The sequence below is a fragment of the Streptomyces sp. NPDC045470 genome, from assembly GCF_040646595.1.
Taxonomy (GTDB): Bacteria; Actinomycetota; Actinomycetes; order Streptomycetales; family Streptomycetaceae; genus Streptomyces.
In genome coordinates, this window is the sequence record NZ_JBEZAN010000001.1 from 1,039,825 (window position 1) to 1,097,495 (window position 57,671).

Annotated in this window: 43 protein-coding genes (2 of these 43 only partly in view); 22 read left to right on the top strand and 21 right to left on the bottom strand. The window is 71.5% G+C overall.

All coding sequences use genetic code 11. From position 1 onward, the window contains the following. Positions 1-130: the beginning of a PP2C family protein-serine/threonine phosphatase gene (locus tag AB0A97_RS04550; RefSeq protein ID WP_361144272.1), read on the bottom strand. Its footprint begins 1,013 nt before the window's first position; 130 of the gene's 1,143 nt are visible here — the first part of the coding sequence; the start codon lies at positions 128-130; its stop codon lies off the left edge, out of view. A 127-nt stretch (positions 131-257) separates the two neighbouring features. On the opposite strand from AB0A97_RS04550, the gene AB0A97_RS04555 reads away from it, so the two are divergent. Beyond that, entirely contained in the window at positions 258-1,487 is a 1,230-nt protein-coding gene (locus tag AB0A97_RS04555; protein WP_361144275.1) for a GNAT family N-acetyltransferase, read from the top strand. Positions 1,488-1,892: 405 nt separating this feature from the next. On the opposite strand, the gene AB0A97_RS04560 is transcribed toward AB0A97_RS04555, so the two are convergent. Both AB0A97_RS04560 and AB0A97_RS04565 read right to left on the bottom strand, forming a co-directional pair. Then, positions 1,893-2,702, bottom strand: a complete 810-nt coding sequence (locus tag AB0A97_RS04560) for a DNA-formamidopyrimidine glycosylase family protein (protein ID WP_361144278.1) — start codon at positions 2,700-2,702, stop codon at positions 1,893-1,895. Positions 2,703-2,790: 88 nt separating this feature from the next. Continuing rightward, positions 2,791-3,279 (bottom strand): ribose-5-phosphate isomerase, encoded by a 489-nt coding sequence (locus tag AB0A97_RS04565; protein ID WP_361144281.1) that lies wholly within the window; start codon positions 3,277-3,279, stop codon positions 2,791-2,793. 204 nt (positions 3,280-3,483) lie between these two features. Between AB0A97_RS04565 and AB0A97_RS04570 the strand changes: the two genes are divergently transcribed. After that, on the top strand, positions 3,484-4,986 hold the full coding sequence (locus AB0A97_RS04570) for an amino acid permease (RefSeq protein WP_361144285.1): 1,503 nt from the start codon (positions 3,484-3,486) through the stop codon (positions 4,984-4,986). On the opposite strand, the gene AB0A97_RS04575 is transcribed toward AB0A97_RS04570, so the two are convergent. Continuing rightward, positions 4,947-6,617 carry a serine/threonine-protein kinase gene (locus tag AB0A97_RS04575; RefSeq protein WP_361144288.1) on the bottom strand — a complete coding sequence of 557 codons (1,671 nt, stop codon included), beginning with the start codon at positions 6,615-6,617 and terminating at the stop codon, positions 4,947-4,949. The two genes, AB0A97_RS04570 and AB0A97_RS04575, sit on opposite strands and share 40 nt — an antisense overlap. Positions 6,618-6,681: 64 nt before the next feature. Between AB0A97_RS04575 and AB0A97_RS04580 the strand changes: the two genes are divergently transcribed. Next, positions 6,682-7,431, top strand: a complete 750-nt coding sequence (locus tag AB0A97_RS04580) for a hypothetical protein (protein ID WP_361144291.1) — start codon at positions 6,682-6,684, stop codon at positions 7,429-7,431. Between the two features lie 159 nt (positions 7,432-7,590). Here the strand turns inward: AB0A97_RS04580 and AB0A97_RS04585 are convergent, their stop codons facing one another. Then, entirely contained in the window at positions 7,591-8,190 is a 600-nt protein-coding gene (locus AB0A97_RS04585) for a biotin transporter BioY (protein WP_361144294.1), read from the bottom strand. A gap of 310 nt (positions 8,191-8,500) precedes the next feature. Here AB0A97_RS04585 and AB0A97_RS04590 point away from each other — a divergent pair, with 310 nt between their 5' ends. The 4 genes from AB0A97_RS04590 (at position 8,501) to AB0A97_RS04605 (ending at position 12,861) form a co-directional block, all read left to right on the top strand. Continuing rightward, on the top strand, positions 8,501-9,913 hold the full coding sequence (locus AB0A97_RS04590; protein ID WP_361144297.1) for an amino acid permease: 1,413 nt from the start codon (positions 8,501-8,503) through the stop codon (positions 9,911-9,913). A 255-nt stretch (positions 9,914-10,168) separates the two neighbouring features. Next, positions 10,169-11,623, top strand: a complete 1,455-nt coding sequence (locus AB0A97_RS04595) for an amino acid permease (protein ID WP_361144300.1) — start codon at positions 10,169-10,171, stop codon at positions 11,621-11,623. 228 nt (positions 11,624-11,851) lie between these two features. Further along, the gene (locus AB0A97_RS04600; protein ID WP_031001846.1) at positions 11,852-12,493 is read left to right on the top strand and encodes a superoxide dismutase; all 642 of its coding nucleotides are present in this window, start codon (positions 11,852-11,854) and stop codon (positions 12,491-12,493) included. Between the two features lie 149 nt (positions 12,494-12,642). Continuing rightward, positions 12,643-12,861, top strand: a complete 219-nt coding sequence (locus AB0A97_RS04605; protein WP_361144303.1) for a hypothetical protein — start codon at positions 12,643-12,645, stop codon at positions 12,859-12,861. Positions 12,862-12,904: 43 nt separating this feature from the next. Here the strand turns inward: AB0A97_RS04605 and AB0A97_RS04610 are convergent, their stop codons facing one another. Next, on the bottom strand, positions 12,905-13,561 hold the full coding sequence (locus AB0A97_RS04610; protein ID WP_361144306.1) for a DsbA family protein: 657 nt from the start codon (positions 13,559-13,561) through the stop codon (positions 12,905-12,907). A 123-nt stretch (positions 13,562-13,684) separates the two neighbouring features. On the opposite strand from AB0A97_RS04610, the gene pepN (AB0A97_RS04615) reads away from it, so the two are divergent. Continuing rightward, entirely contained in the window at positions 13,685-16,267 is a 2,583-nt protein-coding gene (pepN, locus tag AB0A97_RS04615) for an aminopeptidase N (protein WP_361144309.1), read from the top strand. A 181-nt stretch (positions 16,268-16,448) separates the two neighbouring features. After that, positions 16,449-17,495, top strand: a complete 1,047-nt coding sequence (locus AB0A97_RS04620; RefSeq protein ID WP_361144312.1) for a hypothetical protein — start codon at positions 16,449-16,451, stop codon at positions 17,493-17,495. Between the two features lie 31 nt (positions 17,496-17,526). Here AB0A97_RS04620 and AB0A97_RS04625 read toward each other — a convergent pair whose 3' ends face one another. Further along, positions 17,527-19,296: a TIGR03767 family metallophosphoesterase gene (locus tag AB0A97_RS04625; protein ID WP_361144315.1), complete on the bottom strand. Its 1,770-nt coding sequence runs from the start codon at positions 19,294-19,296 to the stop codon at positions 17,527-17,529. 402 nt (positions 19,297-19,698) lie between these two features. On the opposite strand from AB0A97_RS04625, the gene AB0A97_RS04630 reads away from it, so the two are divergent. Then, positions 19,699-23,034: a S8 family serine peptidase gene (locus AB0A97_RS04630; protein WP_361144318.1), complete on the top strand. Its 3,336-nt coding sequence runs from the start codon at positions 19,699-19,701 to the stop codon at positions 23,032-23,034. Positions 23,035-23,117: 83 nt separating this feature from the next. After that, positions 23,118-24,149 carry an aspartate-semialdehyde dehydrogenase gene (locus AB0A97_RS04635; RefSeq protein ID WP_361144321.1) on the top strand — a complete coding sequence of 344 codons (1,032 nt, stop codon included), beginning with the start codon at positions 23,118-23,120 and terminating at the stop codon, positions 24,147-24,149. Positions 24,150-24,217: 68 nt separating this feature from the next. On the opposite strand, the gene AB0A97_RS04640 is transcribed toward AB0A97_RS04635, so the two are convergent. Continuing rightward, the gene (locus AB0A97_RS04640) at positions 24,218-24,739 is read right to left on the bottom strand and encodes a DUF1203 domain-containing protein (protein WP_361144324.1); all 522 of its coding nucleotides are present in this window, start codon (positions 24,737-24,739) and stop codon (positions 24,218-24,220) included. A 64-nt stretch (positions 24,740-24,803) separates the two neighbouring features. Continuing rightward, positions 24,804-25,394, bottom strand: a complete 591-nt coding sequence (locus AB0A97_RS04645; RefSeq protein ID WP_361144326.1) for a Uma2 family endonuclease — start codon at positions 25,392-25,394, stop codon at positions 24,804-24,806. A 136-nt stretch (positions 25,395-25,530) separates the two neighbouring features. Here AB0A97_RS04645 and pepN (AB0A97_RS04650) point away from each other — a divergent pair, with 136 nt between their 5' ends. Beyond that, positions 25,531-28,107 carry an aminopeptidase N gene (gene pepN, locus AB0A97_RS04650; RefSeq protein ID WP_361144328.1) on the top strand — a complete coding sequence of 859 codons (2,577 nt, stop codon included), beginning with the start codon at positions 25,531-25,533 and terminating at the stop codon, positions 28,105-28,107. Between the two features lie 242 nt (positions 28,108-28,349). Here the strand turns inward: pepN (AB0A97_RS04650) and alc are convergent, their stop codons facing one another. The 7 genes from alc to AB0A97_RS04685 all read right to left on the bottom strand — a co-directional run bounded on the left by alc (position 28,350) and on the right by AB0A97_RS04685 (position 36,512). Next, entirely contained in the window at positions 28,350-29,507 is a 1,158-nt protein-coding gene (gene alc / locus AB0A97_RS04655; protein WP_361144331.1) for an allantoicase, read from the bottom strand. Between the two features lie 118 nt (positions 29,508-29,625). Continuing rightward, positions 29,626-30,588, bottom strand: coding sequence for a LysR family transcriptional regulator (locus AB0A97_RS04660; RefSeq protein WP_361144334.1), 963 nt, complete (start codon positions 30,586-30,588; stop codon positions 29,626-29,628). A gap of 34 nt (positions 30,589-30,622) precedes the next feature. After that, positions 30,623-31,597, bottom strand: coding sequence for an acyl-ACP desaturase (locus AB0A97_RS04665; RefSeq protein ID WP_361144337.1), 975 nt, complete (start codon positions 31,595-31,597; stop codon positions 30,623-30,625). A gap of 210 nt (positions 31,598-31,807) precedes the next feature. Further along, positions 31,808-32,050 carry a hypothetical protein gene (locus tag AB0A97_RS04670; RefSeq protein WP_030020579.1) on the bottom strand — a complete coding sequence of 81 codons (243 nt, stop codon included), beginning with the start codon at positions 32,048-32,050 and terminating at the stop codon, positions 31,808-31,810. 112 nt (positions 32,051-32,162) lie between these two features. Next, the gene (locus AB0A97_RS04675; RefSeq protein WP_361144341.1) at positions 32,163-33,893 is read right to left on the bottom strand and encodes an alpha-L-fucosidase; all 1,731 of its coding nucleotides are present in this window, start codon (positions 33,891-33,893) and stop codon (positions 32,163-32,165) included. 139 nt (positions 33,894-34,032) lie between these two features. Then, a complete protein-coding gene (malQ, locus tag AB0A97_RS04680; protein ID WP_361144344.1) occupies positions 34,033-36,195 on the bottom strand; it encodes a 4-alpha-glucanotransferase in 2,163 nt (720 codons plus the stop codon). Continuing rightward, on the bottom strand, positions 36,195-36,512 hold the full coding sequence (locus AB0A97_RS04685) for a hypothetical protein (protein WP_361144346.1): 318 nt from the start codon (positions 36,510-36,512) through the stop codon (positions 36,195-36,197). The genes malQ and AB0A97_RS04685 overlap by 1 nt, the downstream gene beginning before the upstream one ends. A gap of 688 nt (positions 36,513-37,200) precedes the next feature. Here AB0A97_RS04685 and AB0A97_RS04690 point away from each other — a divergent pair. Next, a complete protein-coding gene (locus tag AB0A97_RS04690; RefSeq protein WP_361145276.1) occupies positions 37,201-40,410 on the top strand; it encodes a beta-N-acetylglucosaminidase domain-containing protein in 3,210 nt (1,069 codons plus the stop codon). Between the two features lie 67 nt (positions 40,411-40,477). Here AB0A97_RS04690 and AB0A97_RS04695 read toward each other — a convergent pair whose 3' ends face one another. After that, positions 40,478-41,014 (bottom strand): HNH endonuclease, encoded by a 537-nt coding sequence (locus AB0A97_RS04695; RefSeq protein WP_003982442.1) that lies wholly within the window; start codon positions 41,012-41,014, stop codon positions 40,478-40,480. A gap of 277 nt (positions 41,015-41,291) precedes the next feature. On the opposite strand from AB0A97_RS04695, the gene AB0A97_RS04700 reads away from it, so the two are divergent. Further along, the gene (locus AB0A97_RS04700; RefSeq protein ID WP_361144349.1) at positions 41,292-42,362 is read left to right on the top strand and encodes a mechanosensitive ion channel family protein; all 1,071 of its coding nucleotides are present in this window, start codon (positions 41,292-41,294) and stop codon (positions 42,360-42,362) included. Between the two features lie 135 nt (positions 42,363-42,497). On the opposite strand, the gene AB0A97_RS04705 is transcribed toward AB0A97_RS04700, so the two are convergent. Both AB0A97_RS04705 and AB0A97_RS04710 read right to left on the bottom strand, forming a co-directional pair. Then, complete coding sequence (locus tag AB0A97_RS04705; RefSeq protein ID WP_361144352.1) at positions 42,498-42,992, bottom strand: hypothetical protein; 495 nt, start codon at positions 42,990-42,992, stop codon at positions 42,498-42,500. A 5-nt stretch (positions 42,993-42,997) separates the two neighbouring features. Next, positions 42,998-47,770, bottom strand: coding sequence for a DUF6531 domain-containing protein (locus AB0A97_RS04710; RefSeq protein WP_361144355.1), 4,773 nt, complete (start codon positions 47,768-47,770; stop codon positions 42,998-43,000). Positions 47,771-47,980: 210 nt separating this feature from the next. Here AB0A97_RS04710 and AB0A97_RS04715 point away from each other — a divergent pair, with 210 nt between their 5' ends. From AB0A97_RS04715 to AB0A97_RS04725, 3 genes are read left to right on the top strand one after another with little or no spacing between them, the layout of a single operon-like run. Then, entirely contained in the window at positions 47,981-48,514 is a 534-nt protein-coding gene (locus AB0A97_RS04715; protein ID WP_361144358.1) for a 2Fe-2S iron-sulfur cluster-binding protein, read from the top strand. Further along, the gene (locus AB0A97_RS04720; protein WP_361144361.1) at positions 48,511-49,539 is read left to right on the top strand and encodes a xanthine dehydrogenase family protein subunit M; all 1,029 of its coding nucleotides are present in this window, start codon (positions 48,511-48,513) and stop codon (positions 49,537-49,539) included. The genes AB0A97_RS04715 and AB0A97_RS04720 overlap by 4 nt, the downstream gene beginning before the upstream one ends. Next, positions 49,536-51,695, top strand: coding sequence for a xanthine dehydrogenase family protein molybdopterin-binding subunit (locus AB0A97_RS04725; RefSeq protein ID WP_361144364.1), 2,160 nt, complete (start codon positions 49,536-49,538; stop codon positions 51,693-51,695). Before AB0A97_RS04720 ends, AB0A97_RS04725 begins: the two co-directional genes overlap by 4 nt. Here AB0A97_RS04725 and AB0A97_RS04730 read toward each other — a convergent pair. Together AB0A97_RS04730 and AB0A97_RS04735 are read right to left on the bottom strand one after the other, a co-directional pair. Beyond that, on the bottom strand, positions 51,667-51,864 hold the full coding sequence (locus tag AB0A97_RS04730; RefSeq protein ID WP_361144367.1) for a DUF397 domain-containing protein: 198 nt from the start codon (positions 51,862-51,864) through the stop codon (positions 51,667-51,669). The two genes, AB0A97_RS04725 and AB0A97_RS04730, sit on opposite strands and share 29 nt — an antisense overlap. Continuing rightward, a complete protein-coding gene (locus AB0A97_RS04735) occupies positions 51,861-52,751 on the bottom strand; it encodes a helix-turn-helix transcriptional regulator (protein WP_361144369.1) in 891 nt (296 codons plus the stop codon). Before AB0A97_RS04735 ends, AB0A97_RS04730 begins: the two co-directional genes overlap by 4 nt. Positions 52,752-52,914: 163 nt before the next feature. On the opposite strand from AB0A97_RS04735, the gene AB0A97_RS04740 reads away from it, so the two are divergent. The 5 genes from AB0A97_RS04740 to AB0A97_RS04760 all read left to right on the top strand — a co-directional run. After that, complete coding sequence (locus AB0A97_RS04740; protein ID WP_361145279.1) at positions 52,915-53,286, top strand: ATP-binding protein; 372 nt, start codon at positions 52,915-52,917, stop codon at positions 53,284-53,286. A gap of 187 nt (positions 53,287-53,473) precedes the next feature. Then, entirely contained in the window at positions 53,474-54,610 is a 1,137-nt protein-coding gene (locus tag AB0A97_RS04745) for an ROK family transcriptional regulator (RefSeq protein ID WP_361144371.1), read from the top strand. Between the two features lie 148 nt (positions 54,611-54,758). Further along, a complete protein-coding gene (locus tag AB0A97_RS04750; protein ID WP_361144374.1) occupies positions 54,759-56,096 on the top strand; it encodes an ABC transporter substrate-binding protein in 1,338 nt (445 codons plus the stop codon). 12 nt (positions 56,097-56,108) lie between these two features. After that, positions 56,109-57,101 (top strand): sugar ABC transporter permease, encoded by a 993-nt coding sequence (locus AB0A97_RS04755; RefSeq protein WP_361144376.1) that lies wholly within the window; start codon positions 56,109-56,111, stop codon positions 57,099-57,101. A 6-nt stretch (positions 57,102-57,107) separates the two neighbouring features. Next, positions 57,108-57,671 carry the 5' portion of a carbohydrate ABC transporter permease gene (locus tag AB0A97_RS04760; protein ID WP_361144379.1) on the top strand. 345 nt of this gene lie beyond the right edge of the window, so only the first 564 of its 909 coding nucleotides appear in the window; it begins with the start codon at positions 57,108-57,110; the stop codon falls past the right edge of the window.

A 57,671-nucleotide genomic window follows, 5' to 3' on the forward strand; every position in this document is an offset into this window, starting at 1 on the left:
CCAGGGCGATCCAGTCGGAGCCGTCGCCGCGGAAGTAGTCGACCCCGGCCTTGCGCACGCTGATGCGGGCCCGGTGCACCGCCTTGCGCCACCGGGCCGTCGGGGACTCCGCTCCCGTGCTGCTCGCCATTGTTCTGGGACCTTATCCACCCGTTCGGCGGCGCGTCGATTCACGGCACGCCGCCTGGCGCAATCACCGGGAAACGGCGTTCGAAAAACGGTCGCGCGGGCGGAAGACGTGCTGCTACCCATGGCCTATGACGACCGAGTTACGGCAGCTGCGTCCGGACGACTGGGCCGACTGGTACGGGAAGCTGGAGCGGGCGTTCGGCGGCACCCCCGAGGCGCCCGAGGAGCGCGCCCTGTGGCGGCGGCTCGGCGAGCCGGAGCGCTGCCTGGACCTGCGGGACGACGGCGAGACCGTCGGCACGGCGGGCGCGTACTCGTTCCGGCTGACGGTGCCCGGCGGCGCCGTGCTGCCGGTGGCCGGGGTCACGCTGGTCAGCGTGCAGCCCACGCACCGGCGGCGCGGCCTCCTGCGCACGATGATGCGCCGGCAGCTCGCGGACTTCCGGGACCGGCGCGAGGCGCTGGCCGTGCTGACCGCCTCCGAGCCGGCGATCTACGGGCGCTTCGGGTACGGCGCGGCGTCCGAGGCGGTGAGCATGACGCTCGACACGCTGCGCCAGTCGGTCCGTGTGCCGGACGGAGCCGACGACGTACGGCTGCGGCTGGTCGACCCGGAGGACGGGCTGGCGGACTGCGAGAAGGTGTACGAACAACTGGTCACCGGCCGGCCCGGGATGCTCGCCCGGCAGCCCCACTGGGAGCGGCTGCCGCTGCTCGACCCGGAGGCCGACCGGGACGGGGCCGGGCCGCTGCTGTGCGTGCTGGCCGAGGTGGCCGGCGAGGTGCGCGGGTACGCGCGCTACGCGGTCAAGGCGGGCTGGGACGGGGGCGGGCCCGACGGAACGGTGGTCCTGCGGGACGTCGAGGCGCTGGACCCGGTGGTCTACGCGGCGCTGTGGCGCTACCTGTTCGGCATCGACCTGACGTCACGGCTGACGGTGCGCAACCGCCCGGCCGACGATCCGCTGCTGCACCTCGTGGACGACATGCGGCGCTGCCGGATCGGGGTGCGCGAGTCGCTGTTCGTACGGCTGGTGGAGGCCGGCGAGGCGCTCGCGGCGCGGACGTACGCGGCGCCGCTGGACGTGGTCCTGGACGTGGCGGACCCGTTCTGCCCCTGGAACGAGGGCCGGTGGCGGCTCTCCGGCGACGAGAAGGGCGCCTCCTGCGAGCGGACCACCGACCCGGCCGACCTGACGCTGTCCGTACGGGAGCTGGGGGCCGCCTACCTGGGCGGGTTCACGCTGGAGGCGCTGGCCGGGGCGGGGCGGGTGCGCGAGCTGCGCCCGGGTGCCCTGCGGGAGGCGTCGATGGCGTTCGGCGCGTACCGCAAGCCGTGGCTGCCGCACGGGTTCTGAGGGCCGGTGTCCGCCCCCTGCCCGGCGCTGGTCCCGGGCCCGGCGGCCGTCCGGGGCGGGCCGCTGACCCGCCCCTCACCTGCGTGTCCATCGTTTCGGTGGGAACGGCACCGGCACACCCCACGAACGGCTCATCCGGCGACTGACCGGGTGGGACGCCGACGAACGCCCGGCTGACGTCACCGAGCTCAGCCGGGAAGAGATCCTGCGCGTCCGTGACCTCTTCGACCGCCGCCTGCCCCGGCGGGGACGGACGAGTGGCTTGCCTGCGCGGCCTACGAAGGGACCCATGACCTGCGACCCCACGTGCCGGCCGCCGTCCCCCCGGCTGAAGTTCGAGCCGTGGCTGGACTCCTTCGTCGACGGGACAGTCCTTTCGCGCCAGGCGGCCCGAGGACTCGGGGTTCACTTCGGCTGGCAGCCGGGGCACCAGAAGAGATTGCGGTTGGCCAGGGCCGCGGTGCGGATCTCGGAGCGGCAGATGTGGCACTCCTGGCGGGCCCGGCGGTAGACGTAGACCTCACCGCCGTGGTCGTCGACGCGCGGCGGGCGACCCATGGCCTCGGGGAGGTGTTCGGCGCGTACCGTGTCGATGCGGTTGTGCCGGACGCCTTCGCGCATGAGGGCGACCAGGTCCGCCCAGACGGCGTCCCATTCGGACCGGAGAAGATCGCGGCCGGCACGGTACGGGTCGATGCCGTGCCGGAAGAGGACCTCGGCGCGGTAGACGTTGCCGACGCCCGCGATCACCTTCTGGTCCATCAGCAGCGCCGCGACCGACGTACGGCTGCGGGAGATCCGCGCCCAGGCGCGCTCGCCGTCGTCCTCGGGACGCAGCGGGTCGGGGCCGAGCCGGTCGTGTATCGCCTGCTTCTCGGCGTCGGTGAGCAGCGCGCAGGCGGTGGGCCCGCGCAGGTCCGCGTAGGCGGTCTCGTTGGCCAGCCGCAGCCGTACGGTGTCGGTGGGCGGCGGCGCCGGGGCGTCGCCGAAGGCCAGCTTGCCGAAGAGGCCGAGGTGGATGTGGACCCATCCGGCGGGCCCGAAGCCGAGGAAGAGGTGCTTGCCGTGCGCCTCGGCAGTGGTCATGACCTGGCCGTCGATCAGCGCCGCGCTGTCGGAGAACTTGCCCTGGGGGCTGCTCGCCCGGACCGGCGCGCCCTCGAAGAGCGCACGGTGGTCCAGCGCGAGGCGGTGGATCGTGTGCCCCTCGGGCATGGGTCGACGCCTCCTCGGCGGAGTGGGGACGGGGGCCGTGCGGCGGCCGCCCGCGCCGTCGGCGGCGCGAGCGGGACGGCGGGTGGGCTCAGTCCTGCTGCGGGTGGTGTGCCGGGATCTCCGGCAGCTCGCCGGTGGTCTCGTAGCGGGAGAGCATCTCGATGCGGCGGGTGTGCCGCTCCTCGCCCGAGTACGGCGTGGCCAGGAACGCCGCGACGAAGCTGGTCGCCTCGTCCTGGGTGTGCATCCGGCCGCCGACCGAGATCACGTTGGCGTTGTTGTGCTCACGCCCGAGCTTCGCGGTCTCCTCGCTCCAGGCCAGCACCGCCCGTACGCCCTTGACCTTGTTGGCGGCGATCTGCTCGCCGTTGCCGGAGCCGCCGATGACGACGCCCAGGCTCTCCGGGTCGGCCGCGGTCCGCTCGGCGGCGCGCAGGCAGAACGGCGGATAGTCGTCCACGGCGTCGTAGATGTGCGGGCCGCAGTCGACGGGCTCGTGGCCGTGGGCCTTGAGCCACTCGACGAGGTGGTTCTTCAGTTCGAAACCGGCATGGTCGGAGCCGAGATACACGCGCATGTGCCGAGTGTTGCACGGACGTGTCGTCCGCCGGGCCCGGGGTAGGCGTCGCCGGTCCCCCCGGCCGCCATACGTGCGATGTACACGCGGTGACGTGCGGAAATGAGATCCACGCAACGATCCGGATGCAGATCTTCCAAAACGACCGTTAACGCGGTTCTAATGCGGGGACTCGACACCGAGAACCACAGAAGGACGGTGCACATGGGCGCGCATCCGCCGACCATGAACGCGGGCGAGGCGGCCGGCGGCCCCGGCTCCCCCGACGGAGGCCGGTCACCCGCCGGGCTCCAGGCAGGTCTCAAGAACCGCCATCTGTCGATGATCGCCATCGGCGGCGTGATCGGCGCGGGCCTGTTCGTGGGCTCCGGCGCCGGCATCGCGGCGGCCGGCCCCGGCATTCTGATCTCGTACGCGCTGACCGGCCTGCTGGTCGTCCTGGTGATGCGGATGCTGGGCGAGATGGCCGCCGCCTCCCCCACCTCCGGCTCGTTCTCCGCCTACGCGGACCGGGCGCTGGGCCGCTGGGCGGGCTTCACCATCGGCTGGCTGTACTGGTTCTTCTGGTCGGTCGTGCTGGCCGTCGAGGCGACCGCCGCCGCCTCGATCCTCACCGGCTGGGTCCCCGCCGTCCCGCAGTGGGCGTGGGCGCTGCTGGTGATGATCGTGCTGACCGGCACCAACCTGATCTCCGTCGGCTCGTTCGGCGAGTTCGAGTTCTGGTTCGCCGGCATCAAGGTCGTGGCGATCGTGGTGTTCATCGTGGTCGGCGCGCTGGCGATCTTCGGGCTGCCGCCCGGCGACCACGCGGTGGGCCTGTCGAACCTGACCGGCCACGGCGGGTTCCTGCCGAACGGGCCCGGCGCGATCCTCTCCGGCATGCTGCTGGTGGTCTTCTCCTTCATGGGCAGCGAGATCGTCACCCTGGCGGCCAGCGAGTCGCCGAACCCGGTGCAGGCCGTCCGCAAGGCCGTCAACAGCGTCATCTGGCGGATCGCGCTCTTCTACCTCGGCTCGATCGCGGTGATCGTGACGCTGCTGCCGTGGGACGACCCGGCGCTCGACAAGAGCCCGTACGTGGCCGTGCTGAGGTCGCTGGACATCCCGGCGGCCGGCACCGTGATGGACGTCGTGGTGCTCACCGCCGTGCTGTCCTGCCTGAACTCCGGCCTGTACACCGCCTCCCGGATGGCCTTCTCGCTCGGCGAGCGCGGCGACGCGCCGAAGTCCTTCGCCCGGGTGAACAAGGGCGGCGTCCCGGCGACCGCCATCTGGGCGTCGGTGGCCTTCGGCTTCGTCGCGACGATCTTCAGCTACACCTCCAAGGACACCGTCTTCGAGTTCCTGCTGAACTCCTCCGGCGCGGTGGCGCTCTTCGTCTGGCTGGTCATCTGCTTCTCGCAGCTACGGATGCGCAAGGTCATCGTGCGGGACATGCCGGAGCGGCTGACGGTACGGATGTGGCTGTACCCGTACCTGACGTACGCGACGATCGCGCTGATCCTCTTCGTCGTCGGCTACATGTTCTACAACCCCGACGGACGCAAGCAGATGGTGCTCTCGGTGGTCGCGGCCGTGGTCGTGCTGATCGTCGGCCTGGTGCTGGACCGCAGGCGGCGCGCCAAGGACGGCGCCGGTGCGGCGGCGGACGGCGGCGGCCCGGAAGGTCAGGGGGACGTCCGGAAGGACTCCTTGACCCGGTCGTAGGCGCGCAGGGCGGCGGCCTCCGCGGAATCCAGGTACCAGAGGCTGAGCTGAAAGGTCCGGTTCCCGGCCCGGAAGCCGAGCTGCCGCCCGTGCGCCGGTTTCCCGTCCCGGGTGTAGGCGAACTCCCACTCGACGGCGGGGTACCCCTGGAACGTGGTGCGCTCCAGCCGGACCCTGCGATAGCCCGGCACGTCGTGCTGCTGCGCCTCGTACTGCTGCCAGACCGCCAGCAGGTCGCCGCCGGAGGACGGGTCCTGCCGCGCCGAGACGAGCGTGGAGCCGTCCTTCGTGCTGTACGTGATGTCGCTGGCGGACTCCTCGGTGCGGTTCCAGCCGGCCGGCGGCACCCAGCTGAAGCCGTCCTCGGTACGGCGGGCACCGGACGTGGCCGCCGGGTCGCCGCTCCCGGTGCCCGTACCGGCGCTGGGGCCGGCGGCGGAAGGGCGGCCGGCTCCGGCGCCGGCCGTACCGCCGGGGTCCGCGCCCTGCGTCGCGACGAGGATCACCACGACCGCGGCGGCGGACGCGAGGACGCCGGTGGCGGCGAGCAGGGCCTGCCGCTTGCGGCGGGGGTGCGCCGGTGGAGCCGAGGGGGCGGGTGGGACTGCGGGGGCGGATGCCGCGGGGGTGGCGGGAGCCGTCGCGGGCCGAGAGCCGCTGTCCGTGCGGGGAGCGGCGGACGCCGCCTCGACGCGGTCCCGTGCCGGGTCGGCCACCGTGGGCGTACGGACGTCCACGACTTCCGCCGCGTTCAACGGCTTTGTCGGGTTCGCCGCCGCGGCCCGGCGTACCAGCGGGCCGAGCCGTGTCTCGACCTCGTCGAGGGTGGGGCGCGCCTCGGGTGCCTTGTTCAGCAGGGCGGTCAGCAGCTCGCGCAGCGGGCCCGCCGCGGGCGGGATGGCGGGCTCCTCGTGCAGCACCGCGTGCAGCGTGGCAAGGGTCGTGGCGCGGGCGAACGGTGACTGCCCCGCGACAGCGGCGCACAGCGTGGCGCCCAGGGACCACAGGTCGGAGGGCGGCCCCTGCTCCTGTCCCGCCACCCGTTCGGGCGCCATGTAGTCCGGCGAGCCGATGAGCATCCCGGCCATGGTCAGCGCGGTGGCGTCCTGTATGGCGGCGATGCCGAAGTCGGTCAGTACGACGGTGCCGCGGTCGTCGATCAGGACGTTGCCGGGCTTGATGTCCCGGTGGAGTACGCCCACCGCGTGCACCTCGCGCAGGGCACGGGCCAGTCCGGCGCCGACCCGGGCCGCCGCGTCCGGGGCCAGCGGGCCGTCCTGGGCGAGGACCTGTTCCAGGGAGCAGGCCTGGACGAGCTGCATGACGATCCACAGCCGGTCGCCCTCCTCGGCCACGTCATGGACGCGCACCACATTCGGATGGTCGATACGGGCGGTGGCGCGGGCCTCGCGCAGACTGCGTTCGCGCTGCACCACGCTTTCCTCGCCGGCGTGTTCGTCGATACGTATTTCCTTGACCGCGACGCACCGGTCGAGAATTTCGTCCTGGGCGCGCCACACCCGCCCCATTCCGCCGCGTCCGATCAATTCCAGCAGCCGGTAACGGCCGGCTGCCAGTCGCCCGGGCCCCACCTCGCTCGCATTCCCCACCATGCCCAGCCCCCACAGCACCCGCGGAATCTTGTGGTACCCATCAAATACCTCGGTAGAGGACGGGGAAAAGGGGGGTTCAAGAATGTACACAACCCGACAGGGGAAACGGGCGTTCATGGTGGCCGCGACGGCGGCCGTACTGGCACTGCCGGCCGGTTCCGCGGCCCTGGCGGCCGAACCCGTACCGGGCAGCAGCGCGGGCGGGAAGGCCGGTCCGAGCGCGCCGGCGGGCTATCGGATCACCACGGAACTGCCAAAGCGGATTTCCGTCGACAACCGCACCGGAAAGACCGAACTGACCGCCAAGGTCACCAACAAGGGCGCCGCCAGGACCGGTGCCGTACGGCTGACGGTCGCCGGTTTCCAGGGGCTGACGGTCGACAACGTGGCCGGGTGCACGAAGGTGCCCGAGGCGCGGCTGCCGAAGGGCTCGAACAGCGCGTACTCGTGTGCCATCGGCTCGTTGGCGAGCGGAAAGAGCCGTACGTTCGAGGTCACCGCGCATTTCGATCTGAACCGGCAGGGGCAGATCTGTCTGCCGGTGACCTCGGGAAACACCGAGACCTTGCTGTGGCAGCAGGGCCCGGTCCATTTCGGCACCCGGAATCCGGTGTCCGACGCGCCGGACACCCCGCTGATGCTCAACACCGTCAACGTGCCGGCCGGTTCGTCGACCGCCACGCCGGGCCCGTCGGAGTCGGCGGCTCCCGGGGAGCGGCTGCCCGAGACCGGTGCGCCGTCGGTCCTGCCGCTGGCGGGCACCGCCGCGGGCCTGCTGCTCCTCGGCGGTGCCGGAGTGTGGATCACCACCCGCAGGTCGTCCCACCGGTGACCAGGATGCGTACGGGCAAGGGCCGGACGGGCTCAGGACGGGCGGGGCGCACGCGGACGGTCCGTACGCGTGCGGAAAGCCGACGGGCCCCGTACCGCCACGCGAAGTGGTGGTGCGGGGCCCGGTCCGGTCCCGTACGGAGGGACGGCGCGCGCGGGGTCAGCCGCGGCGGCCGAGCAGCTTCCACGCGGTGGGCAGCGCACCCATCGCCAGCGCGGCCTTGAGGGCGTCGCCGATCAGGAAGGGGACGAGACCGGTCGCGGCCGCCTGGCCGAACGACATGCCGGTGCTCAGCGCGAGGAAGGGCACGCCGACCGCGTAGATCAGGGCCGTGCCGACCGCCATGGTGCCGACCGTGCGCAGCGGGCCGCGGTCGCCGCCGCGACGGGCCAGCGCGCCCACCGCGGTGGCGGCGAGGAGCATGCCGAGGACGTAGCCGAAGGTCGCGCCGCCCGCGCCGGCCGCGCCGCCCGCGAACCAGGGCAGGCCCGCCATGCCGAGCAGCGCGTACAGCGCGAGGGAGGCGAAGCCGCGGCCCGCGCCGAGCGAGGCGCCGACGAGCAGGGCGGCGAAGGTCTGGCCGGTGACGGGGACCGGGGAGCCGGGGACCGGGAGGGCGATCTGCGCGGCGATGCCGGTGAGCGCGGCGCCGCCGACGACCAGTACGGCGTCGCGGACGCGGGCGCGGGTGGCGCCCGCTGCGGGCAGCAGATCGGCGAGGACCGCACCGGGCCTGGTGGTTGCGTCGGCAGTGCTCATCGGAACTCCGCGGGGTGTGAGGTGGAGCGGGGACAGGGTGGGACGCGATGACGTTAGTCCAGCGCCCCGGAGCCGATCATCGTGTGGCGGCGACAAAGGCGCAATGGTGTCCTTGGAGACTTCCGTACAACGCCACGGCCCGTGGGCCGAACCGCCTCGTCAACGGTCTTCGCAGGTCACGTGATGCTCGTCACGGCCGTCGCCCCGGACGGGTGCGCATTTTGTGGTAGCGCGCGGCGGGCGGGGAAACTGGGGGACAACGTGGAGCCCTGTGGGGTTCCCCCAAAACCCTTTGTGAGAGTACGAGCCCATGCACGACGCACCCACCGCCACCGGAACGCCACCGCCGGGCGATGGCGCCGGCGGGCGAGAGCCGCTGTCCGCCGGGCTCAAGCAGCGCCATCTGACCATGCTCGGACTGGGCGGGGTGATCGGCGCGGGCCTGTTCGTGGGCTCCGGCGCGGGCATCGCGGTGGCCGGCCCCGGCATCGTCCTCTCCTACCTGATCGCGGGCGCGCTGGCCATGCTGATCATGCGGATGCTGGGCGAGATGTCCTCGGCGATGCCCGCGTCCGGCGCCTTCTCGGTGCACGCGGAGCGCGCGCTGGGCCGCTGGGCGGGCTTCAGCGTGGGCTGGCTGTACTGGTTCCTGCTGGTGGTGGTGCTGGCGGTGGAGGCCACCGGCGCGGCGCAGATCGCCAACGGGTGGGTGCCCGCGGTCCCGCAGTGGGGCTGGGTGCTGATCTTCATGCTGGTGTTCACGGCCGCCAACCTCACCGCGGTCAAGAGCTTCGGCGAGTTCGAGTTCTGGTTCGCGACGCTGAAGGTCGCCGCGATCGTGCTGTTCCTGGTGCTCAGCCTGCTCGCGATCTTCGGGGTGCTGCCGGACACCGAGGCGGTCGGGCTGGCCAACCTCACCGGGCAGGGCGGGTTCCTGCCCAACGGCTGGCAGGGCGTGGTCTCCGGTGTCCTCGCCGTCGCGTTCGCCTTCGGCGGTCTGGAGGTCGTGACCATCGCCGCGGCCGAGTCCGACGACCCGGCGCGCAACGTGGCGCGCGCGGTGCGCAGCGCGGTGTGGCGCATCCTCTTCTTCTACGTGGGCTCGATGCTGGTCGTCGTGACGCTGCTGCCCTGGTCGTCGATGCAGCCGGGCAAGAGCCCGTACGTCGCGGTGCTGGACAGCATCGGTGTGCCGGGCGCGGGCCAGATCATGAACGTGGTGGTCTTCGTGGCGCTGCTGTCGGCGCTCAACGCCAACCTCTACGGGTCCTCGCGGATGGTCTTCTCGCTGGCCGGGCGGGGCGAGGCACCGCGCTCGCTGCTGAAGGTGACGGCGGGCGGGGTGCCGCGCCGGGCGGTGCTGTCCTCGGTGGCGTTCGGCTTCGTCTCGGTGCTGCTCAATCTGCTGTGGCCGGACACGGTCTTCCTCTACATGCTGAACGCGGTCGGCGCGGTACTGCTGTTCGTCTGGGCGCTGATCGCGCTGTCGCAGCTACGGCTGCGGCGGCAGATCGAGCGGACGGCGCCGGAGAAGCTGACCCTGCGCATGTGGGCGTTCCCGTATCTGACCTGGACGGCGCTGGCGGCCATGCTGGCGGTGCTGGTGCTGATGCTCACCGACGACGGGGCCCGGCCGCAGTTGCTGTGGTCGGCCGCGGCGACCGGTGCGGTGCTGGCGGTCGCGGGGCTGCGGGAGCTGCGGATGCGGCGGTCCGGCCGCTGACGGGCGGCCGCGCGGAGGGCGGGTGACGGGCCTCGCGGGAGCCGGGCGACCGGCCGGAATCGGCCGCCCCACTTCCGCTCCGCGAACACCCGGGGTCACGTCTCACAACGGTGTGAATACGACCGGTCACGATCACGTCTGAATACCGAACAACTGCTGCACGACTGTTGCCCTCAGCGGACACGGACACTCAAACTGAGCGCGTTTTCCCGTCGATCGTCTCGCTCGCTCTCACTACATGGGACAGGTACGACCATGAATCGGACACCTTCGTCCACCACGCCCGAGCGCGAGCGGACCGGCCAGGTCCCGGGCGCGGACGGCACCGGCAGCGCGGCGGACCCGGGCACCGGCGCCCCGCTGTCCAACGGGCTCAAGCAGCGCCATCTGTCGATGATCGCTCTCGGCGGTGTGATCGGCGCCGGGCTGTTCGTCGGCTCCAAGGAGGGCATCGCGGCGGCCGGCCCGTCGATCGTGCTCGCCTACGCCGTCTCCGGCTGCCTGGTCATGCTGGTGATGCGGATGCTCGGCGAGATGGCGGCGGCCAGTCCCGCCTCCGGATCGTTCTCCGTGCACGCCGGGCGCTCGATCGGCCCGTGGGCGGGCCTGACCACCGGCTGGATGTTCACCGCGCAGTTGTGTGTGGCGGTGGCCGTCGAGGCGATCGGCGCCGCCGGGATCATGACCGGCTGGTTCCCCGGCACGCAGCCATGGATGTGGGTGCTGCTGTTCATGGTGGTCTTCTGCGGCGCCAACCTCGCGGCGGTCAGCAACTTCGGTGAGTTCGAGTTCTGGTTCGCGGCCCTGAAGATCACCGCGATCGGCATCTTCCTCGTCCTGGGCGTGCTCGCCGTCCTCGGTGTGCTGCCCGGCACCTCCGCCCCCGGTGCCAGCCACCTGACCGGCGACGGCGGCTTCCTGCCCAACGGGTCGGACGGCCTGGTCATCGGCCTGCTGGCGTCCGTCTTCGCCTACGGCGGCCTGGAGACGGTGACGATCGCCGCCGCCGAGTCCAAGGACCCGGTGCGCGGTGTGGCCCGCGCCGTGCGCACCGCGATGTGGCGGATCGCCCTGTTCTACGTCGGCTCGATGGCGGTCATCGTCACCGTCATCCCCTGGAACAACGCGGACATCGCCAAGAGCGGCCCGTACGTCGCCGTCCTGGACTACCTGGACATCCCGGCGGCCGGGCAGATCATGAACGTCGTCATCCTGATCGCGCTGCTGTCCGCGATGAACGCGAACATCTACGGCTCCTCCCGGATGGCGCACTCCCTCTCCGCCCGTGGCCAGGGCCCGCGCTTCCTGCGCACCGTCAGCGGCGGTGTGCCGCGCCGCGCGGTGATCCTCTGCTCCGCCTTCGGGTTCCTCGCGGTGCTGTTCAGCTACTGGTGGCCGGAGACCGTCTTCCAGTGGCTGCTCAACATGGTGGGTGCGGCCATCCTGGTCGTGTGGGGCTTCATCGCCGTCGCACAGCTACGGATGCGCCGGCGGCTGGAGCGCGAGGAGCCCGGGAAGCTGGTCGTGCGGATGTGGCTCTTCCCGGTGCTGACGTGGGTCGCGCTGGCCGGTGTGGTGGCGGTGCTGCTGCTGATGCTGCGGGACGAGAACCAGCGGGTGCAGCTCTACTTCACCGGCGGGTTCGCGGTGGTGCTCGTCGCCGTCGGTCTCGCCAAGCAGCGAATGGCGCGTCAAAAGGACGCCGGGTAAGCGAAAGTAAGGCTTACCTCACCAAAAGCAGAAGTGCGGTAAGGCTTACCTCACCAGAATGCGCCGTGCTTTTCCGGAGGCGGTGCCGGACCTCGGACCGAGGTCGGGCACCGCCTCCTTCTTTTGGCCCAGACTCCGCCCCTCGGCGGGTCGGTGATCACTCATGCTGGTAGCGTGCAGTTGCAAGTCGATTGCAATTAAAGGTCGTAAGCAGCTGGAGGGCTCGGCATGGCCACCTACAATCTTCCGGAACTTCCGTACGACTACGCGGCGCTCGAACCCGTCATCAGCCCTGAGATCATCGAGCTGCACCACGACAAGCACCACGCCGCGTACGTCAAGGGCGCCAACGACACCCTGGAGCAGCTCGCCGAGGCGCGCGACAAGGACCAGTGGGGCTCCATCAACGGCCTGGAGAAGAACCTCGCGTTCCACCTCTCCGGCCACATCCTGCACAGCATCTACTGGCACAACATGACCGGTGACGGCGGCGGCGAGCCGCTGGACAAGGACGGCGTGGGCGAGCTGGCGGACGCCATCGCGGAGAACTTCGGCTCGTTCGCCAAGTTCAAGGCCCAGCTGACCAAGGCCGCGGCCACCACCCAGGGCTCCGGCTGGGGCGTCCTGGCCTACGAGCCGATCACCGGCCGCCTGATCGTCGAGCAGATCTACGACCACCAGGGCAACGTCGGCCAGGGCTCGGTGCCGATCCTGGTCTTCGACGCCTGGGAGCACGCCTTCTACCTGCAGTACAAGAACCAGAAGGTGGACTTCATCGAGGCGATGTGGCGCGTCGTCAACTGGCAGGACGTCGCCAAGCGCTACGCGGCCGCCAAGGAGCGCTCCAACGTTCTGCTGATCGCTCCCTGATCCCGGCGCCCCGCGGCGCACCGGTGAGCGTCCTGCCTCGTGATCGTCTTCTCAACCTTCACCCGGCAGGCGGAGTAAGGAAGGACCCCCGTGAGGACATGACTCACGGGGGTCTTTCTGTACGCCGCGGCGCGGAGCATGGTGGCACCATGCCGGACCAACCGATGCTCTACTGCTCCACATGTGACGAGGACGAGCCGCACCGGTCACCCGAGGGCGAGCGGGAGCGGCAGTGGCTCCGCGAGCTCACCGGCAAGGACTACGTCGAGGACTACTGGATCTGCGCACGCGCCGGGTGCCGGAACATCCGCTACCGGTGGACGGGCACGACCTTCGACCCGCCCCAGCGGATGCCCGTCTTCGACTGACGGCGCCGGGGCCGGCCCGGCGGCGAGCGCCCGCCCCGGCCGCTCAGTCGAAGACCGGCCCCCGCGTCCGCGTCCGCTTGATCTCGTAGAAGCCCGGGATGGACGCGACCATCAGCGTGCCGTCCCAGAGCTGCGCGGCCTGCTCGCCCTTGGGGGCCGGGGTGATGACCGGGCCGAAGAAGGCGATCCGCTCGCCGTCGGCGCCGGGGACGGCGATGACCGGGGTGCCGACCTCCTGGCCCACCAGGTCGATGCCCTCCTTGTGCGAGGCGCGCAGTTCCTTGTCGTACGCGTCGGTGTCCGCCGCGTCGGCCAGCCCGGCAGGCAGCCCGGCCTCCTCCAGCGCGGCCACGATCGTCTCCCGCGTACGCGGCAGGCCCTGGTGGTGGAAGCGGGTCCCGAGCGCTGTGTAGAGGCGGGCCAGTGCCTCCTGGCCGTGCTCCCGCTCGGCGGCGACGCACACCCGCACCGGTGCCCACACCGCGCCGCCGGGACGGTTCTTCTCCCGGTACTCCTCCGGCAGCTCGTCGAGTTTGTCCTCGTTCAGCACGCCGAGGCTCATCACGTGCCAGCGCACGTCCACCGGGCGCACCTGCTCCACCTCCAGCATCCAGCGGGAGGTCAGCCAGGCCCACGGGCAGGACGGGTCGAACCAGAAATCGGCCGTGGTCCGGTCGGTTGCGGCAGCGGTCTGGGACACGATTGCTCCTCGAACGTTCGGGTCGGCGGCCGGACGGCGGACCGGCCACCGGCTTCAACCGGGGCGCGGCGTGCCATGATTCCCAGTGTTCGATATACGAGACGAGGACGAGGGAGTCGCGTCGTGCCCGGTGAGAATCTGACCCGAGACGAGGCCCGGGAGCGGGCCGCACTGCTGAGCGTCGACGGGTACGACGTGGCGCTGGACCTGCGGTCGGCGGTCCAGGAGGGCGAGGCCGCGCGCACCTTCCGCTCACGCACCACCGTCCGCTTCCGGTGCGCCGAGCCCGGCGCCGCCACCTTCGCGGACCTGGTGGCGCCGTCCGTCACCGCCGTCACCCTCAACGGGCGGGAGCTGGACCCGGCGGAGGTCTTCGACGGCACCCGGGTCGCCCTGGCCGGCCTGGCCGCGGAGAACACCCTGGTGGTCGACGCGCAGTGCGCGTACAGCCGGACCGGCGAGGGCCTGCACCGCTTCGTCGACCCGGAGGACGGCGAGGTCTACCTCTACACGCAGTACGAGCCGGCCGACGCCCGCCGGGTTTTCGCGAACTTCGAACAGCCCGACCTGAAGGCCCCGTTCCGCTTCGAGGTGACCGCGCCCGACGGCTGGGTGGTGCTCAGCAACGGCGCCCAGGAGGGCGAGCCCGAGGGGGGCACGTACCGGTTCGCCGAGACGCAGCCGATCTCGACGTACATCACCGCCGTCGTCGCCGGCCCGTACCACTACGTCTCCGACACCTACCGGCGCACCCTCGCCGACGGCACGGAGCTGGAGATCCCGCTCGGCGCGCTGTGCCGCAAGGGGCTGTCCCGGCACTTCGACCCCGCGGACATCTTCACCGTCACCAAGCAGGGCCTGGACTTCTTCCACGAGCACTTCGACTACCCGTACCCCTTCGGGAAGTACGACCAGGCGTTCGTGCCCGAGTACAACATCGGCGCGATGGAGAACCCGGGCTGTGTGACCTTCCGCGAGGAGTTCGTCTTCCGCGGCAAGGTGACCGAGGCGTCCTACGAGCGCCGCGCCAACGTCATCCTGCACGAGATGGCGCACATGTGGTTCGGCGACCTGGTCACCATGCAGTGGTGGGACGACCTGTGGCTCAAGGAGTCGTTCGCCGACTTCATGGGCGCGCTGTCCCTGGTGGAGGCGACCCGCTTCACCAACGGCTGGATCACCTTCGCCAACGGCCGCAAGGCGTGGGCGTACCGCGCCGACCAACTGCCCTCCACCCACCCGGTCACGGCCGACATCCGTGACCTGGAGGACGCCAAGCTCAACTTCGACGGCATCACGTACGCCAAGGGCGCGGCCGTCCTCAAGCAGCTCGTGGCGTACGTGGGACGGGACGCGTTCCTGGAGGGCGCGCGGCGTTACTTCAAGCGCCACGCGTACGGCAACACCCGCCTGACCGACCTGCTGTCCGTCCTGGAGGAGACCTCGGGACGCGACCTGGCCACCTGGTCGCGCGCCTGGCTGGAGACGGCGGGCGTCAACGCGCTCACGCCGCAGGCCACGTACGACGCCGAAGGCCGCGTCACCGAGCTGAGCATTCTCCAGGAGGCCGCCCCCGAGCGTCCCGAACTGCGGCCGCACCGCGTCGCCGTGGGCCTGTACCGACGGGAGAACGCGGACGGCGCCCTGGTCCGCTACGCCCGCGCCGAGCTGGACGTCTCCGGCCCGCGCACGGTCGTCACCGAACTGACCGGCGCCGACCGCCCGGAGCTGATCCTGGTCAACGACGACGATCTGACGTACTGCAAGGTCCGTTTCGACGAGCGGTCGCTGGAGACGCTGCGCGGCCACCTCGGCGAGATCACCGAACCGCTGTCGCGCGCGCTGTGCTGGTCCGCGGTGTGGGGCCTGACCCGCGACGGGCTGATGCCCGCCCGCGACTACCTCGACCTGGTACTGCGCTTCGCGGGCCGCGAGTCGGACATCGGCGTGCTCCAGTCGCTGCACTCCCAGGCCGGCTACGCGCTCACCCACTACACGGCGCCCGAACACCGCGACCTGGCCGCGCAGGCGCTGGCCCAGGGCGCGCTGCACGAACTGCGGCTGGCCGAACCGGGCAGCGGACACCAACTGTCCTGGGCCCGGTTCTTCGCCTCGGTGGCCACCACGGCCGCCGACCTCCAGCTCCTCCAGGGCCTGCTGGACGGCACCGCGAAGATCGACGGCCTGGACGTCGACCAGGAGCTGCGCTGGACGTTCCTGGAACCGCTGGCCGCGCACGGCGCCGCCGACCAGGCCGCCGTCGACACCGAACTGCGGCGCGACGACACCGCCTCGGGCCGCCGCCACCACGTACGGTGCCTGGCCGCCCGGCCCTCGGCCGAGGTCAAGGCGCGGGCCTGGGCGGACGTGGTGGAGTCCGACGAACTGTCCAACGCGCTGGTCGAGGCGACGATCTCCGGCTTCGTGCAGGCGTCGCAGCGGGAGCTCACCGCCCCGTACGCGCCGAAGTACTTCGACGCCGTCGAGCGGCTGTGGCGGGAGCGGTCGATCGAGATCGGCATGGCCGTGGTCCGGGGGCTCTTCCCCGCCCACCAGGACCGCCAGGAGACGCTGGACGCGGCGGACGCGTGGCTGTCCGGGCACGCGGACGCGTCGCCCGCGCTGCGGCGCCTGGTGTCGGAGGCGCGCGACGACCTGGCGCGGGCCCTGCGGGCGCAGTCCTGCGACGCGCAGGCCGCACGGTAGCCGTTGGCGCCCGGGTGCGGGCCCCGGCCGTCCGGCCGGGCCCGCGCACCGGCGTCAACTCCGCCCGGACCGACCATTTTCGGCGCTCGAACGTCCGTACTTTAGGACGGCGTTGTCCTGGTTTGTCGACGGGCGTGTAACAGGCGTTAGGAGACGGGGCGGCGGCGGGAATGGCCGGGACATGAACCACACTTCCCCAACCTCCGGCGGGGAGTCCCCCACCCCGCTCTCCCCCCGCCCGCTGCACGACCGCCCCGGCCGCGGTCCCCGCGTACTGACCGGCCGCCAACTGCGCGAACACGGCATCGGCGCGGCGGAGACCGCCGAGCGGTGCCGCCCCGGCGGCCCCTGGCAGCAGGTGCTGCCGGGCGTGCACCTGCTCCACCCCGGCCCGCCCACCAGCGAGGAGCGCCTGCACGCGGTGCTGCTGTACGCGGCGAGCCGGCCGTCCGCCGTCCCCGCGCAGGCCGGCCCGGCGCCCGCCCAGGAACCGATGATCACCGGGCTGGCGGCGCTGGCCCTGCACCGCTTCTCCTCCGCTCCCCCGCTGCTCTCCCTGGACCGCATCGAGGTGCTGGTGCCGCGCACCCGGCGGCTGCGCTCCACCGGCTTCGCGCAGGTCGTCCGGGCGCAGGTGATGCCGCAGCCGCAGCAGGTCACCGGGGTGCCGGTGGCCCCCGTGCCGCGGGCCCTGGCGGACGCCGTCAGCGCACTCTCGGACGCCTGCACGGTCCGCCGGCTGCTGACCGAGGCCGTCCGGGCAGGCCACTGCGAAGCGACGGCGGTGGTACGGGAGTTCAACCAGGCGCGGCTGCTGAGCCTGCCGCACGTGGTGGACGCCGTACACGCCCTGCTGGCCGAGGGCCGCGCCCTGGCCGAGGGCCGGCTCTACGACCTGGTGCGGCAGTACGGCCTCCCGGACCCGCTGTGGAACGTGGACCTGCGGCTGCCCGGCGGCCCGCACCTGGGCGGCGTGGACGCGTACTGGCCGGAGCAGGCCGTGGCCGTGGAGATCGACGCGCGGGTGCCGCGCCAGGAGGACGAGGCGCTCCAGGCGCAGTACGCCCACCAGCGCGAGCACCTGGAACGGCTGGGCATCACGGTCGTCCGCCTCAGCCCGCGCAAGCTGCGCGACGCTCCGGAGCAGCAGGCGGCGGTGGTCCGTACGGCCCTGATGGCGGCGGACGACCACGAGCCGGGGGCGTACGTGGTGGTGCTGCCGCGCTGAGGTCCGCCGCAACGGTGTACGGGGCCGTCGCTCAGCGCCGTCTCAGCAGCAGCTCGGTGTTGCGGTCGCCCGGGTCACCGGCGAGATCGCCGCGGGCTCCGGGGGCGTTGCAGGACAGTTCGCGGTAGAGCGCCGCCAGTCCCCGCTGCGACAGGTCGCCGAAGTCCGTGCGGTGCGGCGCGTGCGACTCGACCAGAGTGGTGAACAGGGACAGCGTGCCGTCCCGGTTGTCCGTCACCTCCACGACCCGCGCGAGCTGCGGGAAGTCGATGTGCGAGGCGGTGGTGACCTCCCAGAAGGTGCCGTGCGGGGTGATGAGGTTGCGGTGACTGTGCCCGTTGATCCAGGCCAGCACGTTGCGGTGCCGGGAGAGCAGGGCGACCAGTTCGGGTCCGCCGTGCCGCCGCTCGGCGGGGCGGGACGGGTCGGGCAGGGTGTTGTCCATGGATGTGCTGGTGTGGTGGCTGAAGACGAGGACGTGTTCGTGCGCGTGCGCCCGCAGCGTGCGGTCGAGCCAGCGCAGTTGCCCCGAGCCGACGGAACCGGTGTGGTGGCCGCCGGGGTCGGTGGTGTCGAGGCTGATGCCCACCACGTCCTCGGCGATCCGGAACGTGTAGTGGAGCCGGTCCGCGTCGAGGTCGTCCGCCGTGTAGCCGTGCCCGTGCGGCCCCGGCCCGGTGTACCGGCGATCCAGGTGCGCGCGCAGGTAGGCGGGGCGGGTGAAGGGGACACGGCGCTCGTCCGGTGTCACGGAACGCGCCCGCTTCCCGTGCGCTCTCAGCAGGTCGGCGAACTCCCGTCTGCCGGGGCCCGGTCCGTGACGTACCGCCAGGTAGGCGCGGATGGCCTGGTCGGCCGGCAGCAGTTCCAGCTTGCGTCCGCCGGTCGCGACCTCCGCCAGGAACGGGTCGTCGGGGGCGCAGCAGCCCGCGGGCAGCGAGTCGTGGTTGCCGACCGTCGAGTACCAGGGCAGGTGCAGGCCGGGGCTGGTGACCGTACGGGTCGCCGCTTCCAGGAAGCCGGGTATGCCGGGGAAGCCGCGCAGCTTGTCGGCGTCGCGCAGGGCGCTGTCCGGCTGCCAGTACAGCGGGTGGCCGCTGTTCTGCACGCCTTCGTAGTGCCGCGGGTCGCCCGAGTTGGGGGTGATCCGGCCGCCGCTCAGCGCGGTCAGGAACCAGTCGAGTTCGATGCTGGAGTTGTTGTCCGTGTTGTCGCCCGTGGTCATCGCGAAGGACAGCGGCGCCCCGGTGGCGGGCCCGCCGGGCAGGCTGTTGACCCGCTCGACGAGGGAGACCGCGCCCGCGACGGACAGTGCCTCCTGGGGGCGCCAGGCGCCCGCGGACCGCACCCGCAGGTACTCGTGGCGCAGCGGGTGCTGCACATCGACCACGTGCAGGTCGGTGAGCTGCACGAAGGCGGCCAGTACGGTGCGCCGGTCGTCCCGGCCGGGGCGCGCGGCGGCGAGGTCACGCCGTACGACGCGGTCCCAGCCGGGGCCTTCGGCGAGCCTGCGGTACCCCGCCGCTGCGCCGCCCGGGGTGGCGACCGAGGCGAGGGTGGTGCCTTCGGTGTAGGGGACGCGGGGAACGGGCGGCGCGGCGACCGGTTCCGGTGCGACGAGGGGGGCGGCGAAAGCGGCTGCCGCCGCGTCAGGACCGGCGGCGGGCCGTGGACCGCCGGCTCCGTACGCCAGCGCGAACGCGGTCGTGGCGCCGACGGCGCCGGTGGCGGCGAGGAAGGCACGGCGGTCGACGGCGGGGGCGGCGGGGCCGGTCGGGGCGGCGGACCGTGTACGGGACATGCACGAGCTCCCTGGTACGGACGGGACGGCGGCGAGGGCGGCGCGGAGCGCCCGTAACTGCCCTCTCACCAGGAGGCATTGGCAGCGGGTATGGCCCACGGGTGAACCGCGCCGCAACGCCGGCCGCCGATCGCCGGACAGGGATCACGGCGGACGCCGATGGTCACCGGGCCCTCGGACCGGGTGCGGCCGGCGGCCACCGGAGGTTCATCTCACGGGGTAGTCGGGCGGCGGCCCGGGCCGGCCGGAGGCCGGGGACGGCACCGGCCTCACGCCCCGCACATGCCACCCGAATGTTCACAAACTTGTGATCACGCACCTCCCCAAACCCCACCCCCTTACGTCATATTGAGCGGTTATACGGGTTCGATTTCCGGACCCTCCACCCCGAAGAGGTGTGCCATGACCCCCGACACAGGACGCCCGCCCGCGGGCCGGGCAAGACGCACGGCCCGGATCGCGGCCGTCGCGGCGATCGCCGTCGCCGCCGCGGCCGGGCCCGCGCTCACCGCGGCCGGCGCCGCCTTCGCGGCAGGCACCGACGCGGACCCCCGAATATCCGCCGGCACCACGTCCGCGCCGAAGTCCCCGCACGACAAGCTCGGTTCGCAGGACGCCGAACTGCTCGCCCGCGCCAAGTCCGGCGGCGCCCGGTTCGTCTCGATGATGCTGGCCACCGCGCCGGGCTCCACCGAGCAGGCGACCGCGGGGCTGGACTCCCTGAAGGGCGCCTCCGTCGGGCGTACGGACGACAAGCTCGGTTACGTCCGGGCCACCGTGCCCACCGCGCAGGCCGACGCGGCCATCGCGAAGATGCAGAAGCTCTCCTCCGTGCACGCCATCGACCTCCGGCAGGAGATCAAGCTGCCGGACCCGCGGCCCGGCGCGGACCGCGGGCACAAGGGGAAGCCGCAGGCCGGCAGTTACCCGGCGCCCGGCAAGGGCACCCCGGCGAAGAACCCGTACCAGCCGTCCTTCGAGACCGGCGCGGTGGACTTCGTCCGGGACCACCCGAAGGCCGACGGCCGCGGCGTGACCATCGGCATCCTCGACTCCGGTGTGGACCTGGCACACCCCGCGCTCCAGAAGACCACCACCGGCGAGCGCAAGATCGTCGACTGGGTGACGGCCACCGACCCGGTCAGCGACGGCGACCAGACCTGGCGCCCGATGACCACTGCCGTCTCCGGCCCGTCCTTCAGCTACGGCGGCCGGACCTGGAAGGCCCCCGCGGGCTCGTACCGGATCAGCACCTTCGCCGAGGCCGCCACCACCGGCGGCGACATGAAGGGCGACCTGAACCGCGACGGGGACACCACCGACCGCTGGGGCGTGCTGTACGACCCGGCCGCCGGGACCGTGCGCGTGGACCTGAACGACAACGGCGACTTCACCGACGACCAGCCCATGAAGCCGTACAAGGACGGCTTCGGCATCGGCTACTTCGGCAAGGACGACCCGAGCACCCCGATCGCCGAGCGCATCCCCTTCACGGTGGAGATCCGCAAGGACGTCCCGATGGACCCGTTCGGCGGGGACTGGGCGGGCAAGAAGGCCGACTTCGTCAACATCGGCGTCGTCGAGTCGGAGCACGGCACGCACGTCGCGGGCATCACCGCGGCGAACGGCCTGTTCGGCGGGAAGATGAACGGCGCCGCCCCCGGCGCCAAGCTGGTCTCCTCGCGCGCCTGCACCTGGAGCGGCGGCTGCACCAACATCGCCCTCACCGAGGGCATGATCGACCTCGTCACCCAGCGGGGCGTCGACATCGTCAACATGTCGATCGGCGGCCTGCCGGCGCTCAACGACGGCAACAACGCCCGCGCCGAGCTGTACACCCGGCTCATCGACACCTACGGCGTGCAGCTGATCATCTCGGCGGGCAACAGCGGCCCCGGCGCCAACACCATCGGCGACCCCGGCCTGGCCGACAAGGCCGTCAGCGTCGGCGCGTCCATCTCCAAGGAGACCTGGGCGGCCAACTACGGCTCGGCGGTGACACGGAAGTACGCCATGCTCCCGTTCTCCTCCCGCGGCCCGCGCGAGGACGGCGGCTTCACCCCGGTCATCACCGCGCCCGGCGCCTCCATCAACACCATCCCCACCTGGGAGCCCGGCGGCCCCACCGCCGAAGCGGGCTACGAGCTGCCGCCCGGCTACGCCATGCTCCAGGGCACCTCGATGGCCGCACCGCAGGCCACCGGCGCCTCGGCGCTGCTGCTGTCCGCCGCGAAGCAGCAGCGCGTCGCACTGCCCCCGGCGAAGCTGCGCACCGCGCTGACCTCGACCGCCAAGCAGATCAAGGGCTTCCAGTCGTACGAGCAGGGCTCCGGCCTGATGGACATCCGGGCCGCCTGGTCCGCGATCCGGCACGGCGCCGCCGCCCATGAGTACACCGTCCGCGCCCCCGTGAAGACGGCCCTGTCCGACGTCCTGAAGACGCCCGGCTACGGCACCGGCCTGTACGACCGCGAGGGCGGCCTGAAGGTCCGGCAGTCCCGGACGTACGAGGTGACCATCACCCGTACCACCGGCCCCGACCGCCCCGTCCGGCACGAGCTGGACCTGATCAACAACGACGGCACCTTCGACCTGCCGGACGAGGACGGCGCGGTCTGGCTGCCGCTGAACCGGCCGGTCACGTTCGAGATCACCGCCAGGCCGCGGACCGCCGGCATCCACAGCGTCACCGTGGACCTGGACGACCCGCGCACCGAGGGCGTCGACCGCAAGATCCTCGCCACCGTCGTGGCCGCCGAGCCGCTGGCCGCGCCCCGCCACGCGGTCGTCAAGACCGGCACCGTCCAGCGCAACGCCACCACCTCGCACTTCATCACCGTGCCGAAGGGCGCCAAGGCCCTCCAGGTCTCGATGAGCGGCCTCGCGGCCGGCAGCCAGACGCGCTGGATCGCCCTCAGCCCGCAGGGCGTCCCGGTCGACCCGACCGGCACCCCGAACTGCTACCCGAACTACCCCAACCCCGCCAACACCTGCGACCCGACGCGGCGCACCTACAAGAACCCGGCGCCCGGCGTCTGGGAGATCGAGGTCGAGTCGCGGCGCACCTCGCCGCTGCTGGACAACCCGTACACGGTCACCGCGGCCGCGCTCGGCACCACCTTCGACCCGGCCGTCCGCGTCCTGCCCGAGGCCAAGGTCGGCAGCCCGGCCCCGGTGGCCTGGGAGGTCACCAACGCCTTCGCCGCCGTCGAGGGCACCCTCAAGGGCGGCGAGCTGGGCTCGTCCCGCACCGAACGCCCGACGATCAAGGAAGGCGCGTCGCAGCGGTACGAGATCGTCGTGGGCAGCGGGGTGTCCCGGCTGGACGCCGCGATCGGCGCGCCCGCCGACGCCAAGGCCGACCTGGACCTGAGCGTCCTGCTCGGCGGCAAGGTCGTCGCCTCGTCGGCGACCGGCACCTCGGACGAGGCGGTCAGCATCGCCAAGCCCGCGCCGGGCACCTACACCGTCGTCGTGGACGGCTACGCGATCCCCGCCGGCAGCACCGCCTACGACTACCGTGATGTGTATTACTCCGCCGGACTCGGTTCGCTCAAGACGGACGAGTCGAAACCGGTGAAGCTGGGTAGCGGAGCATCGACGCAGGTCACGGCCGAGGTCGCGGTCGCGGGCCCGGCTCCCGCGGGACGCGAGTTCTTCGGCGAGGTCCAGCTGCTGAACGCGTCCGGAACGGTCACGGGCAGCGGCGGCGTGCGCATCGAAAAGGTCGTGCCGTAGCGGCCTGAGATAGTGGACAGTAACGGGGCGGGTGCCCTCGACGGCGCCCGTTCCGCTGCTGTACGTACCGAACAAGGAGTGCCATGAGGATCGGAATCGTCGGAGCCACCGGTCAGGTCGGCGGCGTGATGCGGGGCATCCTCGCCGAGCGGAACTTCCCGGTGGAGCAGCTGCGACTGTTCGCCTCGGCCCGCTCCGCCGGGCGTACGCTCCCGTGGCAGGACACCGAGATCACGATCGAGGACGCGGCCACCGCGGACTACTCCGGCCTGGACATCGTGCTCTTCTCGGCCGGCGGCTCGACCTCCAAGGCACTGGCCCCCAAGGTCGCCGACGCGGGCCCGGTCGTGATCGACAACTCCTCCGCCTGGCGCATGGACCCCGACGTCCCGCTGATCGTCTCCGAGGTCAACCCGCAGGCGATCTCCGAGCGCCGCAAGGGCATCATCGCCAACCCGAACTGCACGACCATGGCCGCCATGCCGGTGCTGCGCCCGCTGCACGCCGAGGCCGGGCTGGCCGCGCTGGTCGTCGCCACCTACCAGGCGGTGTCCGGCAGCGGTCTGGCCGGCGTGGCCGAACTGGACGAGCAGGTACGCAAGGCCGTCGAGCAGGACGCCACCAAGCTCACCCACGACGGCGCCGCCATCGACTTCCCCGAGCCGGACAAGTACGTCCGCCCGATCGCCTTCAACGTGCTGCCGATGGCCGGCTCGATCGTCGACGACGGCCTGAACGAGACCGACGAGGAGCAGAAGCTCCGCAACGAGAGCCGCAAGATTCTGGAGATCCCCGGCCTGAAGGTCTCCGGCACCTGCGTCCGCGTCCCGGTCTTCAGCGGCCACTCACTCCAGGTCAACGCCCGCTTCGAGCGCGAGATCACCCCGGAGCGCGCCACCGAGCTGCTGGCCGGCGCCCCCGGCGTCGCCCTCTCGCACGTCCCCACCCCGCTCCAGGCCGCCGGCCAGGACGCCTCGTACGTGGGCCGCATCCGCAAGGACGAGACGGTCGACCACGGCCTGTCGCTGTTCCTCTCCAACGACAACCTGCGCAAGGGCGCCGCCCTGAACGCGGTCCAGATCGCGGAGCTGGTCGCGGCGGAGCTGCGCGGCTGAGCCGTCTCCGCCTGTGCCGAGGGCCCGTACGGATCTTCCGTACGGGCCCTCGGCGTCGCCGTGCCGGGCTACGGCCGCCGCACCTCGAAGTGGAAGCACCCGTACTCCAGCGCGCGGACGTGCACCAGCGCCACGTCCGGCTGCGCGAACGCCTCCGCGAGCGCCGCGTCGAACCCGGCATCCGCGTCCTCGGGGATCTCGAAGAGCCGCCCGCCGACGATGTGCCCGTTCGCGTCGTAGCGCCGCAGCGTCCGCAGGGCGCCCGGCCGCGTGAACGGGTACCCGGTTCGCTCGGCCTCCGGCCCGCCGCACTCCCCGGCGTGGACGAACACCGGCCCGCACTCGTCGTACGCCCCGGGCCGGGCCCGCCGCTCCTCGGCCCACCGCCGCAGCGGCGCGTACGAGACGAGCGCGACCCGCTCACCTTCTTCGATCGGCCGCAGGCAGCAGCGCAGCGGACTGCCCACGCTGCCGATGCGGTCACTCGCGGACCCGGCGGCGTAGGGCTCCATGGCCCGGCCGGAGTCGTCCGCGACGCGCAGTTCCTGGAGGGCGGTTTCGGGGATGGGGAGGGGTGTGTACGTCGTCATACGTACAGGGTGGGCGGGCGTTCGGCCCGTTTCCGGCGGGAATCGGACGTGGAGGTCGGCGGGCCTACGGCAGCTTGGGCGGATACGGCTTGAACCGCGTGGTGTCGACCGCGAACGAGAACGGCTCGGGCAGCGGCACCGGGTCGCCGAACCGGTACGGGTCCACCCGGCGGTAGGTCAGGTGATCGGGCTGGGAGTACAGCTCGATCATGCACTCGTTGGGGTCCACGAGGAGGTAGAGGGGGATGCGGCTCATCGCATACCACATGCGCTTCTTTATGTAGTCGCTGTCCCGGTCGGAGGAGACGACTTCCACGACGAGGTCGACGCGGTCGGCAGGGAGCGGGTTCGGGTTGGCCCGGACCGCTTCCTCGGTGGTGATCGCGAGATCGGCCTTGGGCTCGAAACTGGAGATTTCGGAGATGAGCGCCTGCTCGGGCAGCACCATTGTCCCCTCGCTGATCATCTGCGCGGTGAGCAGAGCAACGATGTAGTTGTGGAACGGTGCTGCCGACGCCTGCACAACGATCTTTCCGTCGATGAGCTCGATCTTGAGCTGGTCCAGCTCGGGGACCTTCTCCAGAAAGCGCAGCAGTTCGTGGCCCTTCTCGCCCCGCATGATGTCCTCAACAGTGTCGTGATGCATCAGGGTCATCGCGGCGCCTCCTTTCAGCCGGAGCGTACGGTCGGCGGCCGCTCTGAAGCGCACGATATCCGTCGTTGCCCTCTATCGGGTGATCCCGCGCCGCGTGGAAGGATGGCCCAAAGTCCGATGCGAAGGAGATGAACGGGTGCCTGGCACGAATCTGACCCGCGACGAGGCGCAGCAGCGGGCGCGGCTGCTGAGTGTGGACGCGTACGAGATCGATCTGGACCTCTCCGGTGCGCAGGAGGCGGGTGAGGGCGGTACGTTCCGCTCGGTGACCGTGGTGCGTTTCGACGCCGCCGAGGCGGGTGCGGAATCGTTCATCGACCTGGTCGCGCCGACCGTGCACGAGGTCGTGCTCAACGGTGAGAGCCTGGACCCCGGCACGGTCTTCGCGGACTCCCGGATCGCGCTCGCGGGGCTGCGGGAGGGCCGCAACGAGCTGCGGGTCGTCGCGGACTGCGCGTACACCAACACCGGTGAGGGCCTGCACCGCTTCGTCGACCCGGTCGACCAGCAGGCCTACCTCTACACGCAGTTCGAGGTGCCGGACGCCCGCCGGGTGTTCGCCAGTTTCGAGCAGCCGGACCTGAAGGCGACGTTCACCTTCACCGTCACGGCCCCCGAGGGCTGGACGGTGATCTCCAACTCGCCGGCGCCCGAGCCGCAGGACAACGTGTGGCGCTTCGCGCCGACGCAGCGGATCTCCACCTACATCACCGCGCTGATCGCCGGTCCGTACCACAGCGTGCACAGCTCCTGGGAGGGCGACGGACGCTCGGTGCCGCTGGGCATCTACTGCCGGCCGTCGCTGGCCGAGCACCTGGACGCGGACGCGATCTTCGAGGTCACCCGGCAGGGCTTCGACTGGTTCGAGGAGAAGTTCGACTTCGCGTACCCGTTCGCCAAGTACGACCAGCTCTTCGTGCCGGAGTTCAACGCGGGCGCGATGGAGAACGCGGGCGCGGTGACCATCCGCGACCAGTACGTCTTCCGCTCGAAGGTGACGGACGCCGCGTACGAGGGGCGTGCCGAGACCATTCTGCACGAGCTGGCGCACATGTGGTTCGGCGACCTGGTCACCATGGAGTGGTGGAACGACCTGTGGCTGAACGAGTCGTTCGCCACCTACACCTCCATCGCCTGCCAGGCGCACGCCCCGGGCAGCCGCTGGCCGCACGCCTGGACCACCTTCGCGAACTCGATGAAGACCTGGGCGTACCGGCAGGACCAGCTTCCCTCCACGCACCCGATCATGGCCGAGATCCGTGACCTGGACGACGTGCTCGTCAACTTCGACGGCATCACGTACGCCAAGGGCGCTTCCGTCCTCAAGCAGCTCGTCGCCTACGTCGGCATGGACGAGTTCTTCCAGGGCGTGCAGGCGTACTTCAAGGCGCACGCCTTCGGCAACACCCGCCTGTCCGACCTGCTCGGCGCGCTGGAGGAGACCAGCGGCCGGGACCTGAAGACCTGGTCGAAGGCGTGGCTGGAGACGGCCGGCATCAACGTGCTGCGCCCGGAGCTGACGGTCGCCGAGGACGGTACGGTCACCTCCTTCGCCGTGCGCCAGGAGGCCCCGGCGCTGCCGGCCGGCGCCAAGGGCGAGCCGGTGCTGCGCCCGCACCGCATCGCGATCGGCTGCTACGACCTCAAGGACGGCAAGCTCGTCCGTACCGACCGGATCGAGCTGGACGTGGACGGCGAGCGCACCGAGGTGCCCTTCCCCGCCGGCACGCCCCGCCCGGCCGTCATCCTCCTCAACGACGACGACCTGTCGTACGCCAAGGTCCGCCTGGACGAGGACTCGCTGCGCGTCGTCACCGAGCACCTGGGCGACTTCACCGAGTCGCTGCCGCGCGCGCTGTGCTGGGCGTCGGCGTGGGACATGACGCGGGACGGCGAGCTGCCCACCCGCGAGTACCTGGAGCTGGTGCTGTCGGGCATCACCAAGGAGTCCGACATCGGCGTCGTGCAGTCGCTGCACCGCCAGGTGAAGCTGGCGCTGGAGCTGTACGCGGCCCCGGCCTGGCGGGAGACCGGTCTCGCGAAGTGGACCGAGGCGGCGCTGGAGCAACTGCGGGCCGCGGCCCCCGGCAGCGACCACCAACTGGCGTGGGCGCGCGCGTTCGTCGCCACGGCCCGTACCGACGCGCAGCTCGACCTGGTCCAGGGCCTGCTGGACGGTACGCAGGAGCTTCCCGGCCTGGCCGTGGACACCGAGCTGCGCTGGGCGCTCGTCCAGCGGCTCGCCACGACCGGCCGCGCCGACGAGAAGGTCATCGAGGCGGAGCTGGAGCGCGACCGGACCTCGGCGGGCGAGCGGCACGCCGCGGCCGCGCGGGCGTCCCGGCCGACCGCCGAGGCGAAGGCGGAGGCCTGGGCCTCGGTCGTGGAGAGCGACAAGCTGCCCAACGCGGTGCAGGAGGCCGTGATCGGCGGCTTCGTCCAGACCGACCAGCGGGAACTGCTGGCACCGTACGCGGAGAAGTACTTCGCCGTGGTCAAGGACGTCTGGGACAGCCGCAGCCACGAGATGGCCCAGCAGATCGCGGTCGGCCTGTACCCGTCCCTCCAGGTCTCCCAGGAGACCCTGGACGCGACCGACGCCTGGCTCGCCTCGGCCGAGCCGGGCGCGGGCCTGCGCCGCCTGGTGACGGAGTCCCGCTCCGGCATCGAGCGCGCGCTGAAGGCGCAGCGGGCGGACGAGGCGGCCGCGTAACGGCGCGCCGGACACGCTGGAAGCGCCCCGGACCGGGTGGTCCGGGGCGCTTCGCCGTCCGGGGCGCTTCGCCGTCCGTACCGGACGCCGGTGCGCACGCGGGCATGGTGCCGCCCGGCAGGCGGCGCGTCGGGCACTGCCGTCTGCCGGGCGAGCCGGTCGCCGCCGGGCCCCGCCCCCCTCCGGCGGGGCCCGGTGCGGGCGCGGTACGGAGCCCGGTGCGGGCCCGGTGGGGCGTCGGGTCAGCCGTTCAGTTCGTCGAAGCGGCGGACGAGGGCGGCGCGGCCGGTGTCGGTGAGGTCGCCGTGCAGGCGCATCCGGGCGAGGCCGCCGTCGGGGAAGACGTCCAGCCGTACGTGGGTCGCGGTCACCGGGCGCGGGAGCGCGAAGCGGTGCGGGGTGTCGGGCTGGAGCCTGGTCCGCGGCAGGATCTCGAACCAGGACGCGTCGTCCGCCGGGTCGGCGGTCTCCGCGTCGCAGCCGTGGAGCGCCGCCCAGCCCGCCGCGTTGCCCTTCAGGTACGCGGTGTCGATCTCGACGGCGCGTATCTCGCCCTGTGCGGCGAGGCGGAACCGTACCCAGTCGTTGGTGTCGCGCACGCGGCGGCGGCGGTTCTCCCAGCCGTCGTCCATCTTGCGGGACAGGTCGGGCTGGATGAGCTGCGCGGGCGAGGAGTAGAAGCGGTCGGAGGCGTCCTCGACGACGCCGCCGTGCATGACGGACGCCAGGTCGACGGTGCCGAGCACGTCCAGCCACGCCGGGTCGGGCACGACCTCCCCGTACACCCGCAGCCGGGCGACGCCGCCGTCCGGGTGCTGCCTGAGCCGCAGGTGGGTGAAGCGGCGCTCCAGGGTCACCTCGAAGCCGTTGGCGGCGTGGCCGCGCACCGGCGTACGGGGGACGATCTCCTCCCACTTCACGGCGTCGGCGAGCAGGTCGGCGGGGCCCGGGCTGCCGGGGAGCGCGGTGGCCTCGACGGTGATCTGCTGCGGGTAGTTGCCGCGGAAGTGGGCGGTGTCGACGACGACGCCCCGGACGACGCCGGGGGCGGCCAGGCGGATCAGCGCCCAGTCGTGCTCGTCGTCGGTGGGGAAGGGGTGCGCGCCGTCGGCTCCGCGCCGCCGCCGGGTCTCCCAGCCGTCCATGATCTTGCCCTTGTGGCCGAAACGCTCCGGGTCGAAGACCGCGGGGCCGGGCTTCAGCAGGTTCTCGCGCTCGGCGAAGAACTCGTCGTTCGCGGCGATGACGCCGGCGCCGAAGCGGCGGTCGGCGAGGTCGACGAGCGAGGTGAAGGGGAAGTCCCCGCCGCGGTAGTCCGCGTACGGGTCGCCGCCGCCGTAGGGGGCGGCGTCGTTGGCGTGCGGGTCGGTGGCGGAGGCGGCGGCCGGAGTGCTGGTCATCTCTGCCCTTCGGTGAGGGGGTGATGTGACGCGGACTCCCTGACGATGGCAGGAACGTTTGTTCCAGGTCTATCGAAAGTTTCTGGAGGTTATGTTCAGGCAGGCTGAATGGTGGGGGTCAGTGAGCCGCTTCGCCGGGCGGTACGGCCGCCCTCTCGGCGGCCCGCCGGAGCGCGGCCAGCACCCGCGCCAACCCCGGCGCCCCCTCCGCCCCGCGCCGTACCGCCGCCACGACATGCCGCCGCGGCTGGTCGGCACGGAGCACCCGCACCGTCACCGCGGCGCCGCCCCCGTCCTGTACGGGCTCGGACCGGCCCCGCGACCCCGACATCGCCATCCTGGGCACCAGCGCCACCCCCATGCCCGCGCCGACCATGGCCAAAATCGCGTCCCAGTCGGCCGCGGCGTGCGCCCGTTCCGGGACGAAACCGGCGTGCTCGCACGCGGTCGTCGTGATCTGCGACCAGGGGCCGCTGCTCCCGAAGATCCACTGCTCGCCCGCCAGATCGGCCAGCCGCAGCCCCGGCTCGTCCGCCAGCGGATGGCCCGCGGGCAGCGCCACGTCCAGCGGGTCGGCGAGCAGCGCGAGCCGGGTGAACTTCGGGTCGCGCGGCGTCGGCGCGTGCGCGGCCAGCGACAGCGCGAGGTCGACGCTGCCCTCCGCCAGCAGCTCGTACGCCTCCGCCGCCTCCGCCTCCCGTACGGACACCGCGAGGCCGGGGTGCGAGCCGCGCAGTTCCCGTACGGCGGGGACCACCAGCGCGGGGATCGAGGTGGAGAACGCGCCGACCCGCACCTCCCCCGCCTCGCCCTGGAGGTAGCCGAGCAACTCGGCGTCCGCGCGCTCCAGTTGCGCGAAGACGGCTTCGGCGTGCCGCAGGACGAGGTGCGCGGCGTCCGTCAGGCGTACGCGCCGGCCGTGGGCCTCCAGGAGCGTCACCCCGAGCTGCCTGGCCAGCCCGGTCAACTGCTGCGACACCGCGGACGGCGTCAGATGCAGCGCCTCGGCGGCCGCCGTGACCGTGCCCAGCTCGTGCAGGGTCCGCAGGATGCGCAGCTTCTTGATGTCCCAGTCGGCCATGCGGGCAGCGTACGCAGACGGAAGGGCGGTCCCCCTACCCCCGTGCCGCCCGGCGGGCATCCCGGGCCGCCAGCCGCTCGTCGAACTTGCGCGCCTGGTCGTCCAGCCCGCCCATGAACATCCCCAGCTCCTCCTGGGCCCGCAGCCCGGCCGGGCCGAGGCCGCCGATCTCCAGGACCTTCAGGTAGCGCAGCACCGGCTGGAGCACGTCGTCGTGGTGGATGCGCAGGTTGTAGATGCCTCCGATCGCCATCCGGGCCGCGGCGCGTTCGAAGCCGGGCATGCCGTGTCCCGGCATGCGGAAGCCGGTGACCACGTCCCGTACGGAGCACATGGTCTGGTCGGGCGCGAGCTCGAAGGCGGCGGCGAGCAGGTTCCGGTAGAAGACCATGTGCAGGTTCTCGTCGGTGGCGATGCGGGACAGCATCCGGTCGCAGACCGGGTCGCCGGAGTGGTGGCCGGTGTTGCGGTGCGAGATGCGGGTCGCCAGTTCCTGGAAGGCGACGTACGCGATCGAGTGCAGCATGCTGTGCGCGTTGTCCGACTCGAAACCGGCCGACATGTGCGCCATGCGGAAGTTCTCCAGCTCCACCGGGTCCACGGCCCGGCTGGTGAGCAGGTAGTCCCGCATGACGATGCCGTGCCGGCCCTCCTCCGCCGTCCAGCGGTGCACCCAGGTCCCCCAGGCGCCGTCCCGCCCGAAGAGGGTGGCGATCTCGTGGTGGTAGCTGGGCAGGTTGTCCTCGGTGAGCAGATTGACCACCAGGGCGATCCGCCCTATGTCGGTGACCTTGGACTGCTCGGGGGCCCACGGTTCGCCGCCCATGACGCCGTCGAAGTTCCGGCCGTCGCTCCAGGGCACGTACTCGTGCGGCATCCAGTCCTTGGCGGCCTTCAGGTGCCGGTTGAGCTCCTTCTCGACGACCTCTTCGAGGGCGTACAGCAACCGGGCGTCGCTCCATGCGGCCTGGCCGCGCTCATCTGTGTGGCGGTCGGGGGCAATGGTCACGGATACTCCTGGGGACGGGGCTACCTACGGGTCCGTAGGTTACGCCATCGTAGGTTAGGTCCGCGTCAAAACAAGCCCTCGCCGGAATCCCGCCCTCCGCGGCAGGGGAGCGGCGGCCGGTGCGGTATACGCGGGCACGAAAAAGAGGGCGCCCGCCGGTTCTCACGAACCTGCGGGCGCCCTCGAAGAGGCGTGGGGAGGAGTCCTGGATCAGGCCTTGGACTGCTTGCGGGACTTGTCGCCGGCCATGACCAGGCCGGCGATGACCAGGAAGAGGACGATGGGAGCGGCGACATAGAGGCCGAGCGTCTGGACGACACTCAGTCCCGGACCCGGGTCGTCACCATCGTCGCGGGTGAGCGCGAACGCGGGGGACGACATCAGCAGCATCAGCGCGGTGCCGGCCGTGATGGTTCCGGCGCGCAGGGCGTTCTTCTTGACCAGATTGCTCACGAGGTCAACGTATCGGACGCCGTTCACCCTCGCGCGCCCGGGGTGGCCTAACGGTTGACCCGGCGCGTCGAGGGCCGCTCCGCGACCGCCCGAGGGGGCGCGCCCGGCCGGTTCACGGCCGGGACAGATGGGCCGTCACCGGCGTCAGGTGCGGGGCGGCGCGGGCCGCGAGGACCCGTACGCGTACGGCGTCGGCGGTCACCGGCGCGGGCAGCGCCAGGACGCGCCGGTGGCCGACGGTCGTCCCGCCGGCGATCCGCCGCCAGGTCCCGCCGGTCCGCGCCTCGACGGCGAACCGTTCCACCCGCTGCCCGTACCGCACCTCCTCCCCGAGCCCGACCCGGTCGAACGTGACGCCGCCGGGGCGTGTGGGCACGGGCCGGCCGCCCGCCGCCCGGCCGCCGGCCAGGAGATCCGTCCCGTACGTCGCCCGTACGGCCCGCCCGAAGCCGGCGAGGGCGGCGGCATCCGCCGCGCCGATCCGCCCGTCGCGGCCCGGCGGCACGTTGAGCAGCAACGACGCGTTGCGGCCCACGCTCTTCTCGTACAGGCCCAGCAGTTGGGCGGGCGTCTTGGGCCGCTCCCAGGGGTGGTGGAACCAGCCGGGCCGGATCGAGACGTCCGCCTCCGCCGGATACCACTGGAGGTACTTGGTGGTGGGTGCGAGCACCTTGGCGCGGGAGCCGATGTCGGCGTCGGTGGAGTCGTTGGGCAGGCCGCCGGAGAGCACCGACCAGGGGTCGACGGCGGACGGGGTGACGCTCCACTCCGTCTCGCGCGCCACACCCCGTTCATTGCCGACCCAGCGCACGCCCTGCGGCCCCTGGAAGACGACGGTGCGCGGCGAGAGGCGGCGGATCGTCTCGAACCACTGGCGCACGTCGTACTTCTGCGTGATCCCGGCGTCCGCCCACGGGTTCGCGCCGTCCAGCCACAGCTCCTCGACCGGACCGTACTGGGTGAGCAGTTCGTAGACCTGGTTGAGGTAGTACGCGTCGTAGTCGTCGGCACGGACGGTGAAGGAGGGCAGCCGGCCGTCGCGTACGGCGTCGGCGCGGTCGTCACCGGGGACGAGGGTGGGGAGGGTGCGCTCGGTGACGGGGCTGCCGTTGCCGAAACGGCCCAGCCCGGCGGGTGCCCGGCCGCGGTCCGCCAGGGCGACCCGCTCGGGCAGGCTGAGCGGCTTGCCCTCGGCCTGCTTGCGCCGGACCTCCTCGACCCAGCGGGCGTGCCGGGCGTGCGGCAGTTCGGCGCCGTCGGACGGGGAGAGGTAGAGGCCCACCGCGAGCCCGGCCTTGCGGGCCGCCCGTACGTACGCGCCGACGACGTCCGGCTGCCCGGGGCTCGCCTTCACGGTGTGCGGGGTGTAGCGGCTGGGGTAGAGCACGAAGCCGTCGTGGTGCTTCACGGTCAGCATGACCTGTTCGGCGCCCGCCGCCTTGTACGCGCGCATCCACTGGTCCGCATCGACACGCGGCGGCGCGAACCACTTCGGGTCCTCCGTGCCGGAGCCCCACTCGCGGCCGGTGAAGGTGTTCATGCCGAAGTGCGTGAACGCGGTGACCTCCCGCTCCTGCCAGGCGCGCTGCGCGGCGGTCGGCACGACGTGGGCGGCCTTCTCGATGATCCGCGCCGGGGTGTCGCAGGGCAGGACGGTCATCTGGGAGGCGGGGTGCACGGGGCCCTGGCAGGGAGCCGCGCCGGATGGACGGGCGAGGACCGGCGGCCGGTCGGGTTCCGGCCGGCCGGCGGCGGTGGCCTGGAACGGCAACGGCAGCGCGAGGGCAGCGGCGGCGAGCGCCGAGACGGTACGGAAGCGGGAGCGTGATCGGCTTCTTGCCATGGTTCCCTCCAACTCCCCGACCGGGAGGGGTCGGATCTCTTGGACGGCGTCCACGGCATGGTGCCGTACGGCCGGGGCGGCCGGAAGACGGCCGCACGACGGGTGCGGGCCGCCGTACTTTCCGGCCGTACCGGCCCGACTACCGCCGCGAAATGCGCAGTTCCCTCATCAGCGCATGGAGGCGGGGAGAGGCGGTGATCTCCTCCAAGGACAGCGGGCGCCCCGCCGGATCGGCGATCGGCAGCCGCCAGTTGGGGTATTCGTCCCATGTCCCCGGGAGGTTCTGCGGCCGCCGGTCGCCCACCGCGTCCGGCAGCCACACCCCGACCATGCGGGCGGGCGTCCCCAGCAGGTAGCGGTGCAGGGCCTTGACCGCCGCCTCCTCGTTCCCCCGCCCCTCCGGCAGCAGCCCCAGCCGGTGCAGCGTCTCCAGCCACTCTCCGACCTCGACCGCCTCCGCCGCCTGCTCCTCGTGGAGCGGGCGGTCCAGCAGCCCGAGGCCGTGCCGGAGCGCGGCGTGCTGTCCGGTGAGCCGGGCAGCCGTGCTGGGCAGGTCGTGCGTGGTGACGGTGGCCAGACAGTCGGCGCGCCAGTCGCCGGGCGGCAGCGGCCGGGCCGGCTCCTTGGTGTAGTCGCGTTCGAACCACAGGACGGACGTGCCGAGCACCCCCCGTCCGGCCAGCTCCGTACGGACCACCGGCTCGACCGTCCCCAGGTCCTCACCGATGACGGCGGCGCCCGCGCGGTGTGCCTCCAGGGCGAGGACGGAGAGCATCGCCTCGGCGTCGTAGCGCACGTACGCGCCCTCCGTCGGCGGCCGACCCTCCGGCACCCACCACAGCCGGAACAGGCCCATGACGTGGTCGATGCGCAGGGCGCCCGCGTGCCGCAGCAGGCCGCGCAGCAGACCGCGGTACGGGGCGTAGCCCTGGGCGGCCAGCGCGTCCGGCCGCCAGGGCGGCAGGCCCCAGTCCTGGCCGCGCGAGTTGAAGGCGTCCGGCGGCGCGCCCACGGACATGCCGGCCGCGAAGGCGTCCTGCTGGGCCCAGGTGTCGGAACCGGAGGGGTGGACGCCGACGGCCAGGTCGTGCACCAGACCGATGCCCATCCCGGCCTCCTCGGCCGCGCGCTGGGCGGCGGCGAGCTGCTGGTCGGTGAACCACGCGAGGCGGCAGTAGAAGTCGATGCGGTCCAGCAGGCTGCCGCGCATCCGTGCCGTCCGGGCCGAGCGCGGGTCGTCCAGGCCGGCGGGCCAGCCGCGCCAGTCGGACCCGTACCGCTCGGCCAGCGCGCACCAGGTGGCGTGGTCCTCCAGGCTCGTGCCCTGCTCGGCGAGGAAGTCGCCGTAGGCGGCGCGCCGCCCGGGGCTCAGCGGCACCTTCCAGAGCAGCTCCAGCGCTTCCTTCTTCAGCTCCCACACGGCGTCCCGGTCGATCAGCGCGCCCTTGCGGAGCACCGCATCGCGCAGCGTCCGGGCCCGTACGAGCAGCGCGTCGAACCGGGACCTGGCGTCGCCTTCGAGACAGCCCAGCTCGGGGACGTCCTCGATGCGCAGGTGGACGGGGTCGGGGAAGCGGCGGGAGGAGGGGCGGTACGGCGAGGGGTCGGTGGGCGCTCCCGGTACGGCCGCGTGCAACGGGTTGATCTGCACGAAGCCGCTGCCGAGCGTGCGTCCGGACCAGGCGGCCAGGTCGGCGAGGTCGCCCAGGTCCCCCATGCCCCAGGAGCGGCCGGAGAGCAGGGAGTAGAGCTGCACCATGAGGCCGTGGGTACGGCCGGGCGGCGCGGGCATCCGGTCGGGGGCGACGATCAGGTGGGCGCGGGCGGAGCGGCCGTCGGGCGTGTGGGCGCGCAGGGTGTGGATGCCGAGGGGGAGACGGCCCACGGTGCCGCCGGGAACTCGGTCGGGGATGCGAGCGGAGGCTCGGCGCGGTGTGCGGGCACCGTCCCGGTCCCGGGCGGGCGGCTCGTACCCGTCCTCCGGGCGGCCTCCGGGGTCCGGGCCCCAGTCGAGCACCTCGCCCGACTCGGTCTCCACCCGCAGGGCGGTGCCTTCGGGCAGGCGCGAAAGCTTCGGCGGGCGCCCCGGGCGCACCACGACGGTGGGCGGGAGCAGGGCCCGGCCCGCGCCGTGGTCGTACGCCTCCAGTGCGGCGCGTACGGCGTGCGGAGTCGAGGCGTCGACCCCGAGCGCGGCGAGGACGGCGACGACGGTGTCGTCACCGACGTGTTCGATACGGCCCGGTGCGGGCTCATAGGACGTGCACACACCGTGCAGACCGGCGAGCCGCGGTCGGCCCATCAGACCTCCATGGTCTCCGTACCCAGGCCGGCCGCGGTGGGCTCGCTGGTCAGCGGCAGCTCGGCGGCGATCGGGGACTCACTGGTGAGCGGGGCGGCGTCGGCGAGCGGGGGCTCGCTGGTCAGCGGCAGTTCGCAGAAGCAGAGCGAGCCGGAGCCGTCCAGGCCGGAGTCGGGGTCGGAGACGCCGTCGAACAGATCCGGCTCGACGGGTTTCTCCGGCCGGAAATCTTCCGGCTCGGAGGGTTTGACGCGCTCTGCCGGGTACTCGGGGGCGGACGACAGTGCGTCGAGGAGAAGCTGAGCGGACGCGGCCACGGAGGGCCTCCCGTTCGTCGGTAGTGGGACACGACCTGCCCTACCCACTCCGGGCGGTCGCAGACGTATCCATTCAACCAACGTGGTCCAGGTCACACATCCCTCGTGCAGGCGATTTGCCGGTGGCGGACGGGTGACGGCGCACGGCTGCCCACCGGAGAGGCTTTCCGGCGGAAGTCCTTCGGCGCCCCGCCGCGCCTCCGCCGCCCCTCCCCGGGAGCCCCCGAGCGCCCCTGGACACCCGCGTGACACGTCGCGACACGCCGGTCGCACAGGGCAAACCCGGCACTTGGTGTACTGCCGTTGACACCCTCACCGCCATAGTGGTGGGCTCACTGCCGAAGGCTGGTCCGGCGGGTTTCCACGGGGTACGAGGCCCCCGCCGCGTCAGCCGGCTCAGGGGCGCGCGGCCGCGGGGCGGCCGGGCTGCGGCCGTCCGGTGCGTCACCGGTCGGCCGGTGAGTGGGACGACGGGGACTGAGGAGAGACCGTGCGAGTCCGGAGCGGCGTTCGGGACGCCGGAAGGGTCGGCAGGCAGGGCGAGGGAACCGGCGGGGCCGGGGAGGGCAGAGCGGAAGAGGGCGACGCCTTCCGGGCCGGGGATGCCGCGGCCCGCCGGTCCGGGGATGCCGCCGCCCCGCTGACCGGCCCCACCAGCATCGGTGCCGGCAGCCTCGACCCGGGCGGCATCGGCCGTTTCGGCGCCGTACGGGCCGGGGCTCGCGCGCGCGTCGGGGCCACCGCCCTCGCCGCCGCCGTCATCGGCGGGCTCCTCGGCAGTACCTCCCCCGTCCACGCGGCCCCCGCCGACCCGGCCGTCGGCACGCCCGACCTGCCGGGGCAGTCCGACGGCACCGGCCGGGCCGTTTCCGCCGGGCAGTTGCCTGCCGTGTGGCCGCGCCCGCAGTCGATGCGGTCGGGCGGCGCGTCCGTAGCGCTGGACGGCGAGGCCACCATCGTCGCCGGTCCGGACACCGACCCGTACGCGCTGAGCGCGCTGCGCGCCGTGCTGCGCGACGCCGGGGTCCGTACGGTCCACGAGTCCGCCCCGGGCCGGGCGCTGCCCGGCGAGGGCCCGGTGTTCCGCGTCGGCGGCCCGGACGCCGAGACCGCACTACGGGCCCTGCGCGCGCCGGCCCGCGGGGACCTGCCCGCCGGCGGCTACCGTCTCGCGGTCGGCGAGGTGGCGGGCCGGGACACGGTCGCCCTGGACGGCGTCGGCCCGGACGGCCTCTTCCACGCCGTACAGACCCTGCGTCAGCTGGTCGTGGAGCGGTCCAAGAACGACAGCACGGCAGGCGGTGGCGAGGCCGACCGTGGCGAGGCCGGCGGCAAGGAGCTGGCCGCGGCCGTCGTACGGGACTGGCCCGGCACCGCCGTACGCGGCACGACCGAGGGCTTCTTCGGCCAGCCCTGGACCCGCGAGCAGCGCCTGGCCCAGCTCGACTTCATGGGCCGGACGAAGCAGAACCGCTACCTCTACGCGCCCGGCGACGACCCGTACCGCCAGTTCCGGTGGCGCGACCCCTACCCGGCGGCGCAGCGTGCGGACTTCCGCGCGCTGGCCGCCCGGGCCCGTGCCAACCATGTGACGCTGGCCTGGGCCGTCTCCCCCGGGCAGGCCATGTGCATGTCCTCCGAGGACGACCTGAAGGCACTGCGCCGCAAGGTGGACGCGATGTGGGCGCTGGGCGTGCGCGCCTTCCAGCTCCAGTTCCAGGACGTCAGCTACAGCGAGTGGCACTGCGACGCGGACGCCGACACCTTCGGCTCCGGCCCCGAGGCCGCCGCGAAGGCGCACGCCAAGGTGGCGGACGCGCTCGCCGCCCACCTCGCCGACCGGCATCCCGAGGCGGCGCCGCTCAGCCTGGTGCCGACCGAGTACTACCAGGACGGCTCGACCGCCTACCGGAAGGCGCTGGCGGCCGCGCTGTCCGACCGGGTCGAGGTCGCGTGGACCGGCGTCGGCGTCGTCCCCCGCACCATCACCGGCGGCGAACTGGCCGAGGCCCGCGAGGTCTTCGGCCACCGGATGGTCACGATGGACAACTACCCGGTCAACGACTACGCGCAGGACCGTATCTTCCTCGGCCCCTACACGGGCCGCGAACCCGCCGTCGCCGTCGGCTCCAGCGCGCTGCTGGCCAACGCCATGGCACAGCCCACCGCGTCCCGCATCGCCCTGTTCACGGCCGCCGACTACGCCTGGAACCCGCGCGGCTACCGGCCCGGCGCCTCCTGGCAGGCCGCCATCGACGATCTCTCCGGCGGGGACGCCGCCTCCCGCGCCGCGCTGCACGCGCTGGCCGGCAACGACGCCTCCTCGGTCCTCGGCACCGACGAGTCCGCGTACCTCAAGCCGCTGATCGAAGCGTTCTGGAAGGCCCGCGCCGACGCCACCGACAGCGACGCCCGGGCCGACGACGAGCAGTACACCAGGGCCGCCGCCCGGCTGCGGGCCGCCTTCCACACGATGAGCGGCGCGCCGGAACGCCTCTCCCCCGGCCTGGCCGACGAAGTACGTCCTTGGGCGCGGCAGTTGGCGCGTTACGGTTCGGCGGGCGAGCGGGCCGTCGACATGCTGGTGGCGCAGGCCCGCGGCGACGGCTCCGCCGCGTGGACCGCACAGCGCGCCGTCCAGGACCTGCTGAAAAAGATCAAGAAGAGTCCGGTGACGGTCGGAAAGGGCGTTCTGGGCCCCTTCCTCGACCGCGCGATGACCGAGTCCGACGCCTGGACCGGCGCCCGCTCCGACCGCTCCGACACCGCCCCGCCGCCGGACCAGGCCGCCCACCCCACCTCCCTGACCGTCCCCTTCGGCCGTCCCCGCCCGCTGACCGCGGTCACCTCGCTCACCGAGCCGAGTCCGTCCGCGGCCGCCGTGTCCGTGGAGGCGCACGTACCCGGCGAGGGCTGGCGGCGCCTCGGCGGCCTCTCCGGCACCGGCTGGACGCAGACCGAGGCGCGCGGCATGAAGGCCGACGGCATCCGGCTGGCCTGGAAGGACGGCGCGACCGCGCCGTCCGTGCACTCCTTCACCCCGTGGTTCGCCGACACCCCGGCGGCGGGCCTGGAACTGGCGCACGACGAGATCGACGCCGACACCGGCGGCACCTTCTCCGTGGACGCCCGGATCTTCTCCCGGCGCCCCGCCGACGTGGAGGGCAAGCTCACGGCGAAGGCGCCCGAGGGCTTCACCGTACGGGCGCCGGAGCACGTCACGGCCCCGCGCGGCGGCACGGCCACCGCCCGCATCCGGGTCACGGTCCCGCGCGACGCCAAGACCGGCACGTACGAGATCCCGGTCACCTACGGCGACCAGAAGCGGACACTGACCGTCCGGACCTACCCGCCCACCGCGGGCCCCGACCTGGCCCGCGGCGCCGCCGCCACCTCCTCGGGCGAGGAGACGCCCGAGTTCCCGGCCGGCGCCGCCACCGACGGTGACCCGAAGACCCGCTGGTCCTCCCCCGCCCAGGACGACGCCTGGCTCCAGTTCACCCTGCCGCGCCCCGCCCGCCTGGGCCGCCTCACCCTCTCCTGGCAGGACGCCTACGCGGCCGCCTACACGGTCCGGGTGTCGTCCGACGGCGTCACCTGGCGTACGGCAGCCACCGTCCGCGACGGCAAGGGCGGCCGCGAAACCCTCCGCATGGACGCGAAGGACGTCCGCTTCGTACGTATCCAGGGGGACAAGCGCGCGACCCGCTTCGGCTACTCGCTGTGGAGCGTGGAGGCGTACGCGGTGAAGGGCCCGGACCGGCCCGTACCGCCGCCCGCCCGGCCGTCCGGCCCCGGCGGCGGCCGGCCCGGCACACCGGCGCGGCCGGCGAAGACCGGGGGCACCTCCGGGAGCGGCCCGTCGGCCCACGAGGCATGGCCGGGCGACGGGCGGTAACGGGCGCACGACCGGGGCCGGGGCCCCGGTCCGTCCGATCCCCGCTCACCACACAAAAGACCCGGACCTATGCCGATACGGCATCGATCCGGGCCAGCGCGTCATCCGCCCCGTACGGCTGCAGATATGGCAGCCACCGGGGGTCCCTATGCCCCGTGCCGATGATCCGCCAGGCCAGGCCCGACGGCGGCGCGGGCTGATGCCGCAACCGCCAGCCGATCTCGGCGACATGCCGGTCGGCCTTGACGTGGTTGCAGCGGCGGCACGCGGCGACGACGTTCTCCCAGGTGTGCTGCCCGCCACGACTGCGCGGGACGACGTGGTCGACGCTGGTTGCGACGCCACCGCAGTACATGCACCGCCCGCCGTCCCGGGCGAAGAGGGCACGGCGGGTCAACGGGACGGGGCCGCGAAAAGGCACCCGCACGAACCGCTTGAGGCGGACCACACTGGGAGCGGGCATCACACGGGTCGCGCTGTGCATCAGGGCGCCGGACTCCTCAAGGCTGACGGCCTTTTCGTTGAGGACGAGGATGAGCGCGCGGCGGAGCGGTACGACGCCGAGCGGCTCGTACGACGCGTTGAGGACCAGGACATGCGGCACGGGTGCCTCCTTGTACGCCGGCGGCGCGTGGCTCGCGCCGGGACGATCTCTCCACAGTGTCCCCCGGTGCCTGGTCGGAGCGCCACCATCACCGGGTAACGGGTCCGAGGTGTTTTCGACCACACCGCTTTACTTCCCCCCAAACAGTCCCGTAATTGGTCCGGTCACTCTCGAACACCGGCGCGGACCGCCCTCGTTGCCCCGTTAGTGTGGTTGGTCTGCCCGGGGCACGGTAAGTCCCGACCCGGGTCTGCTGTCCCACACGGAGGTTCCTGCTGTGTTCTGGTCCGCTTCCCCAGCCGCCACGCCGCCCGGCGCGCACCGCCGGGCGTCGCTCGACGACGCCACGGAAAAGGCCACCAACGCCGCCGGATGGGTGGAGGAGAACTGGGCGACCTGGCTCACGTCCGCCCTGCAGATCGCGCTGATCATCATCATCGCCGTCATCCTGCGGCATGTGATCCGGCGCACGATCACCAAACTCATAGAGCGGATGAACCGCACCGCGACGGCCGCCCAAGGCACCGCGCTGGGCGGGCTCCTGGTCAACGCCGAACGCCGCCGCCAGCGCTCCGAGGCCATCGGCTCGGTACTGCGCAGCGTCGCGTCCTTCGTCATCATGGGCACCGCCGCCCTGACGGTGCTGTCCGTCCTCAAGATCAACCTGGCCCCGCTGCTCGCCAGCGCCGGCGTCGCGGGCGTCGCCATCGGCTTCGGCGCCCGCAACCTCGTCACGGACTTCCTCTCCGGCGTCTTCATGATCCTGGAGGACCAGTACGGCGTCGGCGACGAGATCGACGCGGGCGTGGCCACCGGTACGGTCGTCGAGGTCGGCCTGCGCGTCACCAAGCTGCGCGGCCCCAACGGCGCCATCTGGTACATCCGCAACGGCGAGGTCAAGCGCATCGGCAACCTCAGCCAGGGCTGGTCCACGGCCGCCGTCGACGTCATGATCGCCCCGGACCAGGACCTGGACCGCGCCCGCGAGATCATCACCGCCGTCGGCGATGAGATGTCCAAGGCCGAACCCTGGAACGAACAGCTCTGGGAGGCCGTCGAGATCCTCGGCCTCAGCGAGGTCCACCTCGACTCCGTCACCATCAGCGTCTCCGCCAAGACCATGCCCGGCAAGGCCCCCGGAATAGAACGCGAACTCCGCTGGCGCATCAAGAAGGCCCTCGACGCCGAGGGCATCACCTTGGCCCCGCGCCCCCTCCCCACCCCAGCGGACGAACCCCAGACCCCCGACCCCACCGCCGCCGTATCGGCCCCGTCGGCCCTGGCCAGCCCGACGTCCCCACAGTCCCTGGCAACCACACCGATTCCGCCGCCGAACTTGGGGAAGTGACCGGGCGCACATGAACCCACCCTCGACATGATGTTCGATTCACGGGTGGGTTCGTGTGCTCCCTTGCACGTCTTACTCGAACGGGTGAGACGCAGACGAGAGCGCCGCGGACGGGGTGCGGCCGGGCCGGACGCCTCAAGCCCCCTGGAGCTTGTAGTCGTAATAGTCCGTCGGGCCGGTCAGGACGGCCTGGAAGTACAAGGGCTCACCGTCGGTGTCGAGCGGCACTTCGTGCCCGGCCTCACGCGTGAAGCCCAGCGAGAGCTGAGGAACGCAGGCATACAGGCCTTCGTCCAGAACGGTCAGCCCCATGTCTCCCAACTGCCGGAGAAGCTGCCGGGCCGGAGTGCGGAAGACGTCGATGCCCTGGAATCGAACCGTGATCTCTTCCGGCCCGGGGCGCGGAATCCACACCTCGGCCGCGGTAAGTGTCCTGCCGTCCTCGAAGTGGAAGACGACCTCGAACTGTTCGTGCAGAACAGTGGCTTTCATGTAACGAACCGGGTCGGCGACCCCATTGTCCTGCACCTTGACCCGGCCCCACTCCGAGGCCTGGGCCTTGACCCTTTCCGCTGCCGCGCCGAGCGGAAAACCGGTGATGCCGTGGGGCGGGTCCAGTTCGATGTCCATGCCGGTCATTGTAGGAGGCACGTTCTGATCTTCCATCCGTTGTCCGCCAAGTATTTCTGGAAAGGTTTGTTGTAGGGGAGGTGGTCCACCATCTCCTTGATGGCGGCGTCGTACTTGGTGCCGTGCACGCGCCGGATCTCGTCGATGTCCTTCTTCATCGCCTCATCGAATTTGCCCTGGGCGATGAGCGCTCGCTGATCCGCGCGCCACTTGTCCGGTCCTCGGCCCGTACCGGTGCTGATGAACGCCCGGTGGTCGTCGTACTCCATGCGGATGGCCGGCCCCGCGCCATAACTGAGTTGTGCGCCCCCTACTCCCAGATATGCGGCCCTCGCCGGCACATGGTTACGCTCGTACCTGTTGCTGTCACTGCCATCGGTCCAGTTGCTCGGCGCCAGACTGCTGTGGGATCCGCCCCAGCCGACAGGTTGTTTCTTCGCGAGGCCGAGGGGGTCGATCCAGAACAGCGGGTTCGGGACGTAGGCGTGCGGATTGGGACCGCCGTCCAGGCCGAGAGGGTCGGAGCTGATGTACCGTCCGGTGGCCGTGTCGTAGTACCGGAAGTAGTTGTACTCAAGGCCCGACTCGGCGTCGTGGTACTGACCGGGCCGCCCGAGCGGGCAGGCCCTGTCCTCGCCGACGGCCCCGAGGAGGTTCCAGCCCCAGATGTCGGAGTGGTCGGCCCAAGCGATACCGCCGTCGACGGACACCAACTCTGCGGGAGTGTCGGTCAGGTCAGCGACGATCGCGTAGAAACGCTCGTCAACGGCCCGTTCCGCCGAGGAGCCAGGGTGCCAAGCGCGCTCGGTCTGCGCAAGAGGGCTCCACGTGCCCGGTTCCCAGTCCCAGCTCAGGGTACGGCGACTGCCGTCGGCCAGTTCCCGGTACTGCTCGGCCAGCTGTGCGCCGTCCCAGACGAAGAGACACTCCTCAAGGGCTACGGTGCCCCCGTCCCGCTCCTCTGTCCTTCGCTTACCGACGCGTCGGCCCAACGGATCGTAGTGGTAGGTCCATGTACCCCGCCTGGGGGTGTCGAGCCGGACCAACTGATCATCGTTGTTCCAGGTGTAGCGCCATTCGTGCCGCTTCCCCGAGAGGGTGCGTACGATCTTGCGTACGAGGCGGCCTCGGCCGTCGTAGTCGTAGGAGGTCCGGCCTGCGGAGCGCAACAGCGTACCGGTGTACGCGCGTTCTCCGGAGGTCGGGCCGTCGGGGCGCCGGGTGTCGTGAGCGTACGTGATGTTGCCGAGCAGGTCATAGGTGTAACGCTCACTCCATGACTGCGCCCGCACCCCACTGATGCGTCCCGCCGGTGTCAGCTCGAAGTCTTTCCGGCCGCGCAGGCAGTCGGTCACGACCGTAGGCATTCCGTCGGCGCGATAGCCGTAGGTACGCTCCTGCACGCTCGTGTACGGGCTGCCGCCCGCCGCTGTTTCGTCGAGCGCCCACACGGACTGCGCGGCCAGCCGGCCGCATCCGTCCCAGGTCTGCGTCAGGGCAGCACCATTGCCCCAGTAACGGGCCGTCTCCCGGCCCCCCGCGTCACGTGCGAACGTCAGACTGCCGATGGGCGTGGTGAGACCCATCGGCCGGCTGTCGGCGTCATAGGACCACGTGGAGACCATGCCTGTGGGCGTCGTGCGGCTGGTGCGACGGCCGAGCGCGTCATAGGTGTAGGCGGTGGTTCGTCCACCGACCGTTTCGGTCAGCACACGCCCGACAGCATCGTAGGTGTACTCGACGGCGCTCCCTTGATCGGCCACCCGGTGCAGCAGGCCGTTCTCGTCGTAGGTGAGGGAGGTCGTCCGGCCGTCGCTGGTGCGATGCTCGATCAGGCGGCCCAGTACGTCGTAGGTGTACTCAGTCGTACGGCCACTGGCGTCGGCGGTCTCCAGCAACTGATCGGCGCCGTCCCGCCGGTAGGTGAAGATCCGCTCGTTGAAGTCGGTCTCGCCGATCAGGTGGCCGGCATCGTCATAGCGATAGCGCCATACCGCGCCGTTCATCGTGACCGACAAGAGACGGAGTTCGGTGTCGTAGGTGAAACGGTGCACTTCTCCGTCGGGCAGTGTCCGGGCCGCGAGTTGCCCGGAGGGCCCGACTTCGAAGCGGGTCACCGCACCGGCCTGGTCACGCTGCTCGACGACGTTGCCCTCACCGTCGTGAACCCACGTCTCTTCCGCGCCGTCGGGGTGAATACGGCTTGTGATCTCTCCCTCGACCCGGTACTCAAGGCAGGTGGTGGCCCCCAGCGGGTCGGTATGGGAGACGAGACGACCGAAGGCGTCGTAGGAGGCGCGCGTCGTGCTACCTGTTGCGCCCGTCACCGCGGTGACCAGTCCGGCGGCATTGGTGGTGATGTGCTGTGTACCGCCAAGAGCATCAGTGACGGATACCAGACACCCACGATCGTCGTACTGCCGTACGGTGCGGGCGCCGGCCGCGTCACTCGTGGTGAGCAGATTTCCTCGTGCGTCGTAGGTGAATGCGCTGAGCACAGCGTCATCACGGCGAAGGGCGGCCAATTGGTGCAATTCGGTGTAATCGAGCTCCATGGTGCCGCCCTCGGGATCGACGATTCGTACCGGATCGCCATGGGCGTTCAGCGTGAAATGTGTGGTACGGCCGAGTTCATCGGTGCGGGAGACAACGCGTCCCAGAACGTCGCGTCCGGTGTGTGTGGTGTGCCCCAGCGGGTCGACCGTCGTGATGACACAGTTCTGGTCGTCGTAGTGATACTCGGTCGGATGCCCAAGGCTGTCGGTGACGACGGTCACCCGTCGAACGGCGTCATAATGGAAGCGCGCGGAGAGTTCTCCGTCTCCCCCGGTACCCCTGGTCACCCGGCCACTGTCGTCGTACTCATAGGTATAGGCGTGGCCATTACGGTCGACGCAAGCGATGATCCGGTCTGCGTCGTCATATTCGTACTCGTACGGCAACCCGGAAGAATTGACTACGCCGACAAGCCTGCCGTCCGGCGAGTATTCGTATCCGACGATCGTGGTGCCCTGGCCCTGTTCGGAACCGTCCAGCAGCCGCAGACTGCCGATACGCAAGCCCGCCGACGTAAGCGTCGTGTCCACAGCGACGCGATAGCCCCCGGTGTGGCGAATTTCGACGGGGTGCCCCGCCTCGTCGCGAAGGAAGTCGATCCGGTGTTCGTTCCGGTCCGACAGCCGAGTGATCGTGCGAGTAGCGCGAAAGGCTCCGGCGACGGTGCCTGACAGGGCGAAGTGCCGGGTCCAGCCACGGTCAGGTTCCTCGATACGGACGGTGTCCGTATGTGGGTCCCAGGTCAGCGGCCAGCGCGCCCCATGCTGCGGGAAGACCTGTTCGCCCGCACTGGTGGGCAGGGGGTAATGCAGGATCTGGGCGTCATCGCCTGCGTAGTGGATGCCCTTGCTGTCGATCTCGATGCGCTGGTCGACAGTGGAGGACCACCCCGGGCCATGCAGGCGACCGCCGACGTAACCAGACGCGTACGCCCGGCGCAGGACAAGGGGCAGCAGGCCGGGAAGCTCCAGGTCCTTGGCATTGGTGACCATCTGGCCGGATACCACGTCGACGGGGTCACCAGCTGTGTGACAGCCGATGTTGCCGTGCGAGTGCTGGCCTCCCTTACTGGGGCCGGCGAGTGACGCGCCACGCTTGTCCGCCCGGTCGGCACTCCCCTTGCCGCCTCCGCCACCGCCGCTCCCCTTCGGCCCCGCCGGATCCTTCTTCCCGCCCTTGCCCAGCCCGGAGAAGTGGCTGGAAAGCTTCTGATCGTTCTCCTTGTGGTTCTTGGCCATCTGTTTGACGCCGCGGGTCATGCTGTCGTCGAGGTGTTTGGCGGACTTCTTGACCGCGTCCTGGAGACCGTCGATGACCTTGTCGATCATGGGGTTGACCGCATCCGCGATCGCGTCCTTGCCGCGCGTGCGGCCATGGTGGCTCTTGGCGCGGCCGATCTTGCCGCCCGCGTTGTTGCGGAAGTGGCCGCCGGCGCTCTGCAAGCCGGTGACGGCCTTGTCGTGGGCGTCGTGGTCGAAGGTGAAGCCGCCGCTGCCGGGACCGCCACCTGCACCGCCGCCCCCGCCGCCCGCGCTCAGCAACTGCATCGGGCTGCCGGCGGCGTCCTTGGCGCCTTGGACGCCCTGGGAGAAGCCCGCCTTGCCCGCTTTCGCCGTCTGGCCCAGGTCGACGCCGTCCTTGACACCCAGCGCGTTGGCGCCGAGCTGGACGACCAGGTCGCCGACCATCGCGCCCAACGCCTCCTCGACGGGGGTCAGGGCGATGCTGACGACCTGTTCGGCGACCTGCTGGCAGACCTCCTTGAAGAGGCGCTTGACGATGACACGGGTGGTCTGGGTCGCCGCCAGGGCGCCGAGTTCGGACAGGCCGAAGGTGAAGGGGGCGGCGGCCTGCGCGGCGATGACCTCGGCGGCCAGGATGCCCAGCTGGACGATCGCGCCCAGCTTGGCGCCCTCGATCAGGACGGCGACACCGTCCAGCGCGGTGGCGGCCAGCTCACCGCACTGGGCGAGTTTGGCCAGGTGGGTGCCGTTGACCTTGCTCCAGTGGGCGTTCAGGGCCTCCGCGGCCTGGCCCCCGCCCGCCGAGGAGACCAGCGCCTGCACCGCCTCGTGCGCCTGACCGGCCCCGTCGTTGATGTCGCCGGCGAACTCGCGCATGGCCGTCGCCATCTCGCGGTAGTCGTCCTCATCCACATTCGGCCAGGACACGCCGATGATGTCGAGAATCTCGTCGGCCCACCCCGGCAGTACTACGCCCATGCAGAACACACCCCCCGTTGAGCACACCTGGACACACTGGTAACAGTCCGGAGGACGCTGCCACCTGCGTAAACGGTTCTTCAAGAGAGGAACGAGCCGACTTTCCCGCCTTCTTTGGCAGGTCCATGACGGCACTGTGACGGCACATCGTTCACTCCGTCACCTGTATGCAGTCGTTTACCACCTCCGCTCCGGGTGACTCGGCTGATCATGGAGACCGAGATCAGACTGCGCGTCGACGGGCAGGCGCACGAGCTGACGGTGGATACGCGGACCACCGTGCTCGACGCGTTGCGGGAGCGGCTGGGGATCACCAGCCCCAAGAAGGGGTGCGACCACGGGCAGTGCGGGTCGTGCACCGTGCTGCTCGACGGGCGGCGGGCGACGACCTGTCTCGCGCTGGCCGTGTCGTACGACGGGTCGGAGATCACCACGGCCGAAGGGCTGGGCGAGGACGGCGAGCTGCACCCCGTTCAGCAGGCCTTCGTCGACCATGACGCGCTCCAGTGCGGATACTGCACGCCGGGCCAGGTCTGTTCGGCGGTGGGCGTGCTGCGGGAGGCGGCGCAGGGGTGGCCCAGTGTGGTCACCGAGGTGGGCGCGGAGGGGGACATCTCGCCGGGAGCGCTGGATCATGACGAGATCGCCGAGCGGATGAGCGGCAATCTGTGTCGTTGCGGGGCGTATGTGAACATCGTTCCGGCCGTAGCGGCCGCCGCCGAGGCAGCGGGAGCGGGCCGGTGAAACCGTTCCGGTACGAGCGGCCCGCCGACGCCGCCGGGGCCGTGGCCACCGTGGCGGCGCACCCCGGGGCCGCGTTCCTCGGCGCCGGGACCAACCTCGTCGATCATCTGAAGCTCGGTATCGCCTCCCCCGACCTGCTGGTCGACGTCAGCCGGCTGCCCCTGGACCAGGTCGAGGAGCTGGACGGCGGTGGCCTCCGGGTGGGGGCCACCGTACGGAACGCCGACCTGGCCGCGCACCCTGCCGTACGGTCGCGCTACCCGGTCCTCTCCCAGGCCCTGCTCTCCGGCGCCTCCGGCCAGCTCCGCAACCTCGCGACCACCGGCGGCAACCTCCTCCAGCGCACCCGGTGCGCCTACTTCCAGGACCCCAGCGCCCCCTGCAACAAGCGTGACCCCGGCTCCGGCTGCGCGGCGCTGGAGGGCTGGACCCGCTACCACGCCATCCTGGGCGCCTCCTCGCACTGCGTGGCCGTGCACCCTTCCGACATGGCGGTGGCGATGACCGCCCTGGACGCGGAGGTCGTGACGCTGGGCCCGGACGGCGAGCGCCGGATCCCGGTCACCGCGTTCCACCGGCTGCCCGGTGACGCGCCGCACCGCGACACGGTGCTGCGGCACGGCGAGCTGATCACCGCCGTCGAGCTGCCCGCGCTGCCGTACGCCACCCGCTCCCGTTACCGCAAGGTCCGCGACCGTGCCTCGTACGCCTTCGCGCTGGTCTCCGTGGCGGTGGCGCTCGACCTGGAGGACGACGGCCGCACCGTACGGGAAGCACGGATCGCGCTGGGCGGGATCGCGCACAAACCGTGGCGGGCCGAGCGCGCCGAAGAGGCGCTGCGCGGGCTGCCGGCCACCGAGGAGAACTGCCGGGCAGCGGCCGAGGCGGAGACGGCGGACGCGCATCCGCTACGGGACAACGCGTTCAAGGTTCCGCTCGTGCACAACACGCTGGTCGCGGTCGTACGCGACCTCGTAGGACAGGGGGCCCCGGAGGCTCCGGGCGGTCTGGAGGGATCGCGATGACGACACGTACGTCCGAGAGCCGGACCCCGGACCCGGCCGCCCGTCCCCGTGCCGTCGGCGCCGACCGGGAACGCGCCGACGCCCGCGACAAGGTGCTCGGCCGGGCCCCGTACGCCTTCGAACACCCGATGAAACGTCCCTGCTACGCACACGCCGTGCTCTCCTCCGTGCCCCGCGGCCGCATCACGGCCGTCGACACCGAGGCCGCGTGCCAGGAGGACGGCGTCATCACCGTATTGACGTACGAGAACGCCGAGCGGCTGGCGTCCACGGACGACGCGGAGCTGGCGATCCTCCAGGAACCCGAGGTGGCCTTCCGCGGGCAGATCGTGGGGGCGGTGGTGGCCGAGAGCCCGGAGGCCGCCCGGGAAGCGGCGTCGCTCGTGCGCGTCTCGTATGCCGAGGAAGCGCACGTATCCGAACTGAAACCGGGCGAGAGTGAGCTGTATCGGCCGGAGACGGCCAATGGTGGGGCGGGTACGGACAGTGAGCTGGGCGATCTGGACGCCGCCATGGAGGCGGCCCGGGCGGACCCGGGCGCGGTCGCGCTGGACGAGACGTACGCGACCGCGATGACCCACTGCAACCCGATGGAGCCGCACGCGACGATCGCCGTGTGGCAGGGCGACGAGCTGACGCTGTACGACTCCAGCCAGAGCGTGCACGGGCACCGCGACACGCTGGCCGAGGTGTTCGGCCTCGACCGGGCGCGGGTGCACATGATCTGCCCGTACGTCGGCGGCGGCTTCGGTTCGAAGGGCGAACCGCACGCCCACTCGGTGCTGGCGGCGCTGGCCGCGCGGGCGGTGCCCGGTCGGCCGGTCAAGCTCGCGTTGACGCGGCAGCAGATGTTCACCCTCGTCGGCTACCGCACCCCCACGTACCAGCGGGTTCGGCTCGCGGCCGGTGCGGACGGGCGGCTGACCGGCATCGGCATGGACGCCGTCGAGCAGACCTCGCGGATCAAGGAGTTCGCCGAGCAGTCCGCCAACCCGACCCGCACCATGTACGCGGCGCCGCACCGGAAGACCACCCACCGCCTGGCCGCCCTGGACGTGCCGGTGCCGTCCTGGATGCGGGCGCCCGGCGAGTGCCCCGGCATGTTCGGGCCCGAGGTCGCGATGGACGAACTCGCCGAACGCCTCGGCCTGGACCCCGTCGAGCTGCGCGTCCGCAACGACGCGCCGACGGACCCGGAGACCGGCAAGCCCTTCTCCAGCCGCAACCTGGTCGCCTGCCTGCGCGAGGGGGCGCGCCGCTTCGGCTGGCAGGACCGCGACCCGCGTCCGGGCGTACGGCGGGAGGGCCGCTGGCTGATCGGTACGGGCGTCGCCTCCTCCGCCTACCCGGTCAACCGCCAGCCCGGTTCGGTCGCCGCGGTCCAGTACCGGGACGACGGGCGCTACCGGATCGGCATCGGCGCCGCGGACCTGGGCACCGGCGCCTGGACCGTACTGGCCCAGATCGCCGCTGACGCGCTGGACGTTCCGCTCGACCGCGTCGAACTGCGCATCGGCGACACCGCGCTCCCGAAAGCGACCGTCGCGGGCGGGTCCTCCGGGACGGCGATGTGGGGGTCGGCGATCGTGGCGGCGGCGGAGACGTTCCGCAAGCGCCACGGACACGACCCGTCGCCCGGCGACCACGCCCAGGCCGAGACGCCCGGCAATCCGCACGCCGAACGTTTCGCCATGCACGCCTTCGGGGCACAGTTCGTCGAAGTACGGGTGGACGCCGACACCGGCGAGGTACGGGTCCCCCGCCTCCTCGGCGTCTTCGCCGCCGGCCGCATCATCAACCCGCGCACCGCGCGCTCCCAGCTCATCGGCGGCATGACGATGGGCCTGTCCATGGCCCTTCACGAGGAAACCGTGACGGACCCGCGCCACGGCCTCTTCGTCAACCACGACCTGGCGAACTACCACATCACGGCCAACGCGGACGTCCAGCAGATCGAGGCCCACTGGATCGACGAGGACGATCCGTACGTCAACTCCCTGGGCGCCAAGGGCATCGGCGAAATCGGCATCACGGGGACGGCGGCGGCCGTCGTCAACGCGGTCCGGCACGCGACGGGGGTACGGGTGCGGGAGGTGCCGGTGACGTTGGACAAGGTGCTGGAGGGACTCAGTAACGGTCCGCCTTCAGGGCAGTGAGGAAGGCCGCCCAGGCCGGGGCGGGGAACAGCAGGCACGGCCCGCCCGGGCGCTTGCTGTCCCGTATGGGGAGGAGTGAGCGGGCGGGAAGGCCGTCGGCTATCTCCAGGCATTCACCCTGGCCGCCGCTGTACGTGCTCTTGCGCCAGGTGACGCCCGTGAGATTCATGCCGTGAACTCCTCGGAGACGGCGATGCGTTTGATCCTGGCCACCGACTCATCGGGGGACAGGGCCGACCTTCGGGCGTCGTCGAAGAGGTCACGGTAGCGCGCCACCTCCGGTTCCCGCTCCAGCCAGATGTGGCCGGTGGGGTGCTCCATGAGAACAACGTCCAGGGCCGACACCTGCGGGAGGCTCAGCAGCAGGTAGGGCCCGAACATACCTCCATGGGCGCCACGCGAGAACGGGAGGACCTGAACCGTCACGTTCGCCAGCTCGGTCATGGCGACGAGGTGTTCCAACTGCGCGCGCATCACATCGACGCCGCCCACCCGTTGATGCAGCACGCCCTCGGCCACGACCGCCCAGACGGACAGCGGCTGTTCAGCGGTCAGCCGCTCCTGACGGGCAGCTCTCACCTTGACGAACTGCTCGATCTCGTCCGGTGTCCGCCAGGCTTTGGAGGCGACGGTCACAGCCCACGCATACGCCGGCGTCTGCAGCAGCCCCGGGACCAGTTGGCTCTGAAACGTCCTGATGCTGTCGGACGCAGCCTCCAGGGCGATGTAGTCACGGTAGGCGTCCTCCAGCACCGGCCCGTACTGGTCCCACCAGCCCTCGCGCCGCCGTGGGTTGACGGAGCGGGCGAGAGTGGTGAGCCGCTTCAGGACGGCGTCGTCGCCGATCCCGTACGCGTGCAACAGAGCCGTCAAGTCGGGGACGCGCACCGGAACGCGACCGTTCTCGATCCGGCTGATCTTCGCCTTGGTGCAGTCGAGCGCTTCGGCGGCCACTGCCGTGGACAGCCCGGCAGCTTCCCGGTACCGCCTCAGCTCGTCGCCCAGTTGCCGGCCGAGCACGGTGGACGGCTGGGCGGTGACGTTACGTACGGACATGCAACCTCCCCTGGGGAGCGCCAAGTTTGGCGACTCGCAAGCGCGGGGTGCAACACAACTTCACCCTTTCGTGGCAGCGAGAAACGTTGCTCGAAGTGGCCGCCCGGGTGCGGTCTGCTGTACGTCCGTCCTCATCCCCTTCGAGGGTTTCGCCATGAACGAGATGTCACTGCTTCGCCCAGCCCCCGTGACCCATCACTTCCCGCGGAACCGGCGCAGCCCCGGCCGGGCGCGTGCGGCCTATCGGGAGTGGGCGGCTGCCCAGGAACTCGGCCCCGCGACCGTCGAGACCGGTGAGCTGATTCTCGGCGAGCTGACGGTGAACGCGGTGCCGGCCGCCAGCGGGCCGGGGCGATGGAACGAGGTGCGGTTCGCGCTCGACCAGGCGGCGCTGCGCGTCGAAGTATCGGACGCCGGGGGGCGGCGCCCCGGTCGTCCGGGTGCCGAAGCTGCTCGACGGGCACGGCCGGGTCATGGTGATCGTCAGCACGCTCGCGGACGGGCGGGGCGTGACCGTCAGGCCGGGGCAGGGTAAGACCGTCCGGGCGGCGCTGAAACTCAGTGGTCCAGACCCATTGACGGCGTACTGACGCGGCGCTTACGTTCCTGTGCATCGATTGGAAACTTTCCTAACAGATCGCGCAGCGAAGGGCGGGGCGGGCGTCATGGCCGGAGGGCAGGGCGGGCAGGGGACCCCTGGGACGCCGCGGGTGTTGCGGGCCATGAACGACCGGGCCGCGCTCGACCTGCTCGTGGCGCAGGGGCCGTTGACGCGGACCCAGATCGGAGAGCTGACCGGGCTGTCCAAGCCCACCGCATCGCAGTTGCTGGGGCGGCTGGAGGCGGCCGGCCTGGTGCGGACGACGGGGAACGTGACCGGGCGGCCGGGGCCGAACGCCCAGCTGTACGAGGTCGCTCCGGACGCCGCGTACGTGGCCGCGCTCGCCGTCGACCAGGGCGGGATCACCGCCGCGGTCGCCGATGTCACCGGGCGGGTGCTCGGTGAGGAGCGGGTCGGTACGGATGCCGTGGGCGAGGGTGCGCCGAGCAGGACGGCGCGACTGGTGGCGGCCGCCGTGGACGGCGCGCTGGCCAAGGCCGGTCTGGAGCGGGAGCGGCTGCACGGGGCGGTGATCGGGACGCCGGGCGCGCTCGATCCGCAGACCGGGGTGCTGCGGTACGCGCCGCACCTGCCCGGCTGGCAGTCGCGGACGCTCCGAGAAGAGCTGGCCGGGGTGCTGGGCGTGCCGATCCTCATCGAGAACGATGTGAATCTGGCAGCGGTCGCCGAGCAGCACGACGGCGCCGCGCAGGATGTCGATGACTTCGTGTTGGTGTGGGCCGACGAGGGGGTCGGTGCGGCCATCGTGCTCGGCGGGCAGTTGCTGCGCGGGGCCACCGGTGGCGCGGGCGAGATCGGCTACATGCCGCTGCCGGACGCGCCGCTCGCGCGGGACGGCGACCGCAGCGCGGCCCGGCCGGACGCCGGCGGAGGCTTCCAGCGCCTGGTCGGGGCGCCGAGCGTGGTGGAACTGGCCCGGGAGTACGGGGTACGCGACGCTCGTACGGTCGAGGAGGCGCTGGCCGACGACGGGGTGCGGGCCGAGGTCGCGCGGCGGCTCACGACCGGGCTGGCCGCGGTGGTCGCCGTCGTGGACCCCCGGCTGGTGGTGCTCTCCGGCGAGGTCGCCCAGGCGGGCGGCGAGCCCCTGCGGGAACTGGTCGAGGGGGAGTTCACCGGGCTGGCGCTTCCCCGGCCGGAACTCCGCCTCAGCAATATCGAGGGGAACCCGATTCTCATCGGCGCGCTGCGAACGGCGCTCGCCGAGGCGCGTAACACCGTGTTCGACACGGCCTGATGAGACGGTACAGCGGTGACGTGACGGGCCGATTATCCTCCGGCCACCGCACCGCCAGCGTCGGCGCGGTCGCGGGCGCCGCAATTCCCGCGCACCTCAACACCCGCAGCACCTTCTGTCACCACCCCTGCCGTAAAGGAAGTCCGCCATGCGTCCGCGTATGCGCATCTGCCTGTCGGCGGCGCTCGCCGGAGCCGGTCTGATTCTTTCGGGCTGTGCCAATCCGAGCGTCGGCAGCGATCGCGACGATCCCACCCAGCCCGTCACGCTGAAGTTCTGGCACGGCTGGTCCAACACCGCCGAGGTGAAGGCGATCGACGACAGTATCGCCCGCTTCGAGAAACTGCATCCGAACATCACGGTGGAAACGGTCGGCAACGTCAGCGACGCGACGGTGAACCAGGCGCTGCGGGCCGGCGGAGACGACGCTCCGGACGTGGTGTCGTCGTTCACCACCAACAACGTGGGGCAGTACTGCTCGTCCGGCATGTGGGTGAATCTCGACCCGTTCATGAAGAAGACGGGGGTGGAGAAGGCGAAGGTCTTCCCCAAGACCTTCCTGGACTACACGCAATACCAGGGAAATCAGTGCGCCCTGCCGCTGCTCGCGGACTCCTACGGGCTGTACTACAACAAGGACGCGTTCAAGGAGGCCGGTATCGAGCGGCCGCCGCGCACCATGTCCGAGTTCAAGCGCGACGCGGCCAAACTGACCAAGCGGAAGCCGAACGGGTCGCTGGAGCGCGCCGGGTTCGTACCGAACTTCCGGCTGTACCAGAACAGCCCGGACCGGCTGTTCGCGCAGTGGGGGCCGACCTATTTCGACAGCAAAGGGAAGGCGCGGCTGTCGAAGGACCCGAGCAGCAAGCAGTTCTTCGCGACGCAGCGTGAGCTGATGGACGTACAGGGCGGTTATGCCGCGCTGGAGAAGTTCCGTACGTCGTTCGGTGACGAGATGTCGTCGCAAAGTTCCTTCATGACACAGAAGGCGGCGATGCATCTGGACGGCGAGTGGCGCGGTCTGATGCTGAAGGACGCGAAGGCGAAGTTCGACTGGGGGACGGCGCCGCTGCCGGTGCCGGACGATCAGCCGGAGACGTACGGCCGGGGCTTTCTGACCGGCACGGTCGCGGGAATCGCGCACAGCAGCAAGCACCAGAACGCGGCGTGGGAGCTGGTGCGGTTCCTGACGGTGGACACGGACCAGGTGGTGCGGTTCGCCAACGCCATCCGCAATGTGCCGTCCACCATCGAGGCCCTCAACTCGCCGAAACTCGATGCCGACCCGTCGTTCCGCACGTTCCTCGACATCGCGCGGAACCCGCACAGTACGGCGCTGCCGCCGTCCGTCAACGGCGGGCAGTACGTGGTGTCGCTGCAGGACTTCTCGTATTCCGTCGAGGCCGGAAAAGTGCCCGACCTCGACAAGGGCCTGCGCGAGCTCGATGCCCAGATAGACGCCGACAATCTCCAGTCCGTGAACTGACGGAGTCCTGCCATGTCCCTCGTCGAATCCCCCGAGCGTCCGGCGGTCGCCGCCGCGCCGGGTCCCAAAGCTCCCGCGCTGCGCCGCAAGCACATCCGGCAGCGGCTGCGTACGCTCGGTTTCCTCTCCCCCTGGCTGGTCGGTTTCAGCGTCTTCTTCGGCTATCCGCTCCTCGCCACCGTCTATTTCTCGTTCATGCACTACAACCAGATCCAGCAGCCGTCGTTCGTCGGGCTGCGGAACTGGAAGTACGTCTTCACGCAGATGCCACTGTTCGGCCCGGCACTGTGGAACACGCTGTGGCTGGTCGTGGTGATGGTGGCGCTGCGCGTGGTCTTCGGGCTGGGGATCGGGCTGCTCGTCACGAAGATCAAGTCGGGTGTCGGATTCTTCCGTACCGCCTTCTACCTGCCGTACCTCGCCCCGCCGGTCGCGGCGACGGTCGCGTTCGTCTTCCTGCTGAATCCCGGCACCGGACCGGTCAACGGGCTCCTGGAGGCCGTCGGCATCCCGGCGCCCGGCTGGTTCAACGACGCGGCCTGGGCGAAGCCGTCGCTGGTCATGCTGTCCCTCTGGGGCATCGGCGACCTGATGGTGATCTTCATGGCGGCACTGCTGGACGTACCGAAGGAGCAGTACGAGGCTGCCGAGCTGGACGGGGCCGGCGCCCTGGCCAGGTTCCGGTACGTGACCTGGCCGTCGATCACGCCGATCGTGATGTTCGCGGTGGTCACCGGCGTCGTGCAGACCATGCAGTACTACACGCAGGCGCTGGTCGCCGGGAAGCTGGCCTCCGGCGTGAACATCGGCCCCGGCTCGGTCATCCAGCCCGGGTACCCCGACCACTCCACCCTCACCGTGCCGCAGCTCGTCTACTCGCTCGGCTTCCAGAACTTCAACACGGGCGCCGCGTGCGTGCTCTCGCTCGTGCTCTTCGTGATCGCGATGGCCGTCACCACCCTGCTGATGCGCAAGCGCGCCGGCCTGCTCCCGGCGGAGGACTGAACCGACATGACCACGACGACCCTGAGGGCGGGCAGCGCGCCGGCCCGTACCGGCTCCACCGACCGGGGGCCCGCCGCGGCCCGCGCCCGCCGCAAGCGGCTGCTGCACTGGATCGCCGTGCACGCCGTCGCCATCGCCGCCGCGCTGTTCTTCGTGCTGCCGTTCGTGTTCGTCTTCCTGACGTCCGTCATGAGCGACGACCAGGCGATGAGCGGTGAACTGTGGCCGCACGAATGGAACTGGTCGAATTACGCGACGGTCTTCACCACCCCGGGTTTCCTGGACTGGTGGAAGAACTCGCTGATGTACGCGGGGCTGGGCACGCTCTTCACCGTCTGCTCGGCGATCCCGGTGGCGTACGCGCTCGCCAAGTTCCGTTTCCGTGGCCGCCGTACGGCGATGGTCCTGGTGATCTCGACGATGATGCTGCCGCCGCAGGTCATCGTCATCCCGATGTACCTGGTGTGGGCGCAGCAACTGCACCTGTCCGGTTCGCTGTGGCCGCTGCTGATCCCGATGGCGTTCGGTGACGCGTACTCCATCTTCCTGCTGCGGCAGTTCCTGCTGACG

What these genes read in the sequence shown, in the direction of transcription:
- AB0A97_RS04555 (WP_361144275.1), top strand. Translation starts at nt 258, where the DNA reads ATGACGACCGAGTTACGGCAGCTGCGTCCGGACGACTGGGCCGACTGG.
- AB0A97_RS04560 (WP_361144278.1), bottom strand. Translation starts at nt 2,702, where the DNA reads ATGCCCGAGGGGCACACGATCCACCGCCTCGCGCTGGACCACCGTGCG.
- AB0A97_RS04565 (WP_361144281.1), bottom strand. Translation starts at nt 3,279, where the DNA reads ATGCGCGTGTATCTCGGCTCCGACCATGCCGGTTTCGAACTGAAGAAC.
- AB0A97_RS04570 (WP_361144285.1), top strand. Translation starts at nt 3,484, where the DNA reads ATGGGCGCGCATCCGCCGACCATGAACGCGGGCGAGGCGGCCGGCGGC.
- AB0A97_RS04580 (WP_361144291.1), top strand. Translation starts at nt 6,682, where the DNA reads ATGTACACAACCCGACAGGGGAAACGGGCGTTCATGGTGGCCGCGACG.
- AB0A97_RS04585 (WP_361144294.1), bottom strand. Translation starts at nt 8,190, where the DNA reads ATGAGCACTGCCGACGCAACCACCAGGCCCGGTGCGGTCCTCGCCGAT.
- AB0A97_RS04590 (WP_361144297.1), top strand. Translation starts at nt 8,501, where the DNA reads ATGCACGACGCACCCACCGCCACCGGAACGCCACCGCCGGGCGATGGC.
- AB0A97_RS04595 (WP_361144300.1), top strand. Translation starts at nt 10,169, where the DNA reads ATGAATCGGACACCTTCGTCCACCACGCCCGAGCGCGAGCGGACCGGC.
- AB0A97_RS04600 (WP_031001846.1), top strand. Translation starts at nt 11,852, where the DNA reads ATGGCCACCTACAATCTTCCGGAACTTCCGTACGACTACGCGGCGCTC.
- AB0A97_RS04605 (WP_361144303.1), top strand. Translation starts at nt 12,643, where the DNA reads ATGCCGGACCAACCGATGCTCTACTGCTCCACATGTGACGAGGACGAG.
- AB0A97_RS04620 (WP_361144312.1), top strand. Translation starts at nt 16,449, where the DNA reads ATGAACCACACTTCCCCAACCTCCGGCGGGGAGTCCCCCACCCCGCTC.
- AB0A97_RS04625 (WP_361144315.1), bottom strand. Translation starts at nt 19,296, where the DNA reads ATGTCCCGTACACGGTCCGCCGCCCCGACCGGCCCCGCCGCCCCCGCC.
- AB0A97_RS04630 (WP_361144318.1), top strand. Translation starts at nt 19,699, where the DNA reads ATGACCCCCGACACAGGACGCCCGCCCGCGGGCCGGGCAAGACGCACG.
- AB0A97_RS04635 (WP_361144321.1), top strand. Translation starts at nt 23,118, where the DNA reads ATGAGGATCGGAATCGTCGGAGCCACCGGTCAGGTCGGCGGCGTGATG.
- AB0A97_RS04640 (WP_361144324.1), bottom strand. Translation starts at nt 24,739, where the DNA reads ATGACGACGTACACACCCCTCCCCATCCCCGAAACCGCCCTCCAGGAA.
- AB0A97_RS04645 (WP_361144326.1), bottom strand. Translation starts at nt 25,394, where the DNA reads ATGACCCTGATGCATCACGACACTGTTGAGGACATCATGCGGGGCGAG.
- alc (WP_361144331.1), bottom strand. Translation starts at nt 29,507, where the DNA reads ATGACCAGCACTCCGGCCGCCGCCTCCGCCACCGACCCGCACGCCAAC.
- AB0A97_RS04660 (WP_361144334.1), bottom strand. Translation starts at nt 30,588, where the DNA reads ATGGCCGACTGGGACATCAAGAAGCTGCGCATCCTGCGGACCCTGCAC.
- AB0A97_RS04675 (WP_361144341.1), bottom strand. Translation starts at nt 33,893, where the DNA reads ATGGCAAGAAGCCGATCACGCTCCCGCTTCCGTACCGTCTCGGCGCTC.
- malQ (WP_361144344.1), bottom strand. Translation starts at nt 36,195, where the DNA reads ATGGGCCGACCGCGGCTCGCCGGTCTGCACGGTGTGTGCACGTCCTAT.
- AB0A97_RS04705 (WP_361144352.1), bottom strand. Translation starts at nt 42,992, where the DNA reads ATGGACATCGAACTGGACCCGCCCCACGGCATCACCGGTTTTCCGCTC.
- AB0A97_RS04710 (WP_361144355.1), bottom strand. Translation starts at nt 47,770, where the DNA reads ATGGGCGTAGTACTGCCGGGGTGGGCCGACGAGATTCTCGACATCATC.
- AB0A97_RS04715 (WP_361144358.1), top strand. Translation starts at nt 47,981, where the DNA reads ATGGAGACCGAGATCAGACTGCGCGTCGACGGGCAGGCGCACGAGCTG.
- AB0A97_RS04725 (WP_361144364.1), top strand. Translation starts at nt 49,536, where the DNA reads ATGACGACACGTACGTCCGAGAGCCGGACCCCGGACCCGGCCGCCCGT.
- AB0A97_RS04730 (WP_361144367.1), bottom strand. Translation starts at nt 51,864, where the DNA reads ATGAATCTCACGGGCGTCACCTGGCGCAAGAGCACGTACAGCGGCGGC.
- AB0A97_RS04735 (WP_361144369.1), bottom strand. Translation starts at nt 52,751, where the DNA reads ATGTCCGTACGTAACGTCACCGCCCAGCCGTCCACCGTGCTCGGCCGG.
- AB0A97_RS04740 (WP_361145279.1), top strand. Translation starts at nt 52,915, where the DNA reads ATGTCACTGCTTCGCCCAGCCCCCGTGACCCATCACTTCCCGCGGAAC.
- AB0A97_RS04745 (WP_361144371.1), top strand. Translation starts at nt 53,474, where the DNA reads ATGAACGACCGGGCCGCGCTCGACCTGCTCGTGGCGCAGGGGCCGTTG.
- AB0A97_RS04750 (WP_361144374.1), top strand. Translation starts at nt 54,759, where the DNA reads ATGCGTCCGCGTATGCGCATCTGCCTGTCGGCGGCGCTCGCCGGAGCC.
- AB0A97_RS04755 (WP_361144376.1), top strand. Translation starts at nt 56,109, where the DNA reads ATGTCCCTCGTCGAATCCCCCGAGCGTCCGGCGGTCGCCGCCGCGCCG.